This window comes from Streptomyces inhibens (assembly GCF_003389455.1).
Lineage (GTDB): Bacteria > Actinomycetota > Actinomycetes > Streptomycetales > Streptomycetaceae > Streptomyces > Streptomyces inhibens.
In genome coordinates, this window is the sequence record NZ_QUAC01000053.1 from 1 (window position 1) to 56,472 (window position 56,472).

At 71.4% G+C, this 56,472-nt stretch carries 52 protein-coding genes, 1 pseudogene and 1 riboswitch (1 of these 54 only partly in view); of the genes and pseudogenes, 27 read left to right on the forward strand and 26 right to left on the reverse strand.

Going from position 1 to position 56,472, the window contains the following annotated elements; genetic code table 11:
* A partial coding sequence (locus tag DY245_RS07545) for an L-serine ammonia-lyase, iron-sulfur-dependent, subunit alpha (RefSeq protein ID WP_181923566.1) occupies positions 1-492 on the forward strand: 492 nt, incomplete at its 5' end.
* A 55-nt stretch (positions 493-547) separates the two neighbouring features.
* On the opposite strand, the gene DY245_RS07550 is transcribed toward DY245_RS07545, so the two are convergent.
* The 3 genes from DY245_RS07550 to DY245_RS07560 all read right to left on the reverse strand — a co-directional run bounded on the left by DY245_RS07550 (position 548) and on the right by DY245_RS07560 (position 3,535).
* Positions 548-1,384 carry an SDR family NAD(P)-dependent oxidoreductase gene (locus tag DY245_RS07550; protein WP_128504820.1) on the reverse strand — a complete coding sequence of 279 codons (837 nt, stop codon included), beginning with the start codon at positions 1,382-1,384 and terminating at the stop codon, positions 548-550.
* A gap of 135 nt (positions 1,385-1,519) precedes the next feature.
* Positions 1,520-2,374, reverse strand: a complete 855-nt coding sequence (locus tag DY245_RS07555; RefSeq protein WP_128504822.1) for a bifunctional 5,10-methylenetetrahydrofolate dehydrogenase/5,10-methenyltetrahydrofolate cyclohydrolase — start codon at positions 2,372-2,374, stop codon at positions 1,520-1,522.
* A gap of 22 nt (positions 2,375-2,396) precedes the next feature.
* Positions 2,397-2,485: riboswitch (ZMP/ZTP riboswitch) on the reverse strand.
* Positions 2,486-2,524: 39 nt separating this feature from the next.
* Positions 2,525-3,535, reverse strand: coding sequence for a hypothetical protein (locus tag DY245_RS07560; RefSeq protein WP_128504824.1), 1,011 nt, complete (start codon positions 3,533-3,535; stop codon positions 2,525-2,527).
* Between the two features lie 162 nt (positions 3,536-3,697).
* Here DY245_RS07560 and DY245_RS07565 point away from each other — a divergent pair, with 162 nt between their 5' ends.
* The 3 genes from DY245_RS07565 to DY245_RS07575 all read left to right on the forward strand — a co-directional run bounded on the left by DY245_RS07565 (position 3,698) and on the right by DY245_RS07575 (position 5,723).
* Complete coding sequence (locus tag DY245_RS07565; protein ID WP_128504826.1) at positions 3,698-4,015, forward strand: hypothetical protein; 318 nt, start codon at positions 3,698-3,700, stop codon at positions 4,013-4,015.
* Between the two features lie 132 nt (positions 4,016-4,147).
* Positions 4,148-4,369, forward strand: a complete 222-nt coding sequence (locus tag DY245_RS07570; protein ID WP_128504828.1) for a hypothetical protein — start codon at positions 4,148-4,150, stop codon at positions 4,367-4,369.
* Between the two features lie 118 nt (positions 4,370-4,487).
* The gene (locus tag DY245_RS07575; protein WP_128504830.1) at positions 4,488-5,723 is read left to right on the forward strand and encodes an SPFH domain-containing protein; all 1,236 of its coding nucleotides are present in this window, start codon (positions 4,488-4,490) and stop codon (positions 5,721-5,723) included.
* A gap of 131 nt (positions 5,724-5,854) precedes the next feature.
* Here DY245_RS07575 and DY245_RS07580 read toward each other — a convergent pair whose 3' ends face one another.
* Positions 5,855-6,259, reverse strand: coding sequence for a hypothetical protein (locus tag DY245_RS07580; RefSeq protein ID WP_128504832.1), 405 nt, complete (start codon positions 6,257-6,259; stop codon positions 5,855-5,857).
* Positions 6,260-6,408: 149 nt separating this feature from the next.
* Positions 6,409-7,032 (reverse strand): TetR/AcrR family transcriptional regulator, encoded by a 624-nt coding sequence (locus DY245_RS07585; protein WP_128504834.1) that lies wholly within the window; start codon positions 7,030-7,032, stop codon positions 6,409-6,411.
* 111 nt (positions 7,033-7,143) lie between these two features.
* Here DY245_RS07585 and DY245_RS07590 point away from each other — a divergent pair, with 111 nt between their 5' ends.
* From DY245_RS07590 to DY245_RS07605, 4 genes are all read left to right on the forward strand, one after another.
* Positions 7,144-8,334: a cytochrome P450 gene (locus tag DY245_RS07590; RefSeq protein WP_128504837.1), complete on the forward strand. Its 1,191-nt coding sequence runs from the start codon at positions 7,144-7,146 to the stop codon at positions 8,332-8,334.
* 4 nt (positions 8,335-8,338) lie between these two features.
* Positions 8,339-8,554: a ferredoxin gene (locus DY245_RS07595; RefSeq protein ID WP_128504839.1), complete on the forward strand. Its 216-nt coding sequence runs from the start codon at positions 8,339-8,341 to the stop codon at positions 8,552-8,554.
* Between the two features lie 158 nt (positions 8,555-8,712).
* Positions 8,713-9,471, forward strand: a complete 759-nt coding sequence (locus DY245_RS07600; protein ID WP_128504841.1) for a hypothetical protein — start codon at positions 8,713-8,715, stop codon at positions 9,469-9,471.
* Between the two features lie 81 nt (positions 9,472-9,552).
* Positions 9,553-10,323, forward strand: coding sequence for a PE-PGRS family protein (locus DY245_RS07605; RefSeq protein ID WP_128504843.1), 771 nt, complete (start codon positions 9,553-9,555; stop codon positions 10,321-10,323).
* A gap of 211 nt (positions 10,324-10,534) precedes the next feature.
* Here the strand turns inward: DY245_RS07605 and DY245_RS07610 are convergent, their stop codons facing one another.
* Positions 10,535-10,825 carry a zf-HC2 domain-containing protein gene (locus DY245_RS07610; protein ID WP_128504846.1) on the reverse strand — a complete coding sequence of 97 codons (291 nt, stop codon included), beginning with the start codon at positions 10,823-10,825 and terminating at the stop codon, positions 10,535-10,537.
* A 49-nt stretch (positions 10,826-10,874) separates the two neighbouring features.
* Between DY245_RS07610 and DY245_RS07615 the strand changes: the two genes are divergently transcribed.
* Positions 10,875-11,468, forward strand: coding sequence for a sigma-70 family RNA polymerase sigma factor (locus tag DY245_RS07615; protein ID WP_128504848.1), 594 nt, complete (start codon positions 10,875-10,877; stop codon positions 11,466-11,468).
* 109 nt (positions 11,469-11,577) lie between these two features.
* On the opposite strand, the gene DY245_RS07620 is transcribed toward DY245_RS07615, so the two are convergent.
* Genes DY245_RS07620 through DY245_RS07630 form a run of 3 tightly spaced genes read right to left on the reverse strand, consistent with a single transcriptional unit; the run spans position 11,578 to position 14,737 of the window.
* Entirely contained in the window at positions 11,578-12,048 is a 471-nt protein-coding gene (locus DY245_RS07620) for a copper chaperone PCu(A)C (protein ID WP_128504850.1), read from the reverse strand.
* On the reverse strand, positions 12,045-14,459 hold the full coding sequence (locus DY245_RS07625) for a heavy metal translocating P-type ATPase (protein ID WP_128504852.1): 2,415 nt from the start codon (positions 14,457-14,459) through the stop codon (positions 12,045-12,047). The genes DY245_RS07620 and DY245_RS07625 overlap by 4 nt, the downstream gene beginning before the upstream one ends.
* Positions 14,456-14,737, reverse strand: coding sequence for a hypothetical protein (locus tag DY245_RS07630; protein WP_128504855.1), 282 nt, complete (start codon positions 14,735-14,737; stop codon positions 14,456-14,458). The genes DY245_RS07625 and DY245_RS07630 overlap by 4 nt, the downstream gene beginning before the upstream one ends.
* 268 nt (positions 14,738-15,005) lie before the next feature.
* Between DY245_RS07630 and DY245_RS07635 the strand changes: the two genes are divergently transcribed.
* Positions 15,006-16,271 (forward strand): cytochrome P450 family protein, encoded by a 1,266-nt coding sequence (locus DY245_RS07635; RefSeq protein ID WP_128504857.1) that lies wholly within the window; start codon positions 15,006-15,008, stop codon positions 16,269-16,271.
* Positions 16,265-17,218 carry an L-tyrosine/L-tryptophan isonitrile synthase family protein gene (locus DY245_RS07640; protein WP_425329356.1) on the forward strand — a complete coding sequence of 318 codons (954 nt, stop codon included), beginning with the start codon at positions 16,265-16,267 and terminating at the stop codon, positions 17,216-17,218. Before DY245_RS07635 ends, DY245_RS07640 begins: the two co-directional genes overlap by 7 nt.
* A gap of 17 nt (positions 17,219-17,235) precedes the next feature.
* Here DY245_RS07640 and DY245_RS07645 read toward each other — a convergent pair whose 3' ends face one another.
* Genes DY245_RS07645 through DY245_RS07655 form a run of 3 tightly spaced genes read right to left on the reverse strand, consistent with a single transcriptional unit; the run spans position 17,236 to position 20,179 of the window.
* A complete protein-coding gene (locus DY245_RS07645) occupies positions 17,236-18,024 on the reverse strand; it encodes an ABC transporter ATP-binding protein (protein ID WP_128504862.1) in 789 nt (262 codons plus the stop codon).
* A complete protein-coding gene (locus DY245_RS07650; protein ID WP_128504864.1) occupies positions 18,021-19,106 on the reverse strand; it encodes a FecCD family ABC transporter permease in 1,086 nt (361 codons plus the stop codon). Before DY245_RS07650 ends, DY245_RS07645 begins: the two co-directional genes overlap by 4 nt.
* Positions 19,106-20,179, reverse strand: coding sequence for an ABC transporter substrate-binding protein (locus tag DY245_RS07655; RefSeq protein WP_128504867.1), 1,074 nt, complete (start codon positions 20,177-20,179; stop codon positions 19,106-19,108). Before DY245_RS07655 ends, DY245_RS07650 begins: the two co-directional genes overlap by 1 nt.
* Positions 20,180-20,464: 285 nt before the next feature.
* Here DY245_RS07655 and DY245_RS45970 point away from each other — a divergent pair, with 285 nt between their 5' ends.
* Positions 20,465-20,656 carry a hypothetical protein gene (locus tag DY245_RS45970; protein WP_244942897.1) on the forward strand — a complete coding sequence of 64 codons (192 nt, stop codon included), beginning with the start codon at positions 20,465-20,467 and terminating at the stop codon, positions 20,654-20,656.
* Between the two features lie 306 nt (positions 20,657-20,962).
* Here the strand turns inward: DY245_RS45970 and DY245_RS07665 are convergent, their stop codons facing one another.
* The 5 genes from DY245_RS07665 to DY245_RS07685 all read right to left on the reverse strand — a co-directional run bounded on the left by DY245_RS07665 (position 20,963) and on the right by DY245_RS07685 (position 27,963).
* Positions 20,963-21,421: a cyclic nucleotide-binding domain-containing protein gene (locus DY245_RS07665; RefSeq protein ID WP_128504869.1), complete on the reverse strand. Its 459-nt coding sequence runs from the start codon at positions 21,419-21,421 to the stop codon at positions 20,963-20,965.
* Between the two features lie 150 nt (positions 21,422-21,571).
* The gene (locus DY245_RS07670; protein ID WP_128504871.1) at positions 21,572-24,469 is read right to left on the reverse strand and encodes an NHLP bacteriocin export ABC transporter permease/ATPase subunit; all 2,898 of its coding nucleotides are present in this window, start codon (positions 24,467-24,469) and stop codon (positions 21,572-21,574) included.
* A 1-nt stretch (position 24,470) separates the two neighbouring features.
* Entirely contained in the window at positions 24,471-26,765 is a 2,295-nt protein-coding gene (locus tag DY245_RS07675) for an NHLP family bacteriocin export ABC transporter peptidase/permease/ATPase subunit (RefSeq protein WP_128504873.1), read from the reverse strand.
* On the reverse strand, positions 26,762-27,568 hold the full coding sequence (locus DY245_RS07680) for an HlyD family efflux transporter periplasmic adaptor subunit (protein ID WP_128504875.1): 807 nt from the start codon (positions 27,566-27,568) through the stop codon (positions 26,762-26,764). The genes DY245_RS07675 and DY245_RS07680 overlap by 4 nt, the downstream gene beginning before the upstream one ends.
* A 179-nt stretch (positions 27,569-27,747) precedes the next feature.
* Entirely contained in the window at positions 27,748-27,963 is a 216-nt protein-coding gene (locus DY245_RS07685) for a type A2 lantipeptide (RefSeq protein ID WP_128504877.1), read from the reverse strand.
* 746 nt (positions 27,964-28,709) lie between these two features.
* Here DY245_RS07685 and DY245_RS07690 point away from each other — a divergent pair.
* Complete coding sequence (locus DY245_RS07690) at positions 28,710-29,741, forward strand: PHP domain-containing protein (RefSeq protein ID WP_128504879.1); 1,032 nt, start codon at positions 28,710-28,712, stop codon at positions 29,739-29,741.
* Positions 29,742-29,750: 9 nt separating this feature from the next.
* Here the strand turns inward: DY245_RS07690 and DY245_RS07695 are convergent, their stop codons facing one another.
* The 4 genes from DY245_RS07695 to tdh form a co-directional block, all read right to left on the reverse strand.
* Positions 29,751-31,097, reverse strand: a complete 1,347-nt coding sequence (locus DY245_RS07695; protein WP_128504882.1) for a chloride channel protein — start codon at positions 31,095-31,097, stop codon at positions 29,751-29,753.
* 97 nt (positions 31,098-31,194) lie between these two features.
* The gene (locus tag DY245_RS07700) at positions 31,195-32,103 is read right to left on the reverse strand and encodes a LysR family transcriptional regulator (protein ID WP_128504884.1); all 909 of its coding nucleotides are present in this window, start codon (positions 32,101-32,103) and stop codon (positions 31,195-31,197) included.
* A gap of 35 nt (positions 32,104-32,138) precedes the next feature.
* Positions 32,139-33,332 (reverse strand): glycine C-acetyltransferase, encoded by a 1,194-nt coding sequence (locus tag DY245_RS07705; protein ID WP_181923567.1) that lies wholly within the window; start codon positions 33,330-33,332, stop codon positions 32,139-32,141.
* A gap of 45 nt (positions 33,333-33,377) precedes the next feature.
* Positions 33,378-34,406, reverse strand: a complete 1,029-nt coding sequence (gene tdh / locus DY245_RS07710) for an L-threonine 3-dehydrogenase (protein WP_128504888.1) — start codon at positions 34,404-34,406, stop codon at positions 33,378-33,380.
* Positions 34,407-34,732: 326 nt separating this feature from the next.
* Between tdh and DY245_RS07715 the strand changes: the two genes are divergently transcribed.
* Positions 34,733-36,145 (forward strand): S1 family peptidase, encoded by a 1,413-nt coding sequence (locus tag DY245_RS07715; protein ID WP_128504890.1) that lies wholly within the window; start codon positions 34,733-34,735, stop codon positions 36,143-36,145.
* A gap of 187 nt (positions 36,146-36,332) precedes the next feature.
* The gene (locus DY245_RS07720) at positions 36,333-39,122 is read left to right on the forward strand and encodes a type 1 periplasmic-binding domain-containing protein (RefSeq protein WP_128504892.1); all 2,790 of its coding nucleotides are present in this window, start codon (positions 36,333-36,335) and stop codon (positions 39,120-39,122) included.
* Between the two features lie 31 nt (positions 39,123-39,153).
* Here the strand turns inward: DY245_RS07720 and DY245_RS07725 are convergent, their stop codons facing one another.
* Positions 39,154-39,933: a VOC family protein gene (locus DY245_RS07725; protein ID WP_128504895.1), complete on the reverse strand. Its 780-nt coding sequence runs from the start codon at positions 39,931-39,933 to the stop codon at positions 39,154-39,156.
* Positions 39,934-40,081: 148 nt separating this feature from the next.
* Between DY245_RS07725 and DY245_RS07730 the strand changes: the two genes are divergently transcribed.
* The 4 genes and pseudogenes from DY245_RS07730 to DY245_RS45975 all read left to right on the forward strand — a co-directional run.
* Positions 40,082-42,505, forward strand: a complete 2,424-nt coding sequence (locus tag DY245_RS07730) for a SpoIIE family protein phosphatase (protein WP_128504897.1) — start codon at positions 40,082-40,084, stop codon at positions 42,503-42,505.
* Positions 42,506-42,628: 123 nt separating this feature from the next.
* A complete protein-coding gene (locus DY245_RS07735) occupies positions 42,629-42,820 on the forward strand; it encodes a hypothetical protein (protein WP_128504900.1) in 192 nt (63 codons plus the stop codon).
* Between the two features lie 362 nt (positions 42,821-43,182).
* Entirely contained in the window at positions 43,183-43,689 is a 507-nt protein-coding gene (locus DY245_RS07740; RefSeq protein WP_128504902.1) for a DinB family protein, read from the forward strand.
* A gap of 12 nt (positions 43,690-43,701) precedes the next feature.
* Positions 43,702-43,830: pseudogene (locus DY245_RS45975) on the forward strand (mycothiol transferase); the annotation flags it as partial.
* A 26-nt stretch (positions 43,831-43,856) separates the two neighbouring features.
* Here DY245_RS45975 and DY245_RS07750 read toward each other — a convergent pair.
* The 3 genes from DY245_RS07750 to DY245_RS07760 form a co-directional block, all read right to left on the reverse strand.
* The gene (locus DY245_RS07750) at positions 43,857-44,747 is read right to left on the reverse strand and encodes a GNAT family N-acetyltransferase (protein WP_128504904.1); all 891 of its coding nucleotides are present in this window, start codon (positions 44,745-44,747) and stop codon (positions 43,857-43,859) included.
* A 159-nt stretch (positions 44,748-44,906) separates the two neighbouring features.
* Positions 44,907-46,358 (reverse strand): amino acid permease, encoded by a 1,452-nt coding sequence (locus DY245_RS07755; protein WP_128504906.1) that lies wholly within the window; start codon positions 46,356-46,358, stop codon positions 44,907-44,909.
* A gap of 249 nt (positions 46,359-46,607) precedes the next feature.
* Positions 46,608-47,564 (reverse strand): hypothetical protein, encoded by a 957-nt coding sequence (locus DY245_RS07760; protein ID WP_181923568.1) that lies wholly within the window; start codon positions 47,562-47,564, stop codon positions 46,608-46,610.
* A gap of 1,038 nt (positions 47,565-48,602) precedes the next feature.
* On the opposite strand from DY245_RS07760, the gene DY245_RS07765 reads away from it, so the two are divergent.
* Positions 48,603-49,136, forward strand: a complete 534-nt coding sequence (locus tag DY245_RS07765) for a winged helix-turn-helix domain-containing protein (protein ID WP_128504908.1) — start codon at positions 48,603-48,605, stop codon at positions 49,134-49,136.
* Between the two features lie 249 nt (positions 49,137-49,385).
* Here the strand turns inward: DY245_RS07765 and DY245_RS07770 are convergent, their stop codons facing one another.
* Positions 49,386-51,113 (reverse strand): hydrogenase maturation protein, encoded by a 1,728-nt coding sequence (locus DY245_RS07770; RefSeq protein WP_128504911.1) that lies wholly within the window; start codon positions 51,111-51,113, stop codon positions 49,386-49,388.
* Positions 51,114-51,507: 394 nt separating this feature from the next.
* On the opposite strand from DY245_RS07770, the gene DY245_RS44165 reads away from it, so the two are divergent.
* The 7 genes from DY245_RS44165 to DY245_RS07800 all read left to right on the forward strand — a co-directional run.
* Entirely contained in the window at positions 51,508-51,663 is a 156-nt protein-coding gene (locus DY245_RS44165) for a hypothetical protein (RefSeq protein ID WP_181923569.1), read from the forward strand.
* A 131-nt stretch (positions 51,664-51,794) separates the two neighbouring features.
* Positions 51,795-53,057 carry a hypothetical protein gene (locus DY245_RS07775; protein ID WP_128504913.1) on the forward strand — a complete coding sequence of 421 codons (1,263 nt, stop codon included), beginning with the start codon at positions 51,795-51,797 and terminating at the stop codon, positions 53,055-53,057.
* Positions 53,054-53,566 carry a glycine-rich domain-containing protein gene (locus tag DY245_RS07780; protein WP_128504915.1) on the forward strand — a complete coding sequence of 171 codons (513 nt, stop codon included), beginning with the start codon at positions 53,054-53,056 and terminating at the stop codon, positions 53,564-53,566. The genes DY245_RS07775 and DY245_RS07780 overlap by 4 nt, the downstream gene beginning before the upstream one ends.
* A 56-nt stretch (positions 53,567-53,622) precedes the next feature.
* Positions 53,623-54,945, forward strand: coding sequence for an MFS transporter (locus DY245_RS07785; protein WP_128504917.1), 1,323 nt, complete (start codon positions 53,623-53,625; stop codon positions 54,943-54,945).
* A gap of 148 nt (positions 54,946-55,093) precedes the next feature.
* Entirely contained in the window at positions 55,094-55,537 is a 444-nt protein-coding gene (locus DY245_RS07790) for a hypothetical protein (RefSeq protein WP_128504920.1), read from the forward strand.
* 93 nt (positions 55,538-55,630) lie between these two features.
* Entirely contained in the window at positions 55,631-56,233 is a 603-nt protein-coding gene (locus DY245_RS07795) for a carbonic anhydrase (RefSeq protein ID WP_128504922.1), read from the forward strand.
* Between the two features lie 17 nt (positions 56,234-56,250).
* A protein-coding gene (locus tag DY245_RS07800; protein WP_128504924.1) for a SulP family inorganic anion transporter crosses the window boundary here: on the forward strand, positions 56,251-56,472 show its 5' portion. The gene runs 1,233 nt beyond the window's last position; the window shows 222 of its 1,455 coding nt (coding positions 1-222); it begins with the start codon at positions 56,251-56,253; the stop codon falls past the right edge of the window.

Here is a 56,472-nt window from a genome sequence, read left to right on the forward strand (position 1 = left end):
ATCATCCCCGCCGTCCTGCACTACTACATGAACTTCGTGCCCGGCGCCGACGAAGAAGGCGTGGTCCGCTTCCTGCTCGCCGCCGGCGCCATCGGCATGCTCTTCAAGGAGAACGCCTCCATCTCCGGCGCCGAGGTCGGCTGCCAGGGCGAAGTCGGCTCCGCCTGCTCGATGGCCGCCGGCGCCCTCGCCGAGGTCCTCGGCGGCAGCCCCGAACAGGTCGAGAACGCCGCCGAAATCGGCATGGAACACAACCTCGGCCTGACCTGCGACCCCGTCGGCGGCCTCGTCCAGATCCCCTGCATCGAACGCAACGGCATGGCCGCCGTCAAGGCCGTCACCGCCGCGAAGATGGCGATGCGCGGCGACGGCAGCCACAAGGTCTCCCTCGACAAGGTCATCAAGACCATGAAGGAAACCGGCGCCGACATGAGCGTCAAGTACAAGGAGACCGCACGCGGCGGACTCGCGGTGAACATCATCGAATGCTGAATCGCATGCCGAATCGGTGCCGGCGAAGGGTCGGCGAGTGCGCGCAGCAGGGTCTCTACCGCTGCCCGCCGTCCGCTTCCGCGCCGTCGCGCGGCTCGATGCGGAAGGTGAACGCGGCGCCTCCGGGGTCGACCGCGGTCGCCCCGCCGTCGACGGTGAGTACCGCCCCGTTGACGAAGGACGCGGCGGGTGAAAGCAGCCAGCTGATTGCCTCCGCGACCTCATGGGGCTCGCCGGGGCGGCCTGTGGGGAGGAGCCGGGTGGCCTCCTCGTAGGCGGCAGCCACGCCGCCGTCCGCCAGCCCGGCCTCCTCGGCGAATCGCGCCATGCGCCGGTCGGCCATCTCCGTACGTACCCAGCTGGGGCAGACGATGTTGGCGCGGAGCCCGTCCCGTCCGTAGTCGACGGCCAGCGAGCGGCAGAGCTGGAGCAGGGCCGCCTTGGAGGTGGCATAGGCGGCGTTGCCCTCACCGTTGCGCAGGGCGGAGACCGAGGCGACCGCGACGACCGCGCCACGTGCCGCCAACAGGTGGGGAAGAGCGGCGCGTTGGAGGAGGAACGGGCCGGTGACGTTGGTGGTCATGACGGCCTCCCAGTCCGCCACCGACAGATCGCCGACGGACCCGCCGCGGGCGATACCGGCGTTGAGCACCAGCCCGTCGAGCCGCCCGTACGTGGACACGGTGGCATCGACGAGTTCCTGCACCGCCGCGGGATCGGCGGCGTCGGAGGGGTGGGCCAGCGCTCCGGTCTCCTCGGCGATGCGCTGCAGCGGTTCGGGCCGGCGCCCGGAGATGACCACCTGGTGGCCGGCCGCCCGCAGCAGCCGGGCGGTGGCGGCGCCGATGCCCGTACCACCGCCCGTCACGATGACAACGCGCTGTTCCGCCATGGTCGTTCAAGCCTCCGAAGGTGGTCGTGAGTGATCGAGTACCGGCGTCGCGATCATACGTACGGACGACGCCTACCGGGCGAACACTTCCGGCCGCTTACGGATCACCGCCGACCACCCTCCCCCGGCTTCCCGTCAGGCCACGCCCAGTTGGCGGGCGGCGGCATCGACGGTCTGGGTGAGCAGGACGGCGATGGTCATCGGGCCGACGCCGCCGGGGACCGGGGTGAGCAGGGAGGCGCGGGCGCTCGCCGACTCGAAGTCCACATCGCCGACGTTGCCGGGGTTGTAGCCGGCGTCGATCACGACGGCGCCGGGCTTGATGTGCTCGCCGTGCAGGAAGCGGGGCCGGCCGACGGCGGCTATCAGGACATCGGCCTCCCTGGTGATCGAGGCGAGGTCGGTGGTGCGGGAGTGGCAGTAGGTGACGGTGGCGTTGCGGCCGAGCAGCAGCATCCCGACGGGCTTGCCGAGGATCGCGCTGCGGCCGACCACGACGGCGTGCTTACCGGTCAGATCGACCTCGTAGTGGTCCAGGAGGCGGAGGATGCCGCCGGGCGTGCAGGAGGCGAAGCCGTCCAGGCCGAAGCTCATCGCGGCGAAGGAGTGGAAGGTGACCCCGTCGACGTCCTTCTCGGGGGCGATCGCCTCGAAGGCGGCGCGCTCGTCGATGTGCGGGCCGACCGGGTGCTGGAGCAGGATGCCGTGCACGTCGGGGTCCTGCGACAGCGCGGCGATCGTGCCGACCAGCTCCGCGGTCGTGGTCGCGGCGGGCAGTTCGACATGCCGGGACCGGATCCCGGCCTTCTCGCAGCGGGCGCGCTTCATGCGTACGTACGTCACCGAGGCGGGGTCTTCACCCACCAGCACGGTCGCCAGGCAGGGGGCCCGGCCGGTCTGCCGGGTGAGGTCCGCCGCGCGTTCCGCGGCCTGTCCGACGATGCGGCGGGCCAGTGCGCTGCCGTCCATGAGACGGGCGGTCGAGGACATGGGGTGCTCCTGAGCGTCGTTGACGGATCGCCCAGGCGCGCGGCACTGACCATGACCGGCCGAGCCGCTCCCCGGTGGTACTCCACCCAAGCGCCAGTCACGGCTCGGCGCCCACTGTAATCGACGCCGGGACGCCGATGAGGGGCGGCATCACGTACCTCCGTGACCTGGCGCCGAGAGGGGCGGCGTGGTGGAGGTGGTGGCCTCCCAGTGGCTGAGGATGCCGTCCCAGTCGTGCTGGGCCGCGGTGATCGCGTTGGCGTCCCAGGTGGCGGGCGCATGGGAGGGCTGCTGCTCCTCGTACACCTGGTACGTCTGGTAGTCGGGGTAGTTCTGGTGATTCTGATGGTTCTGGTGGTTTTGGTAGTGCTGGTAATTCTGGTACGGCTGCTGCTTCCAGGGCTCGTGTTCGTAGTGCTCCCCCGGGGGCTGCTGTGGTCGCTCTCGCCAGGCCAGATGCGGGGTCTCCGGCTGTGGGGTGCTCTGGAGCTTGGCCATCCGCCGGTGGCGTCCGGTGCGGTCCGATTGCGGGGGCGAGGTGTGCCGGTTTTCGGCGGACAGCTGCTGGGCGCGTGCCACGAGGAGCCTGACGTCGAGGCCGAGTTCGGTGGCGAGTGCGGTGAGGTCAACTCCGGTGTGCCAGCTGCTCATCAGGACCGCGTCCAGAGCCGGTGCCCAGCCCGGTTCGCCGGTCTGGGGCGCGGGGGCCTGGGGCGGGGCGGTGTGCGGCGCGGTGGTGTGTGGCGCGGTGGTGTGCGGCGTGGTGGGCGGGCCCGCCGTGGTCCGGTGCTCGGCGACCGGGGCCGTCGTGGCGGGGCCCGCGGTGGCCTGGCCCTCGGGGTGTGCGGTGGCCTGTTGCACCGGGTGCTGCTCCGCGGGCGGTTCCTCACGCGCGGGCTGCGCGAGCAGGCTCTTGGCGACCGCGCGGGCGTCATCCTTGCCCACCGTGCGGCGGGCCAGGCGCACTTCGCGCTCCTCCAGGCCGAGCAGGTCCGCCACCACCGCATCGCTGCCCACGGTCACGGCGAAGGCGGCCAGGGTCCGCGAACGGCGGGCCTCGGCCTCGTCGAGGAGTCCCTGCGTCCGGCGGACCTCGTCATCGCTGCTGCAAAACGCCTGTGCGAGTACCGCGTGGCGCTCCCACAACTCCCTCGGTTCCATGACTGCGACAACGTTCCTTCGCCCGGATTGGCCCGCTTCTCGGCTATAGATCACTGCATAAGGTGATATTCGATGGAGTTACGCCCCTGCCTACGGGACGTATGGAGCCGGAGCCGTAAAAATACGCAGTGACCACATGCTCGCAGAATCGTTTCTACGGCCATGAGCGCCCCTTCCTCCGGCACCGTCGCAGGTCACGGACAGACTTTCCTTCCCCGCCCCGGGGCCGCACCGCGGTGGATCACCTCCGAGATTGTCCGGCAGACACCGCTGTACGCGGGACTGGCGAAGCTCTGGACAGAGCGGGATGCCACGGTGCCCGGCGTCGCCGATCCCGAGTGGCAGCGACTGGTCTCCTACCGTGCGCTGATGGAGGAGACCGAGACCGCCCTCACGGCCCTGCGGCCGCATCGCGCACCCGATGTGCTGCCCTCCAGAAAGTCGGTCCCGGCCGCCCGCCCGCCCCGGCTGGATGCCTGAAGCCCGGGTGCGCCGGCCGCCCGGAACGGGCGACCTGAAGGGGCGCCCGGCCCGGAGTACCGTTGAGTTGTCGAGATGCCCCGCTGGCCGGCCTCCTGGCCGGCAGCGGCTTTGACCAGCGACGGAGCCCGGGTGAGCGCGACGGATGACACGGACTTCAGCCCGATCGGAGTGATCGGGCGGGTCACCGTCTCGATCCCGACCGATGGCCCGGGCGAGGTGCTGCTGCCCGTACGCGGCGGGACCGAGGCCTTCGCCGCCTGGTCCCAGGAACCCATCGCCCGGCATACGCAGGTCATCGTGGTGGACCACACCTCGGCGCGGTCGGTGATCGTCGCGCCGCTGCCTGCCTGATGCCCCGGCCGTCCTCCGGCCACTACGGGCCAGATGGGCAATCCCCCACCCCCTTCACCTTCGTCCAACCGTCCCCGCACACAAACCGAGGCCGGTCGCACCGACCAGGAGCCTTCCGATGCTGTTCTGGCATGTACCCGCGCCGAACGAGGCGCTGTTGATCTCCGGCTCGAAGAGCCGGGCCGGGGATGCCCAATTCCGTATCGTCACGGGCCATGGCCGCTGGGTCATGCCCGTCAAGCAGAAGGCGAGTCTGCTGTCGCTGTCGCTGCGGGAGGCGGAGATATCCGAGGACTGCGTCACCCAGCAGGGCATCCGGCTCGCCGTCCGGGCGGTCGCCGTCTTCAAGGTGGGTGACGACCATCCGTCGATCGCCAACGCCGCGCGCCGGTTCCTGGACGAGCAGGCCACCATGGAAGAGCTGGTGGGGCGGATCTTCGCCGGTCACCTGCGTTCGATCGTCGGCGGGCTGACCGTCGAGCAGATCATCCGGGAGCGGGACCGGGTCGCCCAGGAGGTCAAGGAGGGCAGCCACTCCGAGATGGAGAAGCTCGGCATCGTCGTCGACGCCCTGCAGATCCAGGAGATCGGCGACACCTCCGGCTACATCACCAATCTGGCCGCGCCGCACGCCGCCGCCGTCGCCAGCGCGGCCCGGATCGCGGAGGCCAAGGCCGACCAGGAGGCGACCGAGCGGGAACAGCAGGCGGCGGCGCTCAAGGCGGAGTACGAGCGGGACACCGCGATCAAACGGGCCGGGTTCCTCGCCGAGACCGAGCAGTACAACGCCCGTGCCGCGCAGGCCGGCCCGCTGTCCCAGGCCAGGGCCTCGCAGGAGGTCATCGAGGAGCAGACCGCGCTGGCCGAGCGGCAGGCCTCGCTGGCCGCCCAGCGGCTGGAGGCCGAGGTGCGCCGCCCGGCGGACGCCGAGGCGTACCGGGTGCGCACCCTGGCGGAGGCACAGCGTGACCAGGTCCGGTTCGAGGCGGACGCCCGTGCCTACACCGAGCGGGCGATCGCCCAGGCGCGGGCCGATGCGAACAATGCCGTGGCGGCCTCGCTGCGGGACGGCAACCAGGAGCTGATCGCCGCCAACCGCACCGTCGAGAACCTCCCGGCGCTAGCCCAGGCCGCGGCCGAGGGCATCTCCGGCTCCCGGCTGACCGTCCTGAACGGCACCGACGGGATGAACGAGATCGTCTCTGGCATCGTGGGCCAGGGGCTGGCCATTCTCGACAGTCTGAAGCAAGGGAGCGGCGGCGCGGCCCCACTGGCCGATGGGGCGGGCGGAGTGCCGCAGAAGCTGACGAAGCTGACGCAGGACGGGGCCGGCGGGGCCGGGTCCGGCTCCTGACGTCCGGACAGCCTCCGGGCGCCCTTGAGGCACGGGGAGGCTCAGGACGCCCGGGGCCGCATCGTCGGCGTGACGTGCTTGTGGGCCCGGGATCGTGTATCCCGGGCCCACAAGGCCGACTCTGACGGGTGTTAGAGGAGCCCGAGCAGGCCGAGGCCGAGCAGGCCGTCTCTGCCGAGGCCGTAGCCATCGCGGCCGTAGCCCTCGCGGCCCTCGCGCCCGAAGCCATCGCGGCCGTAGCCCTCGCGGCCTTCGCGCCCGTAGCCATCGCGGCCGTAGCCATCGCGGCCTTCGCGCCCGTAGTAGTCGTAGCCGTCGTGGCCACCGTGCCCGATCCGGCCGTGGCTCTTGTGGCCGTGCCGGTGGTGCCGGTTGCCGTGGTGGCCCTTGTCGCAGCGGTGGTGCGTGGAGCACTGGGTGCTCTGCGTGCTGCTGGGGGGCGCGGTCGCGGCAGTGGCGGCGCCTGCCATCGGCACCACGAGGGCAGCCGCGGTCAGGCCGGCCACTGCGAGGCCGCGAGGGATCGAACGGAGCATGTTTCCACCTTCACTCGACTCTGCAGAAAATGAATATTCTCTGCAAAGGCGACGATAAAGTGGCATTTGTCCATCGACTTGCGACCCGCCGCAGAGTCACTGGAACGCAGCAGAAACTACGACATTCCACCACAAAACCCCTCTAGCCACTACGCAATCCCGCCGTTTTCGCCGCCCTTCTCCACGTCGTTCGGCAGGCTCTCCAGCAGGCTTCCCAGCGCACCCACGACGAGCCGGCACACCGTGTCCGGGTCGGCGCTCGCCAGTGGCTCCTTGACGACCACCACACGCATCAGGCCGATCCCCAGCAGCCAGGACAGCGCCAGATCGGCGCGCAGTCCGCCGTTGTCGGGCCCGGAGAGCGTGGCGAGGACCTCCGCGTACTCCTCCCCCAGCCCGCGCAGCGCGTCCGCGATCTCGTCGCTGCCGCCGATGGAGCGCAGACACACCTCCAGCGACCGGTCGGCGCCCGCCCCGTCGCCGGCCAGCATGCCGCGCAGTGCGACCTCGAACAGCCGCTCGGCGGGGGTGGTCCGCAGCTGCTCCTGGCCTCCGCGCGCCATCACCTCTCCGAACAGGGCCTTCTTCGAGCCGAAGTAGCGGAACAGCAGGGCTTGATTGGCCCCGGCCCGGGCCGCGATATCGCGTACCGTCGCGCGTTCGTAGCCGCGCTCCGCGAACAGTTCCGACGCGGCATCGAGCAACCGCAGCCGGGTGCCCTGTGCGTCCCGGCGGTATGCACCCTCCGTGCCGCGCTGCGGGGACTCCCCCATCGCCACGCTCCTCTCCGACGGTCCGTCACGATGACGGCCGCAATGCGTCGTTGACCACTCCGAGGGAGCGGCCTACCTTTGTAAGCAGGTGCTTACACAAGGGAGGTCACCGTGACCACAGCCGACACAGCACCCCTCTCCTACCCCTTCAATATCCCCGAGAGCCTTGAGCTTTCCGAAGAGTACGAGCAGGCCCGCAACCTTCCCGGACTGCTGAAGGTGCGGATGGCCTACGGCGAGCCGGCCTGGCTCGTCACCCGTTACGCCGAGGCCCGGTTCGTCCTCGGCGATCAGCGCTTCAGCCGCGCCGAGGGCGCCCTGCACGACGAGCCCCGGCAGTCCGAAGGGCGCCGCGACAGCGGCATCCTGGGCATGGACCCGCCCGACCACACCCGGCTGCGTGCGCTGGTGGCCAAGGCGTTCACCGTTCGCCAGGTCGAAAGGCTCCGGCCGCAGGTCAAGCAGCTGACCCAGGAACTGCTCGACGAGCTGGAGGCCGCCGGGCCGCCCGCCGACCTGGTGGACCGTTACGCGCTTCCCATCCCCGTCGCGGTGATCTGCCGGCTGCTCGGTGTGCCGACCGAGGACCGGCCCCGGTTCCGGGTGTGGAGCGATGCCGCACTGTCGACAAGTTCCTTGACCGCGGCGGAGTTCGACGCAAACCTCGAAGAACTCCGCGCATATATGAGCCAGTTGATCGAGGAGCACCGGCGCGCCCCGCAGGACGATCTGATGACCGCGCTCATCGATGCCCGGGATGTCGGCGACCGGCTCTCCGAGCTCGAACTCGTCGATCTGTGCGTCGGGATTCTGGTCGCCGGGCACGAGACCACCGCCACCCAGATCCCCAACTTCGTTCTCGCACTGCTGGATCATCCGGGTCAGCTCGCCCTGTTGCGGGAGCGACCGGAGCTGATCGGGAGCGCCGTGGAGGAGTTACTGCGGTTCGTCCCGCTGGGCAGTGGTGCGGGCCAGCCCCGTTATGCCACGGAAGACATCGATGTCGGCGGCACACTGGTACGCGCCGGCACCCCGGTTCTGGTCGCGGTGGGCGCGGCCAACCGGGATGCGCTGCGCTTCGACTCACCCGGGACGCTGGACATCTCCCGGGCCGGAAATCAGCACCTCGGATTCGGCCACGGTGTGCATCACTGCCTGGGCGCGCCGCTGGCCCGCCTGGAGCTCCAGGAAGCGCTCGGCGCCCTGATCACCCGGTTCCCGACGCTGCGGCTGGCCGGTGATGTGGAGTGGAAGAGCCAGATGCTGGTGCGCGGGCCCCGGGTCATGCCGGTGGGGTGGTGAGCGCATGACGTGGCAGGTGGAGATCGACCCGCAGCAGTGCATGGCCTCGGGGTCCTGCGCCGCCATCGCGCCGGATCTGTTCGCCGTCGGCGGCGCGCACGCCCGGCCGCTGAACGACCGGATCGAGGAGGACGAGCGCGCGCTGGACGCCGCCGATGTCTGTCCGGCCATGGCCATCACCGTCCGGGACGGCGAGCGGGTCATCGGGCCTCGGCCGTAGGGCACAGGAGGCGTCTGAAGCAGCCGGCGGGGCGGGGCGTGTGGCCGCGCCCCGCCGGCTGCTGCCCGCCGGTCCGTTCCCCTTCGCTCCGGAGCGCTGTAAAGTTGCGATCTTCGGTCGGCGGAAGCCGCCCGGAGTCCCCGAAGGCCGGGCCCGCGATGCACCTCGACGAGACCCCCGCACGACTCCGTCTCGATACCGCGCTGGACGGCCTGGCCGTCACCTTCCGCGGCATGACCGCCCACCCCGACGAGTGCAACTGTGAGTGCCACTGGGGCAGCGCGGAAGAGCTCGCGCTGCTCAAGGTGCCGGACGTGGAGCTCGACCCCGACCTGCTGCGGCGTACCTGGCAGGCCGTGGACTGGGAGGACCACGGCTCGGTGCTGCGCCGGATTCTGCCCCAGTTCGCCGCGGCTCTCGTCGGCGGTCGCATCGAGCCCGTCTTCGGCATGGCGGAAGTCGGACGCTCGTTCGCGCGTGGCCGCTGGCAGCGGTGGCCTGCCGAGCAGGCCGCGGCGGTACGGGAGTTCCTGCACGCCTGGTGGGCGCACACTCTCACCTGTGCGGATACCGCCGTGCCCGCGTACGAGGTGTTCGCCTGCTGTGCCGAGGCGTCCGCCACGCTCACCCCATGGCTCACCACCTGGGAGGCACTGACTCATCCGGCAGCCGACCGGCGGCTGGCTGAGGCGGCGGACCGCTGGGAGAAGGAACTGCTGGGAGACCAACTCCCCTGGGACGCCTGGGAGAACAAGGAGGAGATGTACACCGAACTCACCTCCTGGCTGCTCCACCACGCCTCCGGCCGGCTCCGGGCCCAGGGCGCCCCCGAGGAACTGCTGCACCGGATACGGCTGCTCGGCCTCACCGGCCCGGCCCGCTGGGACGACCCGCACTGGCCCGGCCACAGGTACTGAGCCCGTGCCGCGGGCCGATGCGACGCGGTCCGGGGCCCCTCCCGTTCCACCTCGGAGTGGGGGTGCGACGATGAACCCGTCATGGATGCGGGGCAGGTACTCAGGGGGCTACGCGCCGCGGTGTTCGCGGTGGTCTGTGTGCTGCTCGCTGCCCTGGGGCACGCGGTGATGTCGGATGCCGTGGTGCCTGTGTGGATGCTGCTCACTGCCGGGGCGGCCACCGCGGCCGCCGCCTGGTGCTGCGCGGGCCGTGAACGCGGGCCGCTGCTGGTGGGCTTGCTGACCGTCGGCGCCCAAGCGGCCCTGCACAGCGCCTTCTCGTTCGGCCAGGCGGTGGCCGCCGGCGGCGGCGAGCGGCTGTCGCTCGTGCGCCAGTGGGCGGACACCTGGCTGTGTGGCGCGCAGGGGTTACGGCTCTCCGACGGTGACGCCGCGGAGACGCTGCGGCTGATGCGTCGGCAGATGGCGTCGATGCCCGCGATGGATCACGCGGGCGCCATGGGCGACATGGGCGGCGGCATGGGAAACATGGCGCACATGGGGGACATCGGCGCCGCGGACCGGATGCCGGGGATGCACGGCAGCGCGGCCGGCATGATCGCAGCGCACCTGCTGGTCGCCGTGCTCAGCGCATGGTGGCTGTGGGGTGGCGAGCGGGCGGCCTTCCGGCTCGTACGGAGCGTGTCGGCCTGGCTGTTCGCCCCGTTGGTGCTGGTCCTGCGGATCGTGCTGCCCGGGGCGCGGCCCGCGGTGCGCGCCGCCCGGCAGGAGCCGCGGCAGGCGGTGCAGCAGCTGCTGCTGGCCCATGCGATGTCGTTGCGGGGTCCGCCGCATGAGCCGGCTGTCGGCTGACAGCACGGTCGAATTCCCGAGCCGGTGGACGGACGGGCGCTGAACGCACGCGCCGAGGTCCCGGCTTCGACTTCACCGGTCGTCGCGCGCGGCGACCGGATCATGCGAAGGACTCCAGATGATGATTCCTATCCGGATGCCGGTGGCTGCGCTGCCCGCGTCCGCTGTCGGCCCGCGGAGCGGCGGGGGCGGGCTCCCGGGTACCGCCCGGTCAACCGGTTCGTCGGCCGCCCGGATCCAGGGCGCCGGGAGATTCCGAAGCCGGCCACACGGACGCCGACTTCAGCCGGGCGAGCAGCGCATCGGCGGCGGCCGCGTCCCCTTCGGTGTGCGCCATGGCGCGGTCGAGGCCGGCCGTCAGCGCTCGTGTCCGCGCTTCCCACTGCCGGCAGTCGCGGCAGCCGGCGAGGTGGTCGTCGAGCCGGCGTGCGGTGATGCCGGGTGGCAGCTCCTCCTCGTCGAGGCGGGCGGAGAGTGCCGTACGGATATGCGAGCAGAGCATGCGTCCATCCTCCACGAAGCGCGGACGTGCGGCGAGGGGCGGTCGCGGAATGCGGGATGACGAGGCGGTGACGGGGTGGGCGCTGGCCGCCCGCGGCGGTGACGAACGGGCCGTCGAGCAGTTCGTGCGGGCCACCCAGCTCGATGTGCGGCGCTATGTGACCCATCTCAGCGGCGATCCGCAGGCCACCGACGATCTCGTGCAGGACACCTATGTACGGGCGCTGCGCAGTCTGCCGCGGTTCGAGGGCCGGTCGTCGGCGCGTACCTGGCTGCTGACGATCGCCCGGCGGGTCGTGGTGGACCGTATCCGCTCCCACGCGGTGCGGCCCCGGCTGGCCGCGACCGATGACTGGCAGTCGGCGGCGGAGCGGGTACAGCCGCGCGGTGTACCGGGGTTCGACGAGGGTGTTGCGCTCGCCGACCTGCTGACGGCGCTGGCGCCGGAGCGGCGGGAGGCGTTTGTGCTCACGCAGCTGCTGGGGCTGCCGTACGCGGCGGCCGCCGGGGTGATGGGCTGCCCCGTGGGGACCGTGCGGTCCCGGGTGGCGCGCGCCCGGGAAGCGCTGGTCGCGCTGCTGACCGATGCGGAGCGAGCCGAGCCGGGTGACCGGTCGCGCGCGCTCGCGGGCGCGGTGGCCTGACGGCCGCTCCGCTGTGGCGACGGGGCTCATGGGCGGGCGGTGGCCGGTCCATGAGCCCCGTGGCGTCTGCCCGGACAAGTAGCAGCGGGCAGACAGCGGCAGGCGGACTTCAGTGGCCTGGGCGTACGGCCCGGGCCCGTACCGTCTGCGGTGGGCTGTGGCGGAAGTGCAGCGTGAAGGTGAGCCGGTCGCCGGGCGCGAGCCGTGGCGGCGGGCTGATCATGACGTCGAGGGCGGTCGGCGACATCCGCAGCGCACCGCCGGCCGGGACGGTGGCGGCGCGGACCATCGCCATGCTCCGGGCGTTGCGCCCGATGTCGACGGTGCGGCTGAGCATCGCCCGGTGCCCGGCGGGGCCGGTGACGCCCGTCAGGACATCGTCCGCGCCGCCGGTGTTGCGGATCGTGAACCATGCGGCGGTGGCCTCGGGGCCGGACGGGACCAGCACCCGGCCCTCGGCGACGCTCAGCCGCGCGGGGGTTCCCGCGTTGCCGGTGGCGGTCCATACGGTGAGCGTGCCCAGGGTCGCCAGACAGGTGAGCAGCGGTACGGCGACAGCCGACACGGACGGCCGGTTCATACGGTCTCCCAACGGGTCTGCTGACGGGCGCGGTCGGCGCGACGGGCGGGCTTCTTCGCCCCGCCCGGCTGCCAGGCGCGCAGCCGCAGGCTGTTGCCCACCACGAGCAGTGAGCTGGCGGACATGGCGGCCGCCGCGAGCATCGGGTTGAGCAGGCCGACGGCGGCGAGCGGCACGGTGACGAGGTTGTAGCCGAAGGCCCACAGGAGATTGCCGCGGATGGTGCCCAGGGTGCGGCGGGCCAGCCGTACCGCGTCGGCGACGGCCTGGAGGTCCTCGCGCACCAGGGTGACATCGGCGGCGCCGATCGCGGCGTCGGTGCCGCTGCCCATGGCGATCCCGAGGTCGGCGAGCGCCAGGGCGGCCGCGTCGTTGACCCCGTCGCCGACGACGGCGACCCGGGCGCCCTGCTCCTTCAAGGTGGTGACCAGCGCGGCCTTGTCCTCGGGGCGGGCCTCGGCGTGGATCTCGGTGATGGCCAGCTGGCCGGCCACCGCGCGGGCGGTGGCGGCGCGGTCGCCGGTGGCCAGCACCGGCCGCAGTCCCAGCCGGCGCAGATGGTCCACGGCGCGGTAGCCGTCGGGGCGGAGCGCGTCGCCGACGGCGATGACGGCCTCCGGGGTGTCGTCGACGGTGACCAGGACCGCGGTGTGGCCGGCGGCCTCCGCCTCCCGTACGGCGTCCGGCAGCGGGGCCGGCAGGCCGCTGAGGTCGCCGGGCCGGGTGACCGCCACCCGGTGCCCCTCCGCTGTGCCGCGTACGCCGTGACCGGGCGTGGCGCGGAAGTCGCTTACGGGCAGCAGGAGTTGACCGGGCTGGGACTGGCTGGGCTCAGGCTGACCGGTCCGGGGCCGGCTCTCTTGGGCGTACGCGGTGACCGCGCGCGCCAGCGGATGCTCGGAGCCCTGCTCGACGACGGCGGCCAGACGCAGGGTGTCCGCGGCGTCGAGTCCGCCGGTCCGCGGGGTGAGGGCGGTGACGCTCATCCGCCCCGTGGTGAGGGTGCCGGTCTTGTCGAGGACGACGGTGTCGATCCGGCGCAGCCGCTCCAGCGCCTGCGGTCCGCCGACCAGGATGCCGAGCTGGGCGCCGCGGCCGGTGGCGGCCAGCAGCGCGGTGGGGGTGGCCAGTCCCAGCGCGCAGGGGCAGGCGACGACGAGGACGGCCACGGCGGCGGTGACGGCGGCCTGCGGGTCGGCTCCGGCGCCGAGCCAGAAGCCCAGGACGGTGACCGAGACGGTCAGCACGGCGGGGACGAAGACGGCCGCCACCGCGTCGGCGAGCCGCTGGACCGTGGTCTTTCCGGTCTGGGCGTCCTCGACGAGCCGGGTGATCCGGGCGAGTTGGGTGTCGGCGCCCACCGCGTCGGCCCGTATCTCCAGCAGCCCGCCGGAGTTCACCGCGCCGCCGACGGCCGCCGAGCCCGGCGCGACCTCGACCGGGCGGCTCTCCCCGCTGATCAGGGACAGGTCCAGGGCGGAGCTGCCCTCGACGACGGTGCCGTCGGTGGCGACGCGTTCCCCGGGCCGTACCAGGAAGCGGTCGCCGACCCGCAGCTGTTCCACCGGGATGCGCCGTTCACCTCCGTCGGCCGCCCGTACGGCGACGTCCTTGGCGGCGAGTTCGGCCAGGGCGCGCAGCGCGGAGCCCGTGCCGCGCCTGGCCCTGGCCTCCATACGGCGCCCGGCCAGCACGAACAGCGGTACGCCGACGGCGGCTTCCAGGTACAGGTGCGCGGTGCCGTCGCCGGCGGTGGGCAGCAGGCGCAGCGGCATCGTCATCCCGGGCGCACCGGCCCCGCCGAGGAACAGCGCGTAGGTGGACCAGGTGAAGGACGCAAGGACGCCGAGGGAGACCAGGGTGTCCATGGTCGCGGCGCCGTGCCGCAGACCGCGCAGCGCACGGGAGTGGAAGGGCGCGGCGCCCCATACGGCGACGGGTGCGGCGAGCATGAAGCACAGCCACTGCCAGTTGCGGAACTGCCAGGCGGGCACCATCGACAGGACCAGGACGGGGAGCGACAGCAGGGCGGTCACCAGCAGCCGGTGGCGCTCGGCGCGGGCGCCGTCGTCCTGGGGGCCGGGGGACTCGGTGGACGGCGGCCGGTCGTCCGGGCCGGTGCCGTTGTCCGGCGCCGGTGCGGGCTCGGGGAACTGCGCGGTGAAACCGGCCGCCTCGACGGTGGTGATGAGGTCGGTGACGGACACCGCCGCGGGGTGGCTGACCGTGGCCCGGCCGGTCGCCAGGTTCACCGTGGCCGCGACGCCGTCGAGCCGGCCGAGCTTCTTCTCGACCCGGCCCACACAGGCGGCGCAGGTCATCCCGCCGATCGTGAGGGTGGTGGTGCGGACGAGGTCCGGGGAGACGGCGGTGTCCGGCGTCGGGGAGGCGGGCCGGGGCTGCCGTGTCATCGCGACGCTCCCACCGGCACCGGGCGGGGCGCCCCGGCGCCCATACCGTGCATACCGCCCATGTCCCCGTCGTCGGCGGGCGTGGAGCCTCCCGTACGGGTGCCACCGGCCGGGTGCAGGCCCGGGGCCACCGGCCCGGCGACGGCTCCGGCCGCGTACGACAGCGCGAAGAGCGCCGTCAGCAGCGCGATGAATCCGATGACCGACCGTGCGGGCAGCAGCCGTCGGACGGTGTGCGCGAGAGGGGGCCGACTGCGATCGGCCGGAGAGGAGGACATCGCGTCATCGTGGCAGGGCAAAACGGTACCCGGCGGCCGATCGGGGGCCCGTTGACACGTGAGGTTTGTCCTGTTCCGCCGTCGGAACTCATCGGCCACCGGACCCGACTAACTGGGTTTGACCGGTGTCCGTGCCACCGCGCGAGCCCCGACCTGCCGAAATCACCCGCGGTCGGCGGGAACTCGACGCGCCCGCCGACCGACCTCTCCAACGCCGTGCCGTCCGGGCGCGGTTGTCCGCAGAGCGCACCGTTGAAGAGGACCCCCCATGTCCATGCCGCCCGATCCCGTAGAGCTGTACGGGACGGAGTACAAACGCGACCCCTACCCCTTGTACGCCGAGCTGCGGGCGCGCGGCCCGGTCCATCGGGTGCGCTTCCCCAGCGGGGTGTGCGCCTGGCTCGTCACCGGCTACGAGGCCGCCCACCAGGCGCTGACCGATGCCCGGCTGGGCAAGCACCACTCACGCGGCAACGCGGCCTGGCGGGCCCGCGCCTCGATCATGCCCGAGCCCCAGCACTCCCAGCTACAGGTGCATCTGCTCCATCAGGACCCGCCCCGGCACACCGAGCTGCGCCGGCTGATCACCGATGCCTTCGCCCCGCAGCACGTCGAGCAGCTCCGGCCCCGCTTCCAGGAGATGGCCGAGGCCCTGCTCGACGGGCTCCCCGAGCGTGGCACCGTCGATCTCGTCGAGACCTTCGCCGCCCGCTTCCCCTTCCAGGTGCTCGCCGAAGTCATCGGTCTGCCACCGGAGTTCGCGGACCGCTTCGACCGGGACTGGGGCAAGGTCGTCCAGCCCGTAGGGCCCACGGATCCAGGCCGTCCGGCGTACGAGGCGCGGCTGCGCGGACTCCAGGGGTATATCGCCGATCTGGTCGCCCACAAGCGCCGTGCGCACGGTGCGGATCTGCTCTCACGGCTGGTGGCCGCCCGCGACAACGGCCGGCTCGGCCGGGAAGAGCTCGACTCGATGATCTTCCAGCTGCTGGTCGCCGGCCAGGAACCGGTCACCAACCAGATCACCACCGCCCTGGTCACCCTGCTGCGCCACCCCGGGCACCTCGCGCAACTGGCCGCGCGTCCGGAGCTGCTGCCCCGCGCCGTCGAGGAACTCCTGCGGCACGACAGCGCCTTCGAGCTGACGACCTGGCGGTTCTTCGCCGAGGACGCCGATCTGCACGGCACCCGGATCCCGGCCGGTGACTCCGTCATCGTGTCGCTGTGCGCGGCCAACCGCGACCCCCGGCAGTTCCCCGACGCGGACACCCTCGACTTCGACCGCTCCCCCAACCCGCACCTCGCCTTCGGCCACGGCAGCCACTTCTGCCCCGGCGCCGCGCTCGCCCGGATCGAACTCCAGATCGCCATCGGCACCCTGCTCCGACGGCTGCCGGACCTCCGGCCGGCCGTCCCGGAGGACGAACTCCGCTGGATCCCGGCGGTGTTGGCACGCGGGGTCGACCGGCTGCCGGTGACCTACGGCACCGGGGACGGATGCCCCGGCGCGGACGGGCCGGATGCCGCGTGCTGACCAGCCCGACCCGGCCGCGCCCCGGCACGGCAGCCGACCACCAGGCCGTCTGTGCGGCGGTCCTCACCACGCTCCTGCCGTACCGGCGCACACTGGACACCGCCCACGGGGACACCCCCGAGGCCTTCCCCGCCCAACTGCGCCAGCTCGCCGCCCCGGTGGCGGCGGGCGAGCCGATCCTGTTCACCCTGCCGGGCTTCCCCTGCAAGTCGCCCAACCCGGCCAAGGTACTCGGCCACCTCCCCGACGAGGGCGAACGGCTGGCGCTGCGCTTCCTGGACGAGCTGTGTACCCGTATCGCGGCCGTGTACCCGCCCGGCGCGCGGGTGGTCATCTGCTCGGACGGGCATGTCTTCAGCGACCTCATCCAGGTGCCCGACCGTGACATCGATGCCTACGGTGACGCCCTGCGCGCACTGATCGACGCCGAGGGCCTGACCCGGCTGGACGTCTTCGATCTGCGCGAGGTGTACGGGGCCGGAATGTCGCACGACGCCAAGCGGTCCCTGGTCCACGAGCGGTACGCGCCGGCCCTGGAGACCCTGCGGTCCCTGACCCGCAGCGACGAGCCGACCCGGCGGCTGTACCAGGGCATCACCCGGTTCCTCTTCGAGGACACCGCGTCCTTCGCCGGTACCCGTTCGGCGCTCCAGCGCGACTGCCGGCGTCGGGCGTACGGCGTGATGCAGCGCAGCCGCGCCTGGGGCGAGCTGATCGCCGCGCACCACCCGGGAGCGTTCCGGCTCTCCATCCATCCGCAGCCGCGGGGCTCGGTCAAATTCGGTATCCGTCTGCTCGCCGCGCCCGATGCATGGCTGACGCCCTGGCACTCCTGCGTGCTCGAACACGCCGATGGACGGCGGGAGTTGCTGCACCGGGCGGATGCCGAGCGGCTCGGCCGGCTGGTCCTGCGCCAGGGGCGGCCGAGCCATTTCATGGCCGGGTGAGAGGTGCGGGGTGCCCGTCACCCGCCACCGGTGGGCAGCCGCTGCCGGTGGTCGAAGGCGATCAACGGATCGCCGGTGAGCGGATGTGCGGTCACCGCGGCGCGCACCCCGAACACCTCGGCCAGCAGCTGAGGTGTCAGCACCTCGCGCGGCGGACCGGAGGCGACCACCCGCCCGTCGTGCAGCACATGCAGCCGGTCGCACAGGGACGCCGCGGCGTTCAGATCGTGCAGCGAGATCAGCGTCGTACGGCGCTGCTCCCGCAGCAACGCCAGCAGCTCGATCTGATGGCGTACATCGAGGTGGTTGGTCGGCTCGTCCAGCACCAGTACATCCGGGTCCTGTGCGAACGCCCTTGCCAGCAGCGCCCGTTGGCGCTCGCCGCCGGACAGCGCGGAGAACCGGCGGGTGTCCGCGCCGGCCAGGCCGACGGCGGCCAGGGCACGGGCCACGCTCTCCCGGTCGGCGCGGTCCTCGCCCGCGAAGGCCCGTTTGTAGGGGGTCCGGCCCATCGCCACCACTTCGCGCACGGTCAGCTCGAAGTCGCTGCCGCGCTCCTGCGGCAGCGCGGCCACCCGCCGCGCGGTCTGTCCGGGGGTCAGCGTGCGGAGGTCGGCCCCGGCCAGCAGGACCCGGCCCGCGGTGGGCCGCAGATGCCGGTAGACGGTCCGCAGCACGGTGGACTTGCCGCTGCCGTTGGGGCCGACCAGTCCGGCGATCTCGCCGGCCGCGGCCATCAGGTGCACCCCGGCGACCACGTTGCGGCCCGCGTAGCCGACGTGCAGATCCTCGATGTCGACGTTCATCGGCCCGCCGCCGTCCGCCGGTCCAGGATGAACAGCAGGGCGGGCGCGCCGATCATCGCCGTCACCACGCCGACCGGCAGCTCCTGGGCGTCCATGGCCGTACGGCACACCAGGTCCACCACCACCAGCAGCAGCGCCCCGGTCAGCGCGGACAGCGGCAGCAGCCGGCGGTGGTCGCCGCCGATGACCAGCCGGCACAGATGCGGCACCATCAGGCCCACGAAGCCGATGGCTCCGGAGACCGCGACCAGTACGCCGGTCAGCAGGCTGGTCACCACGAACAGCTCGCGGCGCAGCCGGGTGACGTCCACGCCCACCCCGGCCGCGGTCTCATCACCCATGAGCAGCGCGTTCATGGCGCGGGCGCGCGCCTGGAGGGCCAGCCCCCCGGCGGCGACCGCGAGCACCGGCAGCCACAGCACGTTCCAGGTGGCGCCGCCGAGGCTCCCCATCAGCCAGAACAGCACGCTGCGGGTCTGCTGCTCATCGCCCGCCTGGAGCACCAGATAGCTGGTGAAGCCGGACAGGAACTGCCCGACCCCCACACCGGCCAGCACCAGGCGCAGCGGCGAGAAGCCGCCGCCGCGCCGCGCGATGCACCACACCAGCGCGAACGAGGCGAGCGCGCCGGCGAAGGCGGCCGCCGACAGCCCCAGCCCCAGCACACCGCCGGCGCTCGCACCCAGCACGATCGCGGCGACCGCGCCGAGCGAGGCGCCGTGGGAGATGCCCAGCAGATACGGGTCCGCCAGCGGATTGCGCACCAGCGCCTGGGTCGCCGTACCCACCAGGCCGAGCCCCGCCCCCACCAGTGCCGCCAACAGGGCTCTGGGGACGCGTAGTTGCCACACGATCAGATCGTCGGTGCCCGGCCGGGCCGGCGCGCCGGCCAGCCGTCGGAACACCACCGACCACACCTCGGCGGGCGCGATGCCTGTGGAGCCCAGGGAGACCGCGGCGGTCAGGGCCGCCGCCAGCGCGAGGCCCAGCGCCAGGGCGAGCAGTCCGGCGGAGGGCGTGCGCCGCCCGGACCGCTCCGCCGTCTCCTCGCGTCCGTGCGGGTCGGCGACGGTCGGGGCCACTACCGTGCCGCCTTGAAGCGTGCCGGGTGGAGCGTGTGCGCGATCTCCTCGACGGTGTCCGCGTTCCCGACACCGGCGATCGTCGTCCGCTCCGCGCCGATCCGCAGGAAGTGGCCCCGGCGCACCGCGGTGAGCCCCTTGGTGGCGGGGAAGCTCTTCAGGAAGTCCGCCGCCTCGTCGTACGCCTTGGCATTGGCCGCCGCATCGCCCCGGTTGTGTACCGCGAGCTGGATCCAGTCGGGGTTCTTGGCGACCACGTCCTCCCACGAGACCGGCTTGAAGTCCGCGTCACAGTCGTCGAAGACATTGCGCGCCCCGGCCTGCCCGATGACTGCGTTGGCCACCTGCTTACGGCACACGGCGACCGGCTGCTTGGTCCCGGCGTCGTAGTCGAAGTAGAAGTACGTCGGCCGCTTGTCCTGCGGCACTTCGCCCACGGCCTTGTGCACCGCGGCGAGCTTGGCCCGCATCCCCGCGACGAGTTCGCCGGCCCGCCGGGAGGTGCCGGTCACCGCGCCCAGCCGCCGGATGTCGCCCTCCACGCCGGACAGGTCCCGCTGCGGCTTCTCGGCCATCGGCGCGCAGGCGGTGGACGCCAGATAGATGTGCCCGATCCCCGCCGCCCGGAACTCCTCCGCGGTGGGCGCGTCGCCCGCGCCGCCCATGGTGTTCATCGAGGCGAAGGAGTCGATATAGAGATCGGCGCCCGAGCCGAGCAGCTTCTCCTTGGGAATGATGTGCTTTCCCAGCACCGGTACCTTGCGGGCCTGGGCGTCCAGAGCGCCCGGCAAGGCGCCCTTGCCGGGCGGGAATCCGGTCCCGATGACCCGGTCGCCGGCGCCCAGGCGCAGCAGTATCTCCAGGGCGGCGGCATTGCTGGTGACGATCTTGTGCGGCGCGGACCGGAAGGTGGTCCTGGCGCCCTTGCAGTCGGCGATCTGCACGGGATAACCGGAGCCGCCGCGTCCGGAGGCACCCTGGTCCGTGCCCTCCGCGCCTCCTCCGCTGCCGCCGCACGCGGTGGCGGCCAGCGCGAGAACCACCGCAAGGCCGCACAACTTCCCAGGACGCATCGAGCTTCTCCCCTACGAATCACCGGCCGGCTCCCCGGCCGTACCACCGGCCACCTCACCGGCCGACGGGCCGCAGACACGGCCCGGCACAGATAGTCGGCCGGTCCCCGGGCACGGTTCCAAGGCGGCGGCGTCCTTTTCCGGCCGGATAAAGCAGACGGCCAACGCCCCGGCGAGACCCGTGAGCGCGGCGATGCCCAGGAAGGCCGCGCGGTAGCCGTCGGGCACGGTGGCCCGGAGCTGTCCGAGGCGGCACGGTCGCTCGCGGCGCGCGGTACGCCCCGGGTGAACGAGCTCGCCCGGCTGATGACCCGCGGCGCCTTCGAGCAGCTGCGCGGCTACGCCGAACGCCCCGCCGAGGTCAAGGATGTGGAGATCGCAGCCACCGCGCGGCACGGGCTGCGGCTCTTGCCCGTGCCGACGGTGTCCGTGTCGCTCATGGACGCGATTGTGGTGCCGCTAAGGGCTGTCCCGTAATCCCTGGTGGATCAGCGCACGGCGTCAGATGCACTGCACTCGCTGCGCTCGCTCCGTCTCGGCTCTTGCCTTCGTACCTTGGATGCCGAGCTGCATCGCAAGGCGGAGGGACGTCCGGATACTGGGCGTATCCGGACGCTCCGACAACGCGGCGTGGGGGCACCTCCCAGCGTTAGCTGGGGGAGTGCCGTACCTGTCGTCGTGCGCCCGCCAGGGATTACGGGACAGCCCTTAGGGGCGCGGGTTCATGGTGATCGGGTACAGAGCCGGCGGTCATCCGTCACAAGGCGAGGGGTCGGGCGCCGCTCACGGGTCGAGGCCGCTGCCCTGGGGGCCGTACAGGTCCAGTAGTCGGGTCCGGGTGCCGTGCAGCCGGTCGGCCACCGTTTTGGCGACGTAGAGGTACATCGCCCGGCCCAGGACGGGGTCGGACTCGCACAGGTCGCGGACCACCGCCGCGTCGAACTCCACCGCGTCCACGGGGCCGACGGTCTCCGCTCCCAGGTGCCACAGGTAGGGCGGGAACAGCCAGGACCAGCCGAGCAGTTCGTCGCGGCCGAGCGTCTCGACGATGGCCGCGCGGCGCCCGGGGACGCGCTGGTCGAGCGCGACCTGTCCGCTGCGGATGATCCAGAACCGGTCCGCCCGCCGGCCCTCCTCGAAGACGCGGGTGGCGCGGGGCAGCGACACCTCGTGGGCGATATCGGTCAGCCGGCGGCGCCGGTCCTCGGGCATCGCGTCGAACAGGCTTCTGGTCGTGGCCATCTCATCCTCCGTCCGCTGCCTGCACGATATGCGGTGTTTTACGGGGATGCCGGGAATGAGGCGCGACCGGCCGGCCGCGACGGGGCGCGCCGCGGGCCGGCCGCCGAAGCCCGGGAACGGGCCGGACCGGCCGCCATAACCGGGGCCGGTTCAGGACAGCTGACGCCGCACCAGATCGTGCAGCCGGCCGCCGGTGTCGGCGAGCAGCTGCGCCGGGGCGCCCTGTTCGACGATCCGGCCGTCCTCCATGACGATCACGCGGTCGGCGTCCATGACCGTGGACAGCCGGTGGGCGATCACCAGACGGCTGGCGCTCAGCTTGCGGGTGCTGTCGATGACGATGCGCTGGGTCTCGTTGTCCAGGGCGCTGGTGGCCTCGTCGAAGAACAGGATCCGCGGGCGGCGGACCAGCGCCTGAGCGATCATCAGTCGCTGCCGCTGGCCGCCGGAGATCGCGCCACCACCGGAGATCATGGTGTGCAGCCCCATCGGCATCCGCTTGATGTCCTCGGCCAGGCCCGCCATCTCGGCGGCCGCCCAGGCCTCTTCCTGGCTGAACGCCTCGGCGCCGCAGATGCAGTCCAGGATCGACCCGGTCAGCGGCTGTGCGTTCTGCAGCACGACCCCGCACTGGCGGCGCACCGCGGCCTGGTCCAGCGCGGCGAGGTCCTGCCCGTCGTAGAGCACGCTGCCCGAGGACGGCTTGTCGAAGCCGATGAGCAGCCGCAGCAGGGTCGACTTGCCACAGCCGCTGGGGCCGACGACGGCCACGAACTCGCCCGGCCGGATCTGCAGCGAGACATCGTCCAGGACCAGGGGTCCGTCGTCGGAGTAGCGGAAGGAGAGCTTTCTGGCTTCCAGGCCGCCGGACAGCGCGCCGGGCTGGGCGCTGGCGCCACGCACCTCCGGCGTCTCGTCCAGCACCGGCTTGATCTGCTCGAACATCGGCAGTGCGGCGGCGGCCGAGACGAAGGCGCCGGTGATCTGGGTGACCGAGGTCAGCAGCATGGTCACCGCGGTGTTGAAGGTGAGGAACGAGCCGGCCGACATGCTGCCGCGGGCCGGTCCGGCCAGCAGCATGAACATGGTGAGCGAGCAGACCGGCAGATAGACCGCGTTGAGCACGGTGGTCAGATTCTTGATCCGGCCGGCCTTCTGCTGCAACTCGCGGGAGCGGGCGAACTCGCGGGCCCAGGCCGCGTACGCAAAGCTCTCCGCCGCCGCGACCCGCAGCTTGGGCAGACCGCGCAGGGTCTGGAAGGCCTGGTTGTTGAGCTTGTTGCCGAGTGTGACCAGCCGTCGCTGCCAGCGCAGCTCCCACAGGCCCATGACGAGGAAGACCGCCCCGATGACGACCAGCATGCCGACCGCCGCCAGCGCCAGCGGCACGCTGTAGCAGAGCAGCAGCGCAAGGTTCATCGCGCCGATCGTGGTGGACTGCACGGCCACCGGGCCGATGCCGGAGAGCACCCGGCGGATGGCGCTGATGCCCATCGCGGCGCTGGCCAGCTCTCCGGTGGAGCGTTCGGTGAAGAACTTCGTCGGCAGTCGCAGCAGCCGGTCCCATACGGCCGGTTGCAGGGCGCTCTCGATCCGGCCCTCCATCCGCAGCACGGTGAGGTTCTGCAGCAGCATGAAGGCGGCGGAGACGACGCTGGTGATGATGACGGCCAGGGAGACCTGGACGATCAGGCTCCGCTCGGCGCTCGGTACGTAGACCCCGAGCACCTTGCCGGTCGCGATCGGGACGAGGGCGCCGAGGCCGACCGTCACCAGCCCGCTGAGGGCCAGATTGCGTACGTCCATACGGGTGCCGCGCAGGCTGAAGCGCATCAGCCGCCACATGCTCATGGGCCGCTCGGGCAGCGGGCGGTAGAACATCACCGCGCGCGGCTCGAAGGCGTCGGCGTTGTCCTTGTCGATGCGGATCCGCAGCCCCGAGGCCGGGTTGACCGCCTCGTAGCGGCCCCGGCGCCACAGCAGCGCCACCGGGGCGCCGGACTTGGCGCGATGGCCCACCAGGGGGCCCGTGTTGGTCCGCCACCAGCGCCCGACGAGCCGGACCGCGCGGGTGCGGATCCGCGAGCTGACCGCTATCCGCTCGACCGGAGTGATGCGGTCGTTGACGGCGCCGCCCTTGGGGGGCTCGGTCAGCGTGATGCCGGCCGCCTCGGCGACCGCGCGGCAGACCGCGAAGGTGGTGTCGTCGCCGGACCGGTCCGTCCCCGCGGACGCCCGCCCGGACCGGTCCTGACGGCCGATGGAGGCCAGCAGCGCCTGGTCGGCGCGCTCGCGAACGGTCTCGCCCGCCTTGATGCCGGCCGCCGTGCGGTCCTCGTGAGCGCGCTCCAGCTGCTCGATCCAGCGGTCGACGGCGGACAGCAGCCGGTACTGCTGGTTGACCATCCGCTGCCAGAGCGCGGGGTCCATCAGCAGATCGCCGGCCGCCTCCGCGCTGTAGGAGGCGCCGTACTGCACACTGCCGGGCGGGACCGGCATCCACAGGACGTCGTCGTCGGCCACCGCGTCGTCGCCGGGCCGGCCGTCCAGCGGTGCCTCGAACAGGACGCCCAGGCTGCGTGCGGTGCCCAGCGCAACGGCGTGCTCCAGCGGGGAGGGCGCCATCCCGCCCTGTCCCGGGTGGCCGGATTCGTGGTCGTAGCCGGCTTGCGCGCCGTACTGCGCATAGGCCCCGGTGTCCCACTGATCGCCGTAGTCGTACCGGGGCAGCTCACGCAGCGGGATCCGGCGCAGCCGGCAGTCCTGCGAGGGCCGGCCGAGCAGGGTGTGCTGCGGGCCCTCGACCGGGCCGAGCAGCAGGGTGCCCGCTTCGAGCCGGCCGAGGAAGTGCCAGTGCCCCTCGTGGACGGCGTCGACCGCGAAGAGATCCAGCGTCCCGCCCGTGACGAGCCACAGCACATGCGGCCCTTCCAGGGGGACGCTGCGCAGCCCGGCGCAGTCGACGGGCGAGCCCAGGCCGCCCAGCGCCTGCGTCACCGCGTCGGTCTCGCCCGGTCCCACGACCGGGGACGGGGATACGGATGACACGTCAGTGCTCCTTGACCAGCTCGGCGTACGGGCCCCCGGCGGCGACGAGATCCTCGTGCCGGCCGCGTTCGACGACCACACCGTGGTCGAGGACCACGATCTCGTCGCTGTCGCGGACGGTGCTCAGCCGGTGGGCGATGACGACGCAGGCGCAGCCGCGCCGCCGCAGGTTGTCCATGATGGTCTGTTCGGTCTGGGCGTCCAGTGCGCTGGTGACCTCGTCGAGGACCAGGATGCTGGGGCGCCGGACCAGTGCGCGGGCGATCTCCAGCCGCTGGCGCTGTCCGCCGGAGAAGTTGCGGCCGTCCTGTTCGACGCGGCTGTGGATGCCGTCGGGGCGACGGGCGATCACATCGTCGTAGAGCGCGGCGTCCTGGAGAGCGGCGATGACCGCGTCGTCCGTTATCGACGGGTCCCACAGCGCCACGTTGTCGCGGACCGTGCCCTCGAACAGGAAGATGTCCTGGTCGACGAAGGAGACGGAGGCGGCCAGCGCGCTGCGGGAGAGGTCCTCCAGGCGCTGTCCGTCGATGCGGATGGTGCCTTCCCAGGGGCTGTAGAGGCCGGAGATCAGCCGGGAGACGGTGGACTTGCCGCTGCCGGAGCCGCCGACGAGGGCGACCTGCCGGCCGGGGCCTACGGCCAGGGAGAAGCCGGTCAGCAGAGGTTTGTCCAGGGGGCTGTAGCCGAAGGTGATGTCTTCCAGCGTCACATGGCCCTTGAGCCTGCGGGTGCTGGCGTCCGGCTCCGGGCGTGAGTAGAGGGTGTCGACGGGGAAGCTTTCGACGTCCTTGAGGCGGGCCACGTCGGCGGCGAAGTCCTGGATTCTGCCCGCCACTCCGTTGAGCCGGGTGATGGGTGCGGTGAAGCGGGTCACCAGCGCCTGGAAGGCGACGAGCAGACCGATGGAGATATGGCCTTCGACCGCCCGGAGTCCGCCGATCCACAGGATCAGCGCGCTGTTGAGCGTGGCGAGGGTGGGGGCGACGACGGCCAGCGCGGCACTGGGCACGCCGAGCCGCTGTTGTTCCTCCAGCGTGGTGGCGTGCTGGCCGGCCCAGCGGCGGAAGTAGCCGTTCTCCCCGCCGGTGGCCTTCATCGTCTCGATGAGCTGCAGCCCGGTGTAGGAGGTGTTGGTCAGCCGGGCGGTGTCGGCGCGCAGCTTCTGGGTGTGGGTGGCGCGCAGCCGGATCACGATCCGCATCGCGACCACGTTGAGCAGGGCGATCCCTACGCCGATGACCGTCAGTTGGGGGTCGTAGGTCCACAGCAGGAGGGCGTAGAGGATGACGACGATCCCGTCGACACCCGCCGCGGCGAGGTCGCGTGCCAGGGTTTCGGCGACCGCGTCGTTGGACTGCAGCCGCTGGACCAGGTCGGCCGGGCTGCGTTGGGCGAAGAAGGTGACCGGGAGTCTGAGGAGATGGCGCAGGAACCGGGCGCTGGTGAGGGTGGAGGAGATGATCCGGCCGCGCAGCAGGTTCGCCTGTTGCAGTCCGGTCAGTACGGCGGTCAGCGCCACCATCGCGGCCATCGACGCGAAGAGCGGTCCCAGCAGCGAGGTCTGGTTCCCGATCAGGAACATGTCGATGTACGTACGGCTCAGCGCGGGCACCGCCGCGCCGACCGCGACCAGCAGCAGACTGGCGAGCAGCGCGGCCAGCAGGGTGCCCTTCGTGCCGCGCATCCGGGCCGGCACGGCGCTCAGGACGCCGGGCTTGCGGCCGCCCTTGCGGAAGGATGCGGCGGGCTCCAGGACCAGGGCGACACCGGTGAAGCTGGTGTCGAAGTCCTCCATCGAGACGAAGCGGCGGCCCTTGTCGGGGTCGTTGATGTGTACACCGCGGCGGCCGAAGCGGCGGCCCATGCCGTCGTAGACGACGTAGTGGTTGAACTCCCAGAACAGGATGGCCGGGGCCTGCACCTCGGCGAGCGCGGCCGGTTCCATCTGCATGCCCTTGGCCTGCAGGCCGTAGCTGCGGGCGGCCTTGAGCAGATTGCTGGCGCGCGATCCGTCGCGGGAGACGCCGCAGGCGATCCGCAGCTCTTCGAGCGGCACATGCTTGCCGTAGTGGGCGAGCACCATGGCCAGGGACGCGGCGCCGCATTCCACGGCCTCCATCTGGAGGACGGTGGGGGTGCGGACGGCCTTCGCCTTCTTGGGCTTTTGGGCCGGGGGAGCGTCACGGCGGGTGCGGCGGCGGGCGCCGGGCGCGGGCTCGGGGCGGTGCCGGCCGCGGACGGGTGGCGGCAGTTGCTGCTGCTGCGGTGCGGCGGAGTCATGGGGTGCGGTCACGGCAGCAGCCAATCGATCGGGTGCTGCGCGGCCAGGTGGACGGCGCCGCCGGCCAGGGTCATGGAGTCGACGGCGTACGGCGGGCCGTCGGAGGTCGACCAGGAGTAGCCGGACCTGCTGTGCGGGTCGCGGTCGAGCTGTACCAGGACCGCCACGGGCTGGCCGTGCTGCGAGAACTGCTCGCCGAGCTGGCTGCTGCCCAGGAAGGCGCCGATCCGCTGGCGGGTCTGGGCGGTCCGGCCGACGGCCTTGACCTTGCCGCGCAGTACGCCGTACTGCTGGGCCGGCACGGACTGGACGGTGAGGTCGACGGACGCGCCCACGGGGACCGAGGCGCCGCTCTCGGCAGGTACGTACAGCGTCGCCGTCAGCGGATCGCCGGCGTGCGCGACGCGTTCCACGGACGCGACATCCGCTCCGGTCGTGACGACGGAGCCGATCGTGGCGACCATCGTGGTCAGCCGGCCGGCGGCGAGGGTGCGGACGACGGTGGTGCCCTGTGCCGTACGGACCTTCAGGAGGGGGGTGTTGGCGGCCACCTGTGTGCCTTCTTCGGCGAGTACGGCGGTGACCTGGCCCGCGACGGGGCTCTGCAGGATGTAGCTGCCCTGGCCGTGGGTGAGGATTCCGGGGGCGCTGAGGGTGGACGACACGGTGCCGGTCACCGCCCACACGGATGCGGCGATCACGACGAGGACCGTGACGGTCAGCACGAGCCAGCCCTGGGGCCGGGCGAATCGCACCGGCAGATCTATTTCCTCGGGCGACTGCAGCTTGGAAAGGGCCTGTTGGCGAAACTGCACGACACTCTTCCCTCAACGGCAATGGTCTGTTTCAGACGGGTGGCGGCCGAGTGCCCCGGAGCCCGGGGGGACCGGGTGGGTCCGGGGCACTCGGCCCGGCATGTCGGCAAGGAGGGGGCGCCGACCTGCCGTTGTCACCGTTCAAAGCCGGCTGTGCCGCGTGGCGGCACAGAGGGGGCTCAGAGACCGGCGACCAGGCCCGTGACGCCCGAGGTGTTGACACCGGTGGTCTGGGCGACCAGGCCGGTGGCGGTGCCCACGACACCGGAGACCGGGGCGACGGAGTCAACGGTGCCGGTCACGGTGCCGAGCACGTTGCCGACGAGGCCACCGGACACGTTGTCCAGGTCGCTGTCGGAGATTTCCTGGGTCTGAACCTGGGGGGTGGAGTTCATGATGTTTCCCTTCGGATGAATATCTCGAAAAAAAGCTGCGCCCGAACCGTCCGGTGGGGTGGTCCGGCCGCGGCAGCGGGAGTCGGGTGCCCGAAATCGGGAACCGTTGGTGTGACTCCCGCAGTGTGAAGGATCAAAGCATGCAGGCGCGTTGTGCTGCTAATCGGACCGGCGCCGATCAGGACGTCATCGGTCCGCCAAATTACCTGACGTGCACGCGTGTCCATGAATGAGTAACAGCTTCTTCACATCTTCCCCCGTTTCCTTTCCGGGGAGCCGTCGTACGCACCGCAGGCGAACGGGACATTCCCGCATCAAACCGCTTAGTCGCAGGTCAGCGCGGGTAAGCGACACGGAAGGCCGTGTGCCGACTGCGCATTCAGTGTGCAGATTCTTTGAAGACCGCCAATTTTTGCGGTCCGTTGGCACGGGGCGGCCGGCGAACTCCGGCACACGCTCCCGACGGAGCCCGCCGAATGTTGCACCGGCATTAACCATGACCGATTCGCCCGGACTTCATGGGCGGCATTGCAGGCGTTGAGGGTATTCAACGGAATCATCGGCACTATCCGTACGCCATTCCCCTGGAAACGGATCGACCGGCGGCAGAACGGACATAACCGCATAACAACGCGGGCTTCGGACCCGCCAGAAATGGCCGATTTACCGCCCCGGTGGCAGCCGCTCATCGGCTGGGGCACGGTGAAAGGAGGCCGCGGGACCGGCGGACCGGGAAGGAGCCGTACGTGGACCCCGTCGAGGCGCTGGAGCGGATCGCCTTTCTGCTGGAGCGACAGGGGGCGGTGACCTACCGCGTACAGGCCTTCCGTACGGCCGCGGCGGCGATCGGCGCACTCTCCCGCGACGAGCTGCAAACGCGCGTCCACGACGGTTCGCTGGGGCGGATCAAAGGGCTGGGGCCCAAGACCACCCGAGTGGTCGAGGAGGCGCTCGCGGGGGTGCGGCCCGAGTATCTGGCGCATCTGGAGGACGAGGCGGGCGGGCCGCTGGTCGAAGGGGAGCGGGGAGCGCGGCTGCGGCGGGCGCTGCGCGGCGACTGCCATCTGCACTCGGACTGGTCGGACGGCGGCAGCCCGGTCGGGACGATGGCCAGGACCGCCCGCGACCTGGGGCACGAGTGGTGTGTGCTGACCGACCACTCCCCCAGACTCACCGTCGCCCGCGGACTGACCGCCGAACGGCTGCGGCAGCAACTGTCGCTGGTGGCCGAGGTGAACGAGCGGCTGGCGCCGTTCCGGCTGCTGACCGGGATCGAGTGCGACATCCTCGACGACGGCGCGCTCGACCAGGAGCCGGAGCTGTTGGAGCAGCTCGATGTGGTGGTGGCCTCGGTGCACTCCAAACTGCGGATGGAGAAGGCACCGATGACCCGGCGGCTGCTGGCCGCGGTCCGCAATCCGCTCGTCGATGTGCTCGGGCACTGCACCGGGCGGCAGATCACCGGCAAGCTCCGCCCGGAGTCGCAGTTCGACGCCGGGGAGGTGTTCGCGGCCTGCGCCGAACACCACACCGCGGTGGAGATCAACTGCCGTCCGGACCGCTTCGATCCGCCACGCCGGCTGCTGCGCCGGGCGCTGGAGACGGGGACCCTCTTCTCGATCGACAGCGATGCGCATGCGCCGGGCCAACTCGACTGGCAGATCTACGGCTGTGCCCGCGCCGAGGAGTGCGGTGTGCCGGCGGACCGGGTCATCAACACCTGGACGGAGCGCCAGTTGGCCACCTGGACCCGTACGGGCCGGACGCCGCGCCGCTGAGCGGGCCGGTCACCCGGCGTCCGGCGGGGCCTTGGGGGTGGCCGGGGTGAGCCGCAGCGCCACGACGTAGGAGACGACCACGGCGACGATCACCAGCGGCATGACGGTGAGACCGTTGTAGCCCATCAGCAACGTGGCCATCAGCACCGACGTCATCGGGAGCCTGAGCATCGCGACACACATCGCCCCGACGCCCATCGCGAAGCCCGGGGTGAGCGAGAGACCGGGCAGATGCGAGAGCGCCACACCGCCCGCAGCGCCGATGAACAGCGCCGGGAAGATGGGGCCGCCCCGGAAGGCGCTCAGCGAAGCGCAGTACGCCAGGCTCTTGCAGAGGACGAGGAGCAGCAGCGCCGCCACCGAATAGCCGGCGCTGTCACGGAAGAGCGAACCCAGCGCCGACTGGCCCGAATAGAGCATTTCGCTCGCGGGCTTGCCGGTCGCCCCGGCGAACCCGACCGCCAGCGCCCCCACCACCAGGCCCATCACCACCGTCGCCGGTACCCGGTGACGGACCACCCGCCCCTTGAGGAACAGCGAGAGCCGCCGTACACCGGTCGCGACGAACGCGGCGGCCACCCCGATGACCAGCGCCCAGCCGAACTCCGCGAGCGTCGGCTCCGTGGCCCGGGGGATGTCGTGCAGTGCGAGCGAGTACGTACCGAGGCCGGTCCAGTTCCCCAGCCCGGTGAAGATCAGCGCACCGATGCCGGATGCCAGCAGACCGGGCACCAGCATCATCCCGAGCAGGGGCCCGCTCAGCCCCGAGACCTCCATCAGCAAGAACGCGCCCAGGAGCGGGGAGCCGAGCAGCGCGCTGACCGCCGCGAAACTGCCGGCGGCGCCCACCGCGGCGACGGCCCGGCCCGGCATGTTCAGGTTCATCAGCCGTACGGCGCCCACGGCCAGTCCACCGCCGAGGGCGATGAGCGGCGCCTCGGGGCCGAGCACCGCGCCGAAGGCCAGGGAGGCCAGGGCCGCGAGCACGATTCCGGGGAGCGCCGAGAGGGCGGGCGCGCCGCCGACCGACAGCCCGTCGGCCGGCTCATGGCCACCGTTGCCGGGGAGGTAACGGATGGTCAGCCCGACCAGGAGACCGGCCACTGCGAGCATCGGCAGCGGCCACCACATCGGCGTCCCGGCGAAGCCGAGCGCCCGCGGCAGGTCCTGGTTGATCAGCGGTTCGAGTCCATGGACCAGCGTGAGAAAGCCGAACGAGACGGCACAGACCGGGACCCCGATCGCCGTCGCCACCAGCAGAAGCTTCAGATACCCGCCGGTGCGCACCATCGCGTACGGATCCTCGGGCACGGTGGCCGGCGCGCCGCCGACCGGGCCGGTGGGGCCGACCGACATCGCCTCGCCTCCTCGCCACCGCCGCCGTGACGAGCCTGCCATGACCGGCTCCGGTCGGCACCTCGGACACGATCCGGACGAGCGGCGTTCCTGCCCCTCACCCCTGAGGTGCCGCCGCCTCCTGGAGGGCGGCCAGGACCGGGCGGAGGAGCGGGTGCTCCTCGGCTCCTCGGCGTACCGCGGCGAAGACCTTGCGGGTGGGGGCCACATCGTCGACGGGGCGGACCACCACCCCCGTGAGGTCCATGTCGCGCAGGGCCGAGCGGGGGACGAGGGCCACGCCCGCCGCTGCGGAGGCAAGGGCGACGACGGCGCGGAAGTCGTCGGAGGAGTGTTCCAGGCGGGGCTGGAAGCCGGCGTATTCGCAGGCCAGGACGACCACGTCATGGCAGGGGTTGCCGGGGTAGGGGCCGATCCAGGGGTCGCCCGCGAGGTCGGCCACGGCCACCTGGGCCGCGTCGGCGAGGCGGTGGCCGGGCGGGAGTACGGCGTCGAACGGCTCGGCGTAGAGCGGGACGCGGGTCAGCCGTGGGTCGTCCGCGCCCGGTGCGCCCCGGTACTCGACGGCCACCGCGACATCGACCTGCCGGTCGAGGACCATCCGCAGGCTGGCGTCGCCCTCGGCGTCCTGGACACGGACCCGGATGCCGGGCGCGGAGCGGGCGAGCGCGGTGAGGGCGGGCGCGACGACCAGGCCGATGCCGGTGGCGAAGGCCGCGACGGTCACCGTGCCCGCCTCGCCCGAGCCGTAGGCGGCGAGCTCGGACTCGGCGCGCTCCAGCTGTGCCAGGACGGCGTTGGCGTGGGTGAGCAGGATGTCGCCCGCGGCGGTCAGCCGTACGCCGCGGGCGCTGCGCTCCACGAGGCGGTGGCCGGTCTCCTGTTCCAGGGCGGCCAGCTGCTGGGAGACCGCCGAGGGCGTGAGATAGAGCGCGGCGGCCGCGGCGGTGACCGTGCGGTGGTCGGCCACCGCACGGAGGATGTGCAGCCGTCGTGCTTCGATCATGCTTCCAGTTTCGCAGCAGTGACGCCCGGGTCGCGTCACTCCCCCAGCGCGGACCTCGCATCGATGAACGCGTCGACCGCGCGGTTGACGTCCTCGGTGGAGTGCGCGGCGGACAGCTGGACCCGGATCCGCGCCTGGCCCTGCGGGACGACGGGGTAGGAGAAGCCGATGACGTAGACGCCGCGCTCCAGGAGCAGCTCCGCCATCTTGGCCGCCTCGGCCGCGTCGCCGATCATGACGGGGGCGATGGCGTGGTCGCCGGGGAGGATGTCGAAGCCCTCCTCGGTCATCCGCGAGCGGAACAGCGCGGTGTTGGCGTGCAGCCGTTCGCGCAGCTCACCGGCCGACTCCAGCAGATCGAGCACCTTGAGCGAGGCGGCCGCGATCACCGGGGCGAGCGAGTTGGAGAAGAGGTAGGGGCGCGAGCGCTGGCGCAGCAGCGCGACGATCTCGGCGCGGGCCGCGACATAGCCGCCGGAGGCGCCGCCGAGGGCCTTGCCGAGGGTGCCGGTGATGATGTCGACGCGGTCCATCACCTCGTGCAGTTCGGGGGTGCCGCGGCCGCCGGGGCCGACGAAGCCGACCGCGTGCGAGTCGTCGACCATCACCATGGCGCCGTAGCGGTCGGCCAGGTCGCAGATCTCGCGCAGCGGTGCCACATAGCCGTCCATGGAGAAGACGCCGTCGGTGACGACGAGCTTGCGGCCCGCGCTCCCCGCCTCCTTCAACTGCCGCTCCAGATCCGCCATGTCGCGGTTGGCGTAGCGGAAGCGGCGGGCCTTGGAGAGCCGGATGCCGTCGATGATGGAGGCGTGGTTGAGGGCGTCGGAGATGACCGCGTCGTCCGGGCCGAGCAGCGTCTCGAAGACACCGCCGTTGGCGTCGAAGCAGGAGGAGTAGAGGATGGTGTCCTCCTGGCCCAGGAAGCCGGAGATCCGCTGCTCCAGCTCCTTGTGGACCTCCTGGGTGCCGCAGATGAAGCGGACCGAGGCGAGGCCGTAGCCCCAGCGGTCGAGCGCCGCGTGGGCGGCCGCGACGACCTCGGGGTGGTCGGCGAGACCGAGGTAGTTGTTGGCGCAGAAGTTGAGGACCTCGCCGGGGTTGCCGCCCGTTGTGACCGCGACGGTGGCGGACTGCGGGGTGCCGATGACGCGCTCGGGCTTGTGCAGGCCGGCGGCGCGGATCTCGTCGAGGGTGCCGCGGAGGTCGTCGCGTACGGAGTCGAACATCAGGGTTTTCTCCAGGAATCGGGGTGGGGCGGGACGGGCGGCGGGTCAGCTGGTCCAGTCGAGGATGATCTTGCCGCTGCGGCCGCTGGCGGCGTCGTCGAAGGCGGCGTCGAAGTCCTGGTGCGAGTAGCGGCCGGTGATCACCGGCGCGAGGTCCAAACCGCCTTCGAGCAGCACGGACATCGCGTACCAGGTCTCGAACATCTCCCGGCCGTAGATGCCCTTGATCGTGATCATGGAGGTGACGATCCGGGACCAGTCGACGGGGAACTCCTGCGACGGCAGGCCGAGCACGGCGATCCGGCCGCCGTGCGTCATGTTGGCGATCATGTCGCGCATCGCCTCGGGCCGGCCGGACATCTCCAGTCCGATGTCGAAGCCCTCACGCAGGCCCAGCTCACGCTGGCCGTCGGCGATGGTCGTCTCGGCGACGTTGAGGGCGAGGCTCACACCGACCTTGCGGGCCAGGTCGAGGCGCGGCTCGCTGACGTCGGTGATCACGACATTGCGGGCGCCCGCGTGCCGGGCGACGGCGGCGGCCATGATCCCGATCGGTCCGGCGCCCGTGATCAGCACATCCTCGCCGACCAGCGGGAACGACAGCGCGGTGTGCACGGCGTTGCCGAACGGATCGAAGACGGCGGCGATGTCGAGGTCGACGGGGACGCGGTGCACCCACACATTGGCCGCCGGCAGCGCCACGTACTCGGCGAAGGCGCCGTCCCGGCCGACGCCGAGGCCGACCGTGGACCGGCACAGATGACGGCGGCCCGCGAGACAGTTGCGGCACTTCCCGCAGACGAGGTGGCCCTCGCCGCTGACCAGGTCGCCGGGCTTGATGTCGGCCACATCGCGGCCGGTGTCCACCACCTCGCCGACGAATTCATGGCCGATGGTCAGCGGAGTGGCCAGCGACTGCTGGGCCCAGCCGTCCCAGGCCCGGATGTGCAGATCCGTGCCGCAGATGCCGGTGCGCAGCACCTTGATCAGTACGTCGCCCGGGCCCATGGCCGGTTCCGGCACGTCCATGAGCCAGAGTCCCGGCTCCGCCTTCTGCTTGACCAGTGCCTTCACCGCGACGGCTCCCGTACGTAAGAGGTGCGTGCTTGCCGGGGGCGCCCCGGCCGCCCGATCTACGCCGGAAAATCTTCCTTACGTCGGCCGCCTGGTCCATCGAGGTTTTCTTAAGCGCGATCACAGCTGCCCTTTACGCCCCTCAGCCGGCCGGGAGTGTAGGGGCTCCCGGCCGCGGGCGGCGGAATTCATCACAGCGTGAGTGGCCATGAGACCGGGGTGCCCGGGGTTACGTACGACTGGGTGGCAACACCGCACGGGTACCGACGCGACGCACCGCGGCCTCCCGTGTGCTTCGTACCTGTGCGTCCCTGGAGGTCAGTGAATTGAGCCACCGACACGTCAACAAGCGGACGGGCGCCATCGTCGGCGCGGCCGCTGCCGCCATCGCGGCCGCGGCGATCCTGCTTCCCAACGCCAACGCGAGCACGGACACGCCAACGGCCCCGCGGACGTTCAGCGCCCACTCGGCCACCCAGCTGGCGACGGCCCTCAAGGCGGATCTCGGGGACAAGGCCGCCGGCTGGTACCTGGACGGTGCGAACGGCCACCTGGTCATGAACGTGCTGTCGCAGGACGACGCCGAGAGCGTCACCGCCAAGGGTGCCGTCGCCAAGGTCGTACGCCACAGCATGACCGCGCTGAAGGCCGGCGCGCAGACCCTGCGCAAGAACGCCTCGGTGCCCGGCACGGCGTGGTCGATCGACCCGAAGACCAACAAGATCGTGGTGCTCGCCGACAGAACTGTCACCGGCGCGAAGATGGCCCAACTGTCCAAGACCACCGGCGGTATGGGCGATCTGGTCACCGTCAAACGGTCGCGGGGGGAGTTCACGCGGTACGACGGCGACGACGCGGGCAGTTCGGCGGGGGCCGGCGGTGCGCAAGGCGGCGGGCAGGCCGCGGGGCCGGTCGGCGGCAGTGCCATCTTCGGCGGCAATGCGCGCTGCTCCCTGGGCTTCAACGTCACGGTCAAGGGCGCGCCCGCGTTCTTGACGGCGGGTCACTGCGGCAACGACTCCAAGACCTGGTCGGCGGACCAGGGCGGCGGCCAGCCGCTGGGCACCGTGGCGGACTCGCAGTTCCCGAAGACCGACTTCGCGCTGGTCACCTATGACGACCCGGGAGCACAACCGCAGAGCGCGGTCGACCTGGGCAACGGCAGCACCCAGCAGATCACCAAGGCCGCGGAGGCCGCCGTCGGCATGAAGGTGCAGCGGTCGGGCAGCACCACCGGGCTCCACGACGGCACCGTCACCGGCCTGGACGCCACGGTGAATTACGGCAACGGCGATATCGTCAACGGCCTCATACAGACGGACGTCTGTGCCGAGCCGGGCGACAGCGGCGGCTCGATGTTCTCCGGCGACTCGGCCGTCGGACTGACCTCCGGCGGCAGCGGCGACTGCACCCAGGGCGGTGAGACTTTCTTCCAACCGGTCACCGACGCGCTGCAGGCCACGGGCGCGGAGATCGGTGCCGGCGGTGGCGGCGGCAACGGCGCGGGCGGCGGCGACGCGGGGGCCGGGAACGCCGGTGCAGGGAACGCAGGGGCCGGGAACGCTGGTGCAGGGAACGCCGGCGCGGGGACGGAAGACCCCGGTACGGGCACCCAGGCCCCCGGCACGGGGACGGAAGACCCGGGTGCCGGCGCCCAGGACCCCGGTACCGGTGCCCAGGACCCGGGAGCCGGCGGCAGCAGTGACCCCGGCATGGGAAGCGGTGATTCGCTGAACTGACCGCTCACCGAACCGACCACAAAACAAACGGAAATTCACGGTGGCTTCGGCCCCGCCCACCCGCAACGACGCCGGTGGGCGGGGCCGCTGCGCACGACGGGGCCCCTGAGTGTGGCGGAACCATAGCGACCGCCCGCGGAGCGGTGTCAAAATACCGGCCCTACTCCGACCCTTCCTCAGGGAAATCATGGCGTCGAACGAACTCGATTCCCATATCCCCGTCTTCCGCGGAGCCGGGCATCTGCTCCGCCTCATCGCCGATCTGGTGCGCAGGCCACGGCGCCGGGAGTGTCCGGAGCCGGTGCGCCACCGCGGAGTGGCGCAGGGGCGGGAAGGCCTTCCGGTGATCTGTCTGGTGGGCGGTGACGATCATCCCCAACTCGCCAAGGGCATCAGCTACTTCCTCAGCCACGCCGATCCCCGGCGGGTGCCGCACTGTCTGCATGATCTCCGCACCGACACCGCGTCCTCGGACCCGGAGTCCGTCGAGGCGGTGCGCCGCACCCTGGAGCGGCTGGCGCAGGGCTTCGCGCTCAGCGTCAACGGCAGCGACGGACGGGTCCGCTTCCGCCGGTTCGGCCTGGTCAACTGGCTGGCACAGACCGGTGTGGGCAACGGCCCCGGCTACACGGGCGGCCTGGAGGGCAATGACCACACCCTGCTGCAAGGACTGCGGGAGCGGGAATTCCGGCGCCGGCGGCTGTTCGGGCTGCTGCGCTCCCCGGAGACCGAGCTCGCGGTGGACGGCAATGTGCCGTGGTGGGTATGGCTGTTCGCCGTCCATGTCTTTCCGCTCGCGTGGTTCCGGGTCCGCCGCGGGCTGGGCTGTGAGTACCGCTGGCTGCTCAACCAGCCCTATCTCGCGCCGCGCGACCCGGGCACGTTCATAGGCTTCGCCGAGCGGCTGACCGCACCGCACAACCAGGTCGAAGACCCGGAACAGTTACGCAAGTTGATGGTCAACGCCTTCCTGGAGGATCTGCGGGTCGCGTTCCGCCGCCGCATCTGGCGGCCCCGTACGGCCCGGCGCACCGCGTACTGCGTGGCGCTGCTGGACGGCGTGGGCCCGGGCAACTGCGGCTATCCGCTGTTGCAGGCCGTCATCGACGTACGCAACGAGACCGGCGCGTTTGATCCGCTGCTGGTGATCAGCTGCGGTGCCGGGCCGCCCGCGGACGGCACCCGGATCCGTGCCGACTGGGGCCACAGCTCGCTGTGGGAGCTCTCCGACCGGCTCTACGGCGGCTGGCGGGACACCTTTCTGCACCAGGGCCGGGCCCGCAATCGCGCGCCCTGGTATCTGCCGGTCACCGTGCCGCGGCTGATGCCGCCGTCCGAGGAGAGCTACGAGCTGACCCGGCGGCTGGAGGTCGCCCAGGACGCCCGGCTGCGGATCCCCGAACCGCCGTTGTGGGCGCGCCGGGTGGTGTCCGTGATGGCGGTGTGCGGTGCGCTCGTCGCGCTGCTGGGGGCGGGCGGGCTGGTGCTGGGCGGGGAGAGCAACTACCGGCAGGCGCACTGCGGTCTGAGCCGCTTCGAGGACGATGCGGCCACCCTGCGCACCGCCGGGACCGGCGAGTGCATCGGGGTGGCCCGGCACGGTTTCACCTTCCACTCCCCCGATCCGTCGCTCGACACGACCCTGCGGACCATCTACGCCCAGAACAGCCGCGCCGAGGAGGTGCACCAGGCGTCGCCGGAACGCCCGTTCGTCACTCTCGTCCATCTGTCGGCGCTGCTCAGCGTCTCGGGCAAGCCGACCGGGCAGCTCGCCTACGGGCGTGAGGCGCTCCAGGGTGCGGCCAGCGCCCAGTCCCGGCAGCTGCGCAGCACCGGCGCCACGGAACCGATTCTGCGCATCTTCCCCGCCAACGCCGGGTCGGGAATGCGCTTCGGCACCGAGGTCGTGGACATCCTGGAACAGCTCAAACAGCAGGATCCGTCCCTCGTCGGGGTCACCGGGCTCGACCAGAGCCGGGAGGCGACCAACCGGACGATACGCAAGCTGACCGCGGTGGGGCTGCCGATGGTGGCCACGACCCTGTCGGCGGACTCGCTGGTACGGCAGTCCCCCATGTACTTCCAGGTGTCGCCGCAGAACACCAGGGAGGCGGATGTCGCCGCCGCGTACGCCGACCACCTCGTGGGACAGGGCACGAAGCGACCGACCCGGCGGGTGCGGATCATCAGCTCCGCCGATCCCAGCGACACCTACAGCAAGACTCTCAGCGACGATGTCGCGCGGCGCTTTCGCGGGCGCGGGTTCGCGGTCGAGAGGACGTCGTTCACCCCGCCCCCGCCGCCCGGCGAGGAGCCCTCGTCGGACGCCCCCGGCCCGGGGGCGGTCGGCCAGCGCAGTTGTTCCTATCCGGGTGTGGTGTTCTTCGCGGGGCGCTCGGAGGACTTCGAGTCGCTGCTCGGCGGCATCAACGAGTCCTGCAACTCGGATCCGCCCGCGATCATCGGCGGCGACGATGTGGCACGGCTGGCCGCCGACGCGGACCGCCGAGGGCACTATCCCGGGATTCCGTACGACTTCCTGGACTTCACGCTGGGCTCGGCGCGCTGCGACGGCACCAGCGAGCTGTACGCGGAGTTGAGCAAGCTGTTCCCCGAGGAGTGCGCCAAGGTCGCGAGCTCTTCGCTGGACGGCCATGCGGCGCTCGGCTTCGACGCCGTCAAGCTGTACATCAACGCGGTCAAACAACTGCGCGAGGAGGCCGCGCAGATGCCGCTGACACCGCCCGCGGTATGGCATGCGATCAGCGGCGTCCACGGCGACGAGGCGCTCGACGGGGAGAGCGGCATCATCAGCTTCGGCGGCGATGTGGACCGCCAGGTCCCGTTGGACAAGCTGCTGTCTGTGCAGCACATCGACGGTGTGGGCAGGCCGGCCCAGGCGGGGTTCTGCGGCCGGGTCGGCGGGCAGAAGCAGTCGTCGTGGTGTCCGCCGTTGGAGGCGGAGCAGGGCCGGTGAGGGACGGACCGACGGTCAGGCACTCAGGTGCTCAGGCCGAGACGACGGTGAACAGGCCGCCGTCGGGGTCGCGGATGACGGCCTGGGAGCCCTCGCCGTCCGCGGTCGCTGTCACGGGGGTGACGGTCCCGCCGGCGGCCACCGCGGCGGCGGTCACCTTCTCGATGTCCTGGACCGGGAAGTGGACATGCCAGCGGGGGCGCACCCGGGGGTCCGGGGCGTCCTCGACGCCGCCGCCGCGCAGGGTGGCGACGGTGTGCGTACCGTCGCGGACGATGACCTGGTCGTGTTCGTAGGTCACCTCGCAGCCGCCCGGCTCGCCGCTGGCCCAGCCGAAGACCTCCGCGTAGAAGATGGCGGCGGCGAAGGCGTCGCGGGTGCGCAGTTCCAGGCAGGCGGGCGCGTTGCCCTGTCCGACCGACCAGGCCAGCGTCTGGCCTTCCCAGAAGCCGAAGGTTGCGCCGTCGGGGTCGGCGGCCAGCGCGGCGCGCCCGGGGCCGAGCTTGATCGGGCCGACGGCGACGGTCGCCCCGCGCTCGCGGATGCGGTCCGCGGTGTCGTCGGCGTCCGCCACGGCGAAGTACGAGGTCCAGGCCACGGCGACCTGGTAGTTGCGGGCGAGGGCGCCGATGCCGGCGACCGGCTCCCCGTCGGCCATCGCCACGGAGAACTCCTCGCCGAGACTGGCCGGCCGGAACCGCCAGCCCAGGACGGCGGAGTAGAACTCCTGCGCGGCGTCCAGATCGCGGGCCATCAGACTGACCCAGCACGGAGCGCCACGTACGGGAGTGGCGGGGCCATGGGCCGACATGACATCTGCCTCCTGTTGCTCAGCGCCCTTTCCCACTCTGCCAGCGACCGGCCGGGGCCGCACCAAGGGCGCGTCCCCCGGCAGCGCAGTTGTGCCGGTCTTGATCAGGCTCGATGCTGTAGTTACTGAACCGGGCTGGGTTGATGCCATGAACGCATGGAACGCGGCGGGCGGCGCCGACTTCCGTGGTCCCCTCGACGTCACCAGGGCGGCCACAGCGGTTCTGGATGCCCGGGACGTGGTCATCGGGTGGAGCCCGGCGGCCCGGCGGCTGCTGGGATACCGGCCGGAGGACATCATCGGGCGCCCGTTGGAGACGTTCTTGCCGGCCGCCGAGGCGGCCGGTCCCCCAGCGGCCGAGCAGTTGCCGCAGACCCCGCTGAGCGGCAGCGAGCCGCGCACCGCGCGGCACCGGGACGGCCGGCTGCTGCGGGTGGCGATCACGTCCTGCCCGCTGAGCGTCACACAGGACGCCGGCGAGACCGCGCCGGCCCGCCTTCTGACGGTGACCGAGCTGGAGGCACAGCGGGTGTGGGAGTCCCAGCAGGCGATGCTGCACGGGCTGGCCACCGAGTCCCCGGTCGGCCTGGGCATCTACGACACCGAGCTGCGGCTGACCTGGGCGAATACCGCGTTTGTGCAGGAGATCGGGCTGCCGCTGCAGGATTTCCTCGGCACCGGGGCCGATGCGCTGTACCCGGACGGCGAGTTCGTGACCGAGGGGTATCCGCGGACGCTCGAAGCGGTCATGCAACATGTCCTCGACACCGGCGAGCCGGTCCTCGATCTGCACTTCGTCGGTCAGCAGCCCTCCGACCCCGGGAGCGACCATGTCTGGTCCTGCTCCTACTACCGGCTGCAGGACGCCCACGGGCAGGTGCTCGGGGTGTGCGAGGACGCCTTCGACATCACCGACCGCTACCAGGCACAGCGCCGGCTGAACCTCCTGGTGGAGGCCGGCACCCGGATCGGCACCACACTCGACATGGCTGTCACCGCCCGGGAGGTCACCGAGGTGGCGGTGCCGGACTTCGCCTCCGTGGTCACCGTCGACCTGGTGCAGTCCGTACTGGAGGGCGAGGAGCCGGAACCGGGCAACGGCATTCTGCCCCTGCTGGTCCGCGTCGCCACCCGCTCCGCCGACGATCCGGCGGACGCCGCGCCGCACCGCCCGTACGACATCGAGTACCCGCCGGGCTCGCTCCAGTACCGCAGCCTGTCCTCCGGCGGGATGATCTGCGGGGAGAGCGCCATGGTCGTGCCGCTGCGGGCCGGCGGCACCCCGATGGGGCTGGTCACCTTCATCCGCAGCGAGTACCCGTCGCTGTTCGACAAGGGGGAGATCGAACTCGCCGACGAGCTGGTCATCCGTACCGCGGTATGCCTGGACAACGCCCGCCGCTTCACCCGCGAGCACGCCGCCTCGCTGACCCTCCAGCACACGCTGCTGCCCCAGCATCTGCCGCCGCAGTCCGCCGTCGATCTGGCCCACCGCTATCTGCCCAGCGACGACCGGGCCGGGGTCGGCGGCGACTGGTTCGACGTCATCGCCCTCTCCGGTACCCGGGTCGGACTGGTCGTCGGGGACGTGGTCGGCCACGGGCTCCAGGCGGCGGCGACCATGGGGCGGCTGCGGACGACCGTACGCGCCCTGGCCCGGCTGGATCTGTCCCCCGACGAGCTGCTGAGCCGGCTGGACGACCTGGTGGGCCAGACCGCGGAGGACCAGGCGGCCACGGACGGCCCGGACGCCGGCCCCTACGACGTCGCCACCGGTGTGACCTGCCTGTACGCGGTCTACGACCCGGTGTCGCGGCACTGCACCATGGCGCGGGCCGGCCATCTGCCACCGGCCGTCGTCGACCCGGAGGGCGGGCTGTCCTTCCCGGATCTGCCGGCCGGCCCACCACTGGGCCTCGGGGGCCTGCCGTTCGAATCGCTGGAGATCGAGCTGCCGGTGGGCAGCCTCATCGGGCTCTTCACCAACGGGCTGGTCGAGGCCCGCAACCGGGACGTCGACGAGGGGCTGGAGATCCTGGGCCGGGTGCTGGGCGAGCACCGCAGACCGCTGGAGGAGCTGTGTGACCGTGCGCTGGCCGAGCTGCTGCCGGACGGGCCGGCCGCCGACGACTCGGCGCTGCTGCTGGTACGCACCCGCGAGCTGGACGCCCGGCAGGTGACCGCCTGGGAGCTGCCCGCCGAGCCGGCCGCGGCGGGCAAGGCCCGCGAGCTGGCCACCGGGCAGCTGCGGGAGTGGGGCCTGGAGGAGCTGTCCTACGCGACCGAGCTCGTGGTCAGCGAGCTGGTCACCAACGCCGTACGGCATGCCTCGGGGCCGCTGCATCTGCGGCTGCTGCGCGACCGGACCCTGCTGACCGAGGTGTCGGACACCGGCCACACCTCGCCGCATCTGCGGTACGCCGCCAGCGACGACGAGGGCGGGCGGGGGCTCTTCATCGTCGCGCAGCTGGTGCCGCGCTGGGGCACGCGCTACACGCCGTACGGCAAGACGATCTGGACCGAGCAGGCATATCCGCCGCGGTATTCCGGGGCGCCTGGGCCGGTCGGCTGACCGGCCGGGCGAACCCTGGGCCCAAACTCGCCCGGCGTACATCGTGCGGGTGTTCGGAGGCAGCCTCATGATGGAACCAAGCGAGGTCCCGGCGACTCGGCGGGCGCGGACAGAGGAGGACCTGTGACGACCAATGGCAGGGAGCAGTCGGCCGAGCGACGGCCGGCCGAGCTGTACACCGGTAGCGAGCGGCCCTACGACCCGGAGGACCTGGTGAAGGCTTCCGGGCGCGAGCCCACCCCCGCGAGCCTGGAATGGGCCAGGCGCCTGATCGCCGAGGAAGGCCCCGGCGCCATCGAGCGGTATCTGCCGTGAGTTCCTGAGCACCGGCCGCGGACGGGTGGCTCGCCCGTCCGGGGCCGCCCGACTGCGCGCGAGCGGGCGGTGGCATCCGCCCCGCCGCGCGGGTCGCGGTGCCGGTGAGTGGCGTCGGTCCGTCCGGGCCGAGCCGGCCGGTCGCTCGGCCGGTCCGGCGCACCCGCACGCGTCCTGGAGACCCCACTGCGACCGCCGACCGCCCTTTCTCCCGTCGCAACGGGTCGTCCACCGGGCGGTGTTGAGCGTGCAGCCGGTGAAGCCGTCCGCGAAAGGAAAACCCCTTGCGGCGGCCCGCACCGCTCGGCAAGATCCCCTCGGCCGAGTCCCGCCCCGGGCCTCGCCGTACAAAGGAATCAGCCATGACCACCGAACGCATCTCCCCGCCGGTACGCGCAGGCGAGCGGGAGACCCTGCGGGCCTATCTCGACTTCCACCGGGCCACCCTTGCCATGAAGACCGACGGCCTCTCCGACGAGGAGTTGCGCAGCCGCTCGATGCCGCCCTCCACGCTCACCCTGCTCGGCCTGGTGCGGCACATGGCCGAGGTGGAGCGCAGCTGGTTCCGCCGGGTGATCAACGGCGAGGACGTCCCGCTCGTCTGGTCGGCCGAGGGCGACTACCAGGCGGCGTACGACGCGAGCACGGCCACTCGGGCGGAGGCGTTCGACGCCTGGCAGACCGAGGTGGCACACTCCCGCCGCATCGAACAGCAGGCGGCCTCGCTCGACGTAACGGGCTACCAGCCCCGCTGGGGCGAGCATGTCTCACTGCGCCTCGTGATGCTCCACCTGATCCATGAGTACGCCCGCCACAACGGCCATGCGGACTTCCTCCGCGAGGGCATCGACGGGGTGGTCGGCGCCTGAACCGCCGGAGGGGCCCGGAAATATGACGGTCCGGGCGAGGACCAGCTCCGCGAGGCATCCGTGGCGCCCTCGCCGACCACCCTGCTCGGCCTCGTCCAGCACATGGCCGAGGTCGAGCGGAACTGGTTCCGCCGGGTCCTGTGTGCCGTGAGGGCGCAGGACACGCCCTAGCCGAGCTCAAGACTCGTCACGGCGAAGGTGCGTTGCTGCTCCGTCGGCGGGACCGGGCCGGTGTACATGCGTACGGTGTGCGACTGCGGGGTCAGGCCGCGCGTGGTGACCAGGGTGTGGGCGGCGCGGCGGGGCTCGGGGATGTCGAGGAAGACCTCGTCGGCCGGGTCGAGGGAGGCGGTGAGGGCGTCGAAGAGCGCCTCCGCGACCTCGGGGGTGTCGGCGAAGAGCGGGCCGATGCGGTGGCCGGTGCGGGCCGGGCGGATCGCTCCGTAGCCGGCGATCGCGCCGTCGCGCACATACGCGCGGGCGGTGTGGCCGGGGGCCGTCAGCCAGCGGGCGACGAAGGCGCGCCGGGCGGCGGGGAAGCAGTGCCGGTCGTAGGCGGCCAGGGCGTCGAGGTGGGCGGCGGTGACGGGGACGACGTCCGAGGACGGCTGCGTGCCGGGGCGGGTGGGGCGTCCGGCGTAGCGGAGAGTGTCGTAGGCGGGGGTGAACCCGGCGCGCTTGTAGGTGGCTTGCTGCTCGGGGACCGCGTCGAGGCCGACGGTCCGGGTGCCAGCGTGCGGGAAGGCGGCGCGCCAGGTGGCGAGGCCCAGGCCCTGTCCGCGGTGGTCGGGGTGGACGAGGTAGTAGCCGAGGAAGGCGTAGGCGTCGGAGTAGTTGACGACCGAGACCGCGGAGACCGTCCGTCCGCCGAGCCGGCCGATGAAGAAGCCGGCGGGGTCGGTGGGGTGGAAGCAGGCGGTGTCCCCGCGGCCGGGGTTCCACTCTTCGTCGGCGGCCCACTGCGCCACCTCATGCCAGTCGTCCAACGAGGCGGTGGTGACGGTGAGTTCGCCGGTCGCGGCCGGCTGGTGGTGCGGGGCTTCGCCGATGTGGGGCATACCGGGGGTCGTCCCTTCTAGTGGGGGCAGGGGGCGGAATCGGGTGTGGTGCGGTGGTGCTGCGCGGGGCGGGCCGGCTGGGGCCCTTCCGACCGGTCGGCCCGCCCGTGGTGAGGTGGGCGCGCCAGGGCCTGTCGGCCCTGGTCCGCCGGACGGGCGTTAGATCAGGTCCATGGCGGCGACCTCGTCGGGGCGGCCGTAGCTGACCGGGCCCTGGAAGCGCCGTCGGGCGGTGGCGAACCACCACACGGTGGCGATGATCAGCACCGCGGCCAGCGCGATCGGGGCGTAGTTGAACGAGGCCGGGGTGATCGGGTACGCCTGGGGCAGCATGAACAGCACATTGCTGATCAGGATCCAGGTCACCGCGATCGCCGCGACCGGCTTGCCGTAGCGGCCGAGGTTCCAGGGGCCGGCCTGGAAGTCGTCGAGCCGCAGCCGCAGGAAGATCGGCACGGCGTAGGCGAGGAACAGCCCGACGACATTGACGCTCACCACCGCGGTGAAGGCGGTGTGGGACCACCAGCCGGGCAGCACCAGCACCAGGGGGCAGGCCGCGGCGAGCCAGACGGCCTTGACGGGCGTACGGGTGCGCGCGGACACCGAATGCCACCAACGGGAGCCGGGCATCGCGCCGTCGCGGGAGAAGGCGAAGATCTGCCGGGTATTGCTGGTCATGTTGGCGAGACCGCAGAACAGCATGGCGCCGATAACGATCAACAGCAGGAACTTGGCGGTGCTTTGGCCGAGCGCATCGATGAGAATCTGCACCGGTGGTGCCTCGGCGGTCGCGGCGTGACCATAGTCACGGATCGCGTACACCAGTGCGAGCATGAGGATCAGTCCGGTGATCGCGGAGTAGCTGATCGCCCGCATGATGCCCCTGGGCGCGTTGACCGTTGCCTTCACCGTTTCTTCGGACATGTGGAAACTTCCGTCGAAACCGGTGAAGGTCCAGCTGGTGACGAGCAGCCCCAGCATTCCGCCGTAAATCGCATGGGTGAAGCCGGTGTTGTTGGCGAAGTGGGTGACGAACGACGGCGACTGATGGTGGTCGGGTATCACCGTCAGCGCGCCGACGATCACCACCATGCCGATCAGCAGCCACCACACGGAAATCCGGTTCACGACCGCAACCAGCCGCACCGTATAGGTGTTGGCCAGCGCCTGGACGACGAGGATGACCGCAGTGATGCCGACCGTCTGTTGCGGCGTCGGCTCGTAGGACGGCCACTGCATGGCGATGAATGCCTGGATGAAGGTGGCGGCGGCGAAGTTGGTGGCGGCCGTGCCGCCTACCTGGCCGACGAAGTTGAGCCAGCCCGTGTACCAGGACCAGGCGCCCTGGTGCCGCTTGGCCAGCTTGCCGGCCGAGAAGTAGAGCGCGCCGCTGGTCGGGTAGGCGGAGGCGATCTCACCCATGGCGGCGCCGACGAACAGCACCATCACCGATACGCCGATCCAGCCGAAGACCAGAACCCGCGGGCCGCCGGCGTTCATGCCGAACCCGAAGGACGAGAAGATCCCGGAGATGATGTTGATGATGGTGAAGGAAATGGCGAAATTGTCGAATGCGCGGAATCTGCGGGTCAGTTTCCGCGGATAACCCATGGCATGGAGCGTCGCGTCATCATCGAGCGTGACGGGATCTTCCGGGTGGGGGGCTTTCGAGCGGGCTGGGGACGTACGCTCGGACACAACCGCAACCTTTCTGGGGGGAACCGAGGGGGGAATTGGCGGGCTGAGCTGACCGAACAGGCGGGGGCAGATTTGAAGCAGACAGAGAGCAGATAGGAAGCAGGCGAGGAGAAGGCGTGGAGCGGCTCGGGCGGATTTTCGCGGCCATTGATCCGGCGCGTATCAGGCGTCATGCGGAACGGGGAGTCCGCAGGAGCGTCTGGCCTTGGTCAATTGCTCCGCGGGATCGCCGAATGCGCTCCAGGGCATACGTGAGGCGTACGGCCCCATGGCCGTGAAGACTTCCCGTGCCTCGAATTCACGCTTCGCCATGAACAGCGCATGCGCCAGATACGCCAGGTCGAGGACCGGCGCGAAGCGGTAATCGGCCGCCTGCGGAAACCAGTTGCGGTAGATGCCCATCGCGGTGGAGATCCACTGGGGTTGCTCCCAAGTACGGTCGGCGAGCAGGGCGGACGGGTTGTAGTCCTCGACCAGGGCCACCAGCGGCAGCAGCCGGAGCGGCGAGGCGGCCGGGGCCCGCTGGCTCAGGAACGCGGCAACGTCCCAGCTCGCGCTGGACGAACCGCCGTAGCGGGTGAAGAAGAACGACAGGAAGCGGTGGTGCGCCTCGCGGTGCCAGGGGGCGAGCCGGAGGATGTGGGCGAAGAGGTACCAGGGACCGGGCGGCGCGGTCAGCAGCCCCTGCGGCGCGGGGTCATGCGGGCGGTCCAGGCGCGACAGCGCCAGCTGGGCCACCCAGGGGGTGGGGTCCTCGGGAAGCAGCTTGGCGGCCCGCTCACACGCCGTTTGCGCTATCCGCGCCAGGGTGCCCTTGCGGCGGTCGCCGGCGTCGGCCATGCGCAGGGCCCGGAGCATCGCCACCCGCGCCCAGAGCAACGCCGCCTCGGGGCCCGGTTCTTCGGCCAGCCAGCGCTCCGCCAGGTCCGAGTCGGCCGCCTCGGAGGCCAGCACCAGCGACCGGTGCGCCCGGACCTCGAAATCGTCCCGGGCTTCCTTCAGAACCTCGTGCGCGCTGAAGTACCGTCCGGTCCTGACGTCCATACACGCGCGCGCCAGCGCTCGGTCATTGGCCGCTGGACTCCACACGTACTGCCCCTCGAAAGAGCCGGCCGCCATGGTCCCCTCCCGGTCACGAAGGCGTCATCCCCCACACCGCATTCCAGCCGCGCCGAATTCAGCTGGATCCCTACCACCGGTCAAGTGGCAGCGGCCACACCCTACTCATCCTCAACTCATCGCGAAAACAAGTCGCCTGGAATATCTGGTTCCGCACCTTTTAGTCTTGATGAGATTGAACAGGAAACAACTTTCCGGCCGATCTTCTGAACCTCTCCACTTTGCCACCGGATACGCCTCTGAGCATTTATTTGGCATATTCACATGTTCACAGGGCCTCCACAACTGGACAACGTTGTCGAATACCCCTCCGCTTCGGCGGACATCAAGACCGATCGCGGGTCGGACCGGGACCCGTAACTCGGCCCCGGTGGCGCAGACACGCCCGCGGACGGAAGGTCGCCGCGCCATGGCGCCGGAGCTCGTTCGGCAACTGCTCACAGTTCTCGGCCACTTCACGACGCTTTCCAGCCATGCCGGCCGAGGGTGGCATCGAGGCCGGGGTGGACGGCTCCCCGAAGCCGGGGAGGGCGGCACCGAACCCGGGGCGGGTGCGGCGCGATCGCCCGGCTGGACGCGATCACCCGGGCGGGCACTGTCCGCCCGAGCTGACGGCCCGCCATGAATTTCTTGTGCGTTTTGTTGAACGAAACTACGGCCTACCGGATACAACACACCCACGCACCGCCCGACTTGGCGGCGGACAACACGGATTCGGCTCAAGAGCAACCGAAATTAGCGGAAGCTACTTTCCGGAAGCGCGCGATCACATGTAGCGTTCGTCTGGACCGGAAGGCCGTGGCTTCGCACCACGTCATGGCCGAGTACGGGCATGGGCGCGAGCGTTCTGACGGCACGAACGGAGCGATCGCCCCCGCTCGGCGCACCCGCATCACGAGTGCCTGTGCGCCGTCCCCGCCTCACCACCGGACTGCGTCGCGCTCGCTGCGTAGCACCGCAGCACCCTTGAACGTCGAGCACCGCCATGTCTGTCCGTACACGCCTGCTTTGCAAGAGGAATGGGCCCAGATCATGTTTATGAACTCCTCGACGACCCCGCTTGCGTTGCGACCGGACGCCGACTTCGGCCGCCCGGAAATAGCCGGGCCCGGCGAAGGGCCACCCCTGGCGGTCGACCGGCTTCCCGACGGCACGTGGCAACTGACCCTGCACCACCTGGAACCCGTATCGGTCCACCGGCTGCCCTCGGACGAGGTCCACATCATCCTGGCGCCGCCGCGTGAGGAATCGCGCCACCGCGACGAGCAACCCGCCGCCCGGCCCCGGCCGGAGCCGATCCGGATCGATACCGCGGCCCGGACCGTCTTCATCAAGGGCCGCCAACTCAGCCTGCCACGGCTGGAATTCGATCTGCTGGCCCATCTTGTGCTGCATCCACGGCGCGCCTTCACCAGGGAGCAGCTGATGACTGCCGTCTGGCCCAGCTGCCAGTCCAGCACCCGCACCGTCGATGTCCATATCGCCCGGCTGCGCCGACGCCTGGGACCGGGTCTGCGCGACTCGATCAGCACGGTCTTCGGCATCGGGTACAAGTACCAGCCCACCCCTTAGCCGGGTTCGCTGCGGCGGACGCCGCGCGTACGCACACGGGGGCGGTGGCCGGTCGGAGGCCGGCCACCGCCCCTCGGCCGGCCGCGTGCGGCTTCCTCTCCGGGCGTCACCTTTCGGCCAATACCTGTCGACCCGTCAGATGGAGGGACCGGAAAAACGGGCGGCGGGTTCGTTGTGNTGTCGACCCGTCAGATGGAGGGACCGGAAAAACGGGCGGCGGGTTCGTTGTGCCGGAGGGATCCGTGCCCCTCATCCGGCCCCGCCGGACGATGCCCCCGCAGCGGTGGTGTTGAGGTGCGACGGGGTACCGGCGGCTGGTTCCTTGCGGACGAAGGCGCGTCGTAGGGCGTGGTAGGGCTGGTCCGGGTCGTAGAAGATGCGGTGCATACGGGCCAGTTCGTGCTCACGGTAGGCGGCGAGCGGCCGTTCGGCCTCGTCGCGTTCCCGGTCGGCCTTCTTCATGGCGATCCGGGCCTGGGTCGCGGGTGACGATGCCAGCCGGACGGCGAGGTGGGCGGTCTGTGCGGCGAACTCCTGTGGGGCGCAGTCGATGAGACGGTCCACCAGGCCGAGTCGCTGCCCGGCCGCCGCGGTGATCGGCAGGGCGCGTTCGGTGAGCTGTGCGGCCACCTCGGGTCCGGCCCTGCCGGGCAGGGTGTACGTCCAGTATTCCGAGCCGTAGAGCCCCATCAGCCGGTAGTGGGGGTTGAGCACGACGGCCGAGCGGCACCACACCTCGTCGGCGGCGAGGGCCAGCATCGCCCCGCCGGCCGCGGCATTGCCGCCGAGCGCGGCGACCACCAGCCGGTCGGTGGTCGTCAGGACGGCATGCACCAGGTCGTCCATCGCGTTGATGTTGGCCCAGGACTCCTCGGCGGGGTCGGCTGCGGCCTCGATGACGTTCAGATGGATGCCGTTGGAGAAGAAGTCCCGTCGGCCGCCGAGGACCAGCACAGAGGTCGGCCGGGCGCAGGCCTGGCGGTAGGCGGCGAGCAGCCGCCGGCAGTGGTCGGTGCTCATCGCGCCGCCAGGGAAGGAGAACTCCAGCAAGCCGGCCGGGCCGTCCTCACGGTAGCGGATGTCGGTCCAGGTGCGGGGGCCGTCGCCGGGGGCGAGCGGTGCGGGGACCTCGGGCACGGGTGGGAGACGGTCGCCCAGCGCCAGGGTGGCGGGGAGTTTGACGGTGCCGGGCTGCCCCGGGGCGCGTGGCGGCCGCAGTTCCGGGATCCATACCGCGCCGTCGGCGGTCGCCCGGCAGATCGCGCCACATCGGGTGGCGAGCAGTTCGCCCGGCCGGCCCGTCAGGGTGTCCTCCGGGTGGCCGCCGTGCAAATACCAGGTGCCGCCGAGCAGTTCGTCCCGTACGCCGGGCCGCGAGTCGGCGGCGCGCAGCTTGCGTACGACGGTGTCGGTGGGGTCCATGTGCCAGTCGATCCGGCGGCGGTCCTGGCGGAAGGGTGGCCGGGGGCGGCCGGGTTTCGCGGCGGCGGGCAGCGAGTCCTGCGGCTGCGGGCGGTGGGTGCCGGACGCACAGCGTTCGACGGCGGACAGCACCGCCTCGATCGCGGCATCGGCGATCTCGTTGCGGTACAGATCGCTCTTGCCCACATCGGGGACCGGGCAGCTCGCCGCGGCCCAGACGTCACCGGCGTCCATCTCGTCATTGGCCTGCAGGACCGTGACGCCCCATCGGTCGGCGCCCAGGTGTACCGCCCAGTCCACCGAGGACGGGCCGCGGTCGCCGACGGGGCCGGGGTGCACGATCAGGCAGGTGTACGCGGACCACACCTCACGGGGGACGGCCGTCTTGAGCATCGGCGCCACGATCAGATCAGGCGCATGACCGCGTACGACCTCGGGGAGCGGCGTCTCTCGCGTCACCAGCTCCACGCTCACATGGTGCCCGCTGTCACCGAGTTCGGCGTACACGCGCTGCGTCAGGCTGTTGAATGCGCCGGCGATGAGCAGAATGCGCACGGCAGACCCCCTGGAGCTGGAACCGATGAGCGGGTAACTGGTCGTGATCGTTCCCCACCCGTGGCCGTGGGCCCCGGGACCTGCTGGGCAGGTCACCCGAACGACGGCCGCCGTGCGGCGCAATGCCGCACCGGGCGCGCGCGGACGGTCCGTTCTGACTGCTCGTCATATGGTTCCGCGGTTGATCATCTCGACGCAATTCCGCCAAAGTTGGCGCGCCGGGCACGCTTCCACGGACGGCGGCATTGCGCTTCATTGACATTCGCTTGGTCATTCTTTTACTTTCGGTGCAGCGGCATCAGCGCAGGTCAGCGCCGTATGCCCGGTCCGGGGAAGGCGACCACTGCCGCCGCCCGGGCCCCGTCCGTCTTCCGCACTCTCACCGGAGGTCCCCATGGAGCAGCTCATCAAGAAGATGGCCCAGGACACCGTCTGGCAGAACTGGCTCGCCGCCAACTCCGCCACACAGGCGGCGAAGAACGGCTGCATCAGCGCGGCGCCCAAGGCCGGCTGCATCAGCGCCACGCCCAAGGCCGGCTGTATTTCCTGAGCGCCACTCCCACCGATGGCCCGGGAGCGGGACGGCGGCGCTTCCCCCGCCGCCGGTCACCGCCCGCTCCCGGGCACCGCGCCCCGAATTCCCCCTGCGGGCACCCCGTTCCGAGCGTTGACGAGGAATCCATGGATGGTCAGCCGACCGCCGAGGTCATCGAGCAGATCCGCGACATACCGATCTACCGCGAGTCGCTGGCGAAGGGCTACTTCCCCCTGCTCGACAAGCCGGAGATCGCGCGCGGCTTCCCCGACAACTGGATGACGCCCCGGCTGGCCGCGGCGCTGGAATCCGGCGAGGCGGAGTTCGTGCTCTCGACGGGCACCAACCACGCCCGGATGCAGATCATCCGGCCCCCGTATTTCCTGCTGCGCTCCTATTACCGGCTGTGGAGCGAGCACCCCGATATCGCCCATACCTGGGAATCGGGCTGCCGGCGCGTCTCGCTGACCACGGTGCTGGCGACGGAACACGTGGCGCGGGTCAATGCCGCACGGCGCGGCGTTCCGCCGGAGCCGGTCCCCACTCTCGACGACCGTTGGCTCGACGAACGCACCTGTTATCTCAATCTGCGGCTCGACCCGGCGCAGTGGGAGCGCGCCGAGGTGGTGCGGATGCTCGGCGAGATCCGGGCCGCCCGGCAGGCGCACCCGCGCGGCTGGTACCACCTCGACTGCTCCGGATACCACCTGGCGCATCTGGTGCGAAAGGTCGGAGAATGGGGGCTGTGGGACGACTTCCCGCCGCCCGCCAGCATCATCCACGCCTACGAATACACACCGGTCAACGTCCGGCGTTATCTGGAGCAGCACTTCGCCTGCCCGATCATCGATCTGTTCGGCAGCACCGAGCTCGGCTATCTCTACTTCAGCGACCGCCGCGGCACCTACTGGCCGCATCTCGACAAGATGAGCGTCGAGCTCCATCCGGTCGCTGCCGGAAGCACGATCTACCAGCTCATCGTCTCCAGTGTGCGCAATCCCTATATGCCGCTGATCCGGTACCGCTCGGGTGACTGCGTCCGCACACTGGACGGTACGCCCGACCCCGGAAAGATCGCCCAATTCTGCGGCCGGCAGAAGGAATTGCTCAGCACGCCGCACGGGCCGGTCGCACAGGGCGACCTCGACCGGTGCATCGGCGAGGCCTCGCCGCACGTCTTCGTGCACCAGTTGCAGCTGACCGGGGATTCCGGTGCGCGGCTGGCGTATACGACGTTCAACGGTGCACCCGTCGCGGCCGCGGAGGCCGCGGCGCTGGAGCGGGGCATCGGGGAACTGACCGGGCGACGCTGCCGGCTCGACCACCGTACGCACATCCCCATCGGCAAGTCGGGAAAGTACGCCTGGCTCGCGAACGACGCCAGTAGCACCCGGACAGGAGAGACATGACCAGCCGGCCGCGGATATCCGCCGACGATCTCAAGGACCTGCTCGGTGAGGCGCTGCACGCCGAGGTCGTGACGTATTTCGACGAAAAGAGCGCCGCGCCCCGGGAGTTCGTGGCGCGTCAGGTCACCGAATGCCTGCGCTATCTCTATCTCGTCTCCCGGCACCACGACCGGCTCGGCGGGCTGTTCCTGCCGGTCGAGCAGGACATCGACGAGATCTGGCACTACCTCATCCTGCAGACCCGCGAATACCGGGCACTGTGCGAGGAGCGGCTGCCCGGACGGTTCTTCATCGAACACCGCAGCATCGCCTACGAGGACTACCAGCAGGAGCCGGGCCGCGAGCAGGCGCTCGAAGAAGCCCTGCGCTGGATCCCGTTGTACTGCCAGGAATTCGGCCCGTTCGACGAGGGCGCGCTGCCGCACTGGACCATCGTGCGTTTCCTCCATGAGCAGATGGGGCTGTCGCTCGCGGATATCGCGGCGCTGGAACCGATGGCAACTCCGTAGGGCCTGTCCCTCACCTCACCCCTGACATTCACCGCCGGTTCGATCGGAAAGGAATCATGAAGGCACGGAACGGCGCCCCGGCCCTACGCGAGGTGCCGGAACAACGGCGCATTCTGGCCGTGCTGGTCTTCTCGCAGATACTCAGCGGTGCGGGCCTGGCCGCGGGAATCACCGTCGGCGCACTGCTGGCCGAAGAACTGCTCGGCTCGACGGGTCTGGCCGGCGTGCCCAGTGCGCTGTTCACCGCCGGGGCCGCGCTCGGCGCCGTCGGCATCGGCCAGGTCTGCCGGCGCTGGGGCCGGCGCCCCGGGCTCGCGCTCGGGTACGGCGTCGGGGCGCTCGGCAGCCTCGGGGTCGTGGCGGCGGCCGCCCTCGGCAACGCTCCGCTGCTGTTCCTGGCCCTGCTGGTCTACGGAGCGGGCACAGCGACGAATCTGATGGCGCGCTACGCGGGAGCGGATCTGGCCTCCCCCGCGCGGCGCGGGCGCGCCGTGAGCACGGTGCTCTTCGCCACCACGCTCGGTGCGGTGGTGGGCCCCAACCTGGTGACGCTGACGGGAGAGGTGGCGCACTCCTGGGGCATCCCCCGCCTCGCCGGACCGTTCCTGCTGGCCACCGCCGCGTTCGGGTCGGCCTCGGTGGTACTGGCCTGTCTGCTGCGGCCGGATCCACTCCGGCTGGCCGAGGCGCTGGCCAAGGACAAGAGCGTGGCGGAGGCCGCCGGCCCGACGGCCGAGGGCCCGGCGGACGACTCCGACGAGCCGCCGGCCGCCCGCCCGCGGCGCGCCGGGGTGGTCACCGGCACCACGGTCATGGTCCTCACCCAGCTTGTGATGATCGCGGTCATGACGATGACGCCCGTGCACATGCGGGCGCACGGGCATGGCACCCAGGCGGCCGGTTTCGTCATCGCCCTCCACGTTGGCGCGATGTTTCTGCCGTCACCGCTCACCGGGCTGCTCGTCGACCGGGTCGGCCGGCTGTGGGTCGCCGGCGCGTCCGGTGTGACCCTGCTGGCCGCCGGTGTCCTCGCCGCCGTGGCCCCGCCGTCCTCCCTTCCCGCTCTGGCCACCGCGCTGGTACTGCTGGGCCTGGGCTGGAACTTCGGGCTGATCAGCGGCACCGCCATCGTCACCGACGCACTGCCGCCCGCCCGACGCGCCTCGGCGCAGGGGCTGGTGGACGTCGGCATCGCGCTCGCCGGTGCCGCCGGCGGCGCGTCCTCGGGCCTGGTCGTCGTCCTCGGCGGCTATCCGACGCTGGCGCTGGCCGGCGGGATCCTCGCGCTGGCGGTCGTGCCGGTGGTCGCCTGGTCGGTCCGCCGGCCGCCGCACCCCGCCGCCGGCGCCGCCCCCCGTACGGATACGGAACGGACATGAACTCCCGTCCGGCCGACGGTTGTACGCGGCGCCGGCCCGCAATCCCGTGCGGCCGGCACACAATCGGGGAAATCTTGAAACTTGGCGTCATTTCTCGTTATCACGCCGGAAACCTGGATGCTGCACTATTGGGACAGGCTGTAGACGCATGAACGAGCCACGGGGGGCCACGATGCGGAAGGACACCGGCATACCGGGCATACCGCTGCCGCGTCGGTTCCGTACTCTCCTGACCGCCCTCGTCGTCGTCCTGGCGTTCCTGCTGGGCGGTGTGGGGCCCGCCGCCGGTGCGGCGGCCACCGCCTTTGCCGCGCCCGCCCCGAAGCCCGCGGGCGCCCCGCCGGCCGCCAAGCCCAGCTCCGACAACAACGAGGAAAAGACCAAGCGCGAGGCCGAACGCGGCCAGCCCCGGGGCGCCGCCCGGACCTCCGCCGGAGTCCCTCACCACCCCGGCCGGCCGCTGCCGCCGTACACCGCCGGCCCGCCGGCGCCTCATGCCGCCACGGCCTCCGGCGGTCCTTCCGCCGGCAGCTCCACCAAGGCGGTCAGACCGGTCTCACTCCCCGTCCTGCACTGCGTGTTCCGCTGCTGAACGCGGTTGTGGTGGCCTGCCCCACCAACCGCACCTCGCACGTCCTCGCCACCACCCCCACAGTGGCACCACTCATCAGCAGGAGACCTCCTCATGGAGACCTTCATCCAGCATGCCCGGGGCCTGATGGCCCGTATCGCCGACCGGCGTGACGCCCAGGAAACCTACGGCCGGCTCGCGGCCGGCCAGTCGCCTCTCGCCCTGTTCATCACCTGCTCCGACTCCCGGGTCATCCCGTCCCTGATCACCGGGGCACAGCCCGGCGAACTCTTCGAACTCCGGACGGCCGGCAACGCCGTCCCCGTCTACCAGGAAGGCATGGCGGCCTGCGCGGAGGCCGCGACCATCGAGTACGCGATGCGGGTGCTGCGCGTGGCCGACATCGTGGTGTGCGGTCACTCGCACTGCGGCGCGGTCGGCGCCAAGGCCCGTGGCGAGGACCTGACCGGCGCACCCGCCGTACGGGACTGGCTCGCCCAGCAGCTCTCCGACGAGCTGCCCAAGGACGAGGAGCCGACGGTCGCCGCCGCGGTCCAGCAGCATGTGCGCGAACAACTCGACCGGCTGCGCGGCTACCCGTGTGTGCAAGAGCGCCTGGCCGCCGGCGAGGTGACGCTGCACGGGTGGTTCTACGAGGTGCACACCGGCCTGGTGGCAGCACATCAGCCGGCCTCCGACCTGTTCCTCCCGCTGTGAAGGCAAGCGTGCACCTCATGAAGCGACTCACCTCCCTCCGGGCGGACTTCACCGCCTCCCTCGTCGTCTTTCTCGTCGCCGTCCCGCTGTGCGTGGGGGTGGCGGTCGCCTCCGGCGTACCGGCCGAGCTGGGGCTGGTCACCGGCGTCGTCGGCGGACTGCTGACCGGTCTGCTGCCCGGCAGCAGCCTGCAGGTCAGCGGCCCCGCCGCCGGTCTGACGGTGCTGGTCTTCGAAGCC

Bases quoted from the DNA above. Each gene is read 5' to 3' on its own strand.
- DY245_RS07600 (WP_128504841.1), top strand. From the start codon at position 8,713: ATGCACCTCGACGAGACCCCCGCACGACTCCGTCTCGATACCGCGCTG.
- DY245_RS07795 (WP_128504922.1), top strand. From the start codon at position 55,631: ATGGAGACCTTCATCCAGCATGCCCGGGGCCTGATGGCCCGTATCGCC.
- DY245_RS07655 (WP_128504867.1), bottom strand. From the start codon at position 20,179: ATGCGTCCTGGGAAGTTGTGCGGCCTTGCGGTGGTTCTCGCGCTGGCC.
- DY245_RS07610 (WP_128504846.1), bottom strand. From the start codon at position 10,825: ATGCTCTGCTCGCATATCCGTACGGCACTCTCCGCCCGCCTCGACGAG.
- DY245_RS07750 (WP_128504904.1), bottom strand. From the start codon at position 44,747: ATGCCCCACATCGGCGAAGCCCCGCACCACCAGCCGGCCGCGACCGGC.
- DY245_RS07550 (WP_128504820.1), bottom strand. From the start codon at position 1,384: ATGGCGGAACAGCGCGTTGTCATCGTGACGGGCGGTGGTACGGGCATC.
- DY245_RS07760 (WP_181923568.1), bottom strand. From the start codon at position 47,564: ATGGCGGCCGGCTCTTTCGAGGGGCAGTACGTGTGGAGTCCAGCGGCC.
- DY245_RS07790 (WP_128504920.1), top strand. From the start codon at position 55,094: ATGAACGAGCCACGGGGGGCCACGATGCGGAAGGACACCGGCATACCG.
- DY245_RS07700 (WP_128504884.1), bottom strand. From the start codon at position 32,103: ATGATCGAAGCACGACGGCTGCACATCCTCCGTGCGGTGGCCGACCAC.
- DY245_RS07695 (WP_128504882.1), bottom strand. From the start codon at position 31,097: ATGTCGGTCGGCCCCACCGGCCCGGTCGGCGGCGCGCCGGCCACCGTG.
- DY245_RS07785 (WP_128504917.1), top strand. From the start codon at position 53,623: ATGAAGGCACGGAACGGCGCCCCGGCCCTACGCGAGGTGCCGGAACAA.
- DY245_RS07630 (WP_128504855.1), bottom strand. From the start codon at position 14,737: ATGTCCTCCTCTCCGGCCGATCGCAGTCGGCCCCCTCTCGCGCACACC.
- DY245_RS07615 (WP_128504848.1), top strand. From the start codon at position 10,875: ATGCGGGATGACGAGGCGGTGACGGGGTGGGCGCTGGCCGCCCGCGGC.
- DY245_RS07775 (WP_128504913.1), top strand. From the start codon at position 51,795: ATGGATGGTCAGCCGACCGCCGAGGTCATCGAGCAGATCCGCGACATA.
- DY245_RS07625 (WP_128504852.1), bottom strand. From the start codon at position 14,459: ATGACACGGCAGCCCCGGCCCGCCTCCCCGACGCCGGACACCGCCGTC.
- DY245_RS07705 (WP_181923567.1), bottom strand. From the start codon at position 33,332: ATGTTCGACTCCGTACGCGACGACCTCCGCGGCACCCTCGACGAGATC.
- DY245_RS07755 (WP_128504906.1), bottom strand. From the start codon at position 46,358: ATGGGTTATCCGCGGAAACTGACCCGCAGATTCCGCGCATTCGACAAT.
- DY245_RS07620 (WP_128504850.1), bottom strand. From the start codon at position 12,048: ATGAACCGGCCGTCCGTGTCGGCTGTCGCCGTACCGCTGCTCACCTGT.
- DY245_RS07685 (WP_128504877.1), bottom strand. From the start codon at position 27,963: ATGAACTCCACCCCCCAGGTTCAGACCCAGGAAATCTCCGACAGCGAC.
- DY245_RS07575 (WP_128504830.1), top strand. From the start codon at position 4,488: ATGCTGTTCTGGCATGTACCCGCGCCGAACGAGGCGCTGTTGATCTCC.
- DY245_RS07605 (WP_128504843.1), top strand. From the start codon at position 9,553: ATGGATGCGGGGCAGGTACTCAGGGGGCTACGCGCCGCGGTGTTCGCG.
- DY245_RS07565 (WP_128504826.1), top strand. From the start codon at position 3,698: ATGAGCGCCCCTTCCTCCGGCACCGTCGCAGGTCACGGACAGACTTTC.
- DY245_RS44165 (WP_181923569.1), top strand. From the start codon at position 51,508: ATGGAGCAGCTCATCAAGAAGATGGCCCAGGACACCGTCTGGCAGAAC.
- DY245_RS07595 (WP_128504839.1), top strand. From the start codon at position 8,339: ATGACGTGGCAGGTGGAGATCGACCCGCAGCAGTGCATGGCCTCGGGG.
- DY245_RS07580 (WP_128504832.1), bottom strand. From the start codon at position 6,259: ATGCTCCGTTCGATCCCTCGCGGCCTCGCAGTGGCCGGCCTGACCGCG.
- DY245_RS07635 (WP_128504857.1), top strand. From the start codon at position 15,006: ATGTCCATGCCGCCCGATCCCGTAGAGCTGTACGGGACGGAGTACAAA.
- DY245_RS07585 (WP_128504834.1), bottom strand. From the start codon at position 7,032: ATGGGGGAGTCCCCGCAGCGCGGCACGGAGGGTGCATACCGCCGGGAC.
- DY245_RS07665 (WP_128504869.1), bottom strand. From the start codon at position 21,421: ATGGCCACGACCAGAAGCCTGTTCGACGCGATGCCCGAGGACCGGCGC.
- DY245_RS07780 (WP_128504915.1), top strand. From the start codon at position 53,054: ATGACCAGCCGGCCGCGGATATCCGCCGACGATCTCAAGGACCTGCTC.
- DY245_RS07740 (WP_128504902.1), top strand. From the start codon at position 43,183: ATGACCACCGAACGCATCTCCCCGCCGGTACGCGCAGGCGAGCGGGAG.
- DY245_RS07725 (WP_128504895.1), bottom strand. From the start codon at position 39,933: ATGTCGGCCCATGGCCCCGCCACTCCCGTACGTGGCGCTCCGTGCTGG.
- DY245_RS07720 (WP_128504892.1), top strand. From the start codon at position 36,333: ATGGCGTCGAACGAACTCGATTCCCATATCCCCGTCTTCCGCGGAGCC.
- DY245_RS07560 (WP_128504824.1), bottom strand. From the start codon at position 3,535: ATGGAACCGAGGGAGTTGTGGGAGCGCCACGCGGTACTCGCACAGGCG.
- DY245_RS07645 (WP_128504862.1), bottom strand. From the start codon at position 18,024: ATGAACGTCGACATCGAGGATCTGCACGTCGGCTACGCGGGCCGCAAC.
- DY245_RS07730 (WP_128504897.1), top strand. From the start codon at position 40,082: ATGAACGCATGGAACGCGGCGGGCGGCGCCGACTTCCGTGGTCCCCTC.
- DY245_RS07555 (WP_128504822.1), bottom strand. From the start codon at position 2,374: ATGTCCTCGACCGCCCGTCTCATGGACGGCAGCGCACTGGCCCGCCGC.
- DY245_RS07765 (WP_128504908.1), top strand. From the start codon at position 48,603: ATGAACTCCTCGACGACCCCGCTTGCGTTGCGACCGGACGCCGACTTC.